Origin of the sequence: Antarcticimicrobium sediminis (assembly GCF_004348975.1) — a bacterium.
Taxonomy (GTDB): Bacteria; Pseudomonadota; Alphaproteobacteria; order Rhodobacterales; family Rhodobacteraceae; genus Antarcticimicrobium; species Antarcticimicrobium sediminis.
On the sequence record NZ_SMFP01000003.1, the window covers coordinates 1 to 56,851 of the forward strand.

The 56,851-nt window shown below is 63.5% G+C and carries 51 protein-coding genes and 1 tRNA gene (1 of these 52 cut by a window edge); 25 read left to right on the plus strand and 27 right to left on the minus strand.

The window, feature by feature from the left end; genetic code table 11:
* Positions 1-235 precede the first annotated feature (235 nt).
* Positions 236-868: a tyrosine-type recombinase/integrase gene (locus E1B25_RS05560; protein ID WP_132827751.1), complete on the minus strand. Its 633-nt coding sequence runs from the start codon at positions 866-868 to the stop codon at positions 236-238.
* 271 nt (positions 869-1,139) lie between these two features.
* Here E1B25_RS05560 and E1B25_RS05565 point away from each other — a divergent pair, with 271 nt between their 5' ends.
* Positions 1,140-1,763, plus strand: coding sequence for an HD domain-containing protein (locus tag E1B25_RS05565; protein ID WP_132827752.1), 624 nt, complete (start codon positions 1,140-1,142; stop codon positions 1,761-1,763).
* Positions 1,764-2,436: 673 nt separating this feature from the next.
* Here the strand turns inward: E1B25_RS05565 and E1B25_RS05570 are convergent.
* On the minus strand, positions 2,437-3,372 hold the full coding sequence (locus tag E1B25_RS05570) for a carbon-nitrogen hydrolase family protein (RefSeq protein WP_132827754.1): 936 nt from the start codon (positions 3,370-3,372) through the stop codon (positions 2,437-2,439).
* Positions 3,373-3,397: 25 nt separating this feature from the next.
* On the minus strand, positions 3,398-4,126 hold the full coding sequence (locus E1B25_RS05575) for a class I SAM-dependent methyltransferase (protein ID WP_206338508.1): 729 nt from the start codon (positions 4,124-4,126) through the stop codon (positions 3,398-3,400).
* Between the two features lie 380 nt (positions 4,127-4,506).
* Here E1B25_RS05575 and E1B25_RS05580 point away from each other — a divergent pair, with 380 nt between their 5' ends.
* The 5 genes from E1B25_RS05580 (at position 4,507) to E1B25_RS05600 (ending at position 10,058) form a co-directional block, all read left to right on the plus strand.
* The gene (locus E1B25_RS05580; RefSeq protein ID WP_132827756.1) at positions 4,507-6,168 is read left to right on the plus strand and encodes a winged helix-turn-helix domain-containing tetratricopeptide repeat protein; all 1,662 of its coding nucleotides are present in this window, start codon (positions 4,507-4,509) and stop codon (positions 6,166-6,168) included.
* Positions 6,169-6,371: 203 nt separating this feature from the next.
* Positions 6,372-7,589 (plus strand): chromate efflux transporter, encoded by a 1,218-nt coding sequence (gene chrA, locus E1B25_RS05585; RefSeq protein ID WP_132827758.1) that lies wholly within the window; start codon positions 6,372-6,374, stop codon positions 7,587-7,589.
* Positions 7,590-8,273: 684 nt separating this feature from the next.
* Positions 8,274-8,504 carry a hypothetical protein gene (locus tag E1B25_RS05590; protein ID WP_132827759.1) on the plus strand — a complete coding sequence of 77 codons (231 nt, stop codon included), beginning with the start codon at positions 8,274-8,276 and terminating at the stop codon, positions 8,502-8,504.
* 15 nt (positions 8,505-8,519) lie between these two features.
* The gene (locus E1B25_RS22735) at positions 8,520-8,774 is read left to right on the plus strand and encodes a ferritin-like domain-containing protein (RefSeq protein WP_132827760.1); all 255 of its coding nucleotides are present in this window, start codon (positions 8,520-8,522) and stop codon (positions 8,772-8,774) included.
* A 285-nt stretch (positions 8,775-9,059) separates the two neighbouring features.
* Positions 9,060-10,058 (plus strand): calcium-binding protein, encoded by a 999-nt coding sequence (locus tag E1B25_RS05600; RefSeq protein ID WP_165937558.1) that lies wholly within the window; start codon positions 9,060-9,062, stop codon positions 10,056-10,058.
* A gap of 47 nt (positions 10,059-10,105) precedes the next feature.
* Here E1B25_RS05600 and E1B25_RS05605 read toward each other — a convergent pair whose 3' ends face one another.
* Both E1B25_RS05605 and E1B25_RS05610 read right to left on the minus strand, forming a co-directional pair.
* Complete coding sequence (locus tag E1B25_RS05605) at positions 10,106-10,312, minus strand: hypothetical protein (protein WP_132827763.1); 207 nt, start codon at positions 10,310-10,312, stop codon at positions 10,106-10,108.
* Positions 10,313-10,864: 552 nt separating this feature from the next.
* The gene (locus E1B25_RS05610; RefSeq protein WP_132827765.1) at positions 10,865-13,366 is read right to left on the minus strand and encodes an adenosylcobalamin-dependent ribonucleoside-diphosphate reductase; all 2,502 of its coding nucleotides are present in this window, start codon (positions 13,364-13,366) and stop codon (positions 10,865-10,867) included.
* Positions 13,367-13,548: 182 nt separating this feature from the next.
* On the opposite strand from E1B25_RS05610, the gene E1B25_RS05615 reads away from it, so the two are divergent.
* Together E1B25_RS05615 and E1B25_RS05620 are read left to right on the plus strand one after the other, a co-directional pair.
* Entirely contained in the window at positions 13,549-13,980 is a 432-nt protein-coding gene (locus tag E1B25_RS05615; RefSeq protein WP_132827766.1) for a DUF1489 family protein, read from the plus strand.
* A 134-nt stretch (positions 13,981-14,114) separates the two neighbouring features.
* Complete coding sequence (locus tag E1B25_RS05620) at positions 14,115-15,371, plus strand: DUF2254 domain-containing protein (RefSeq protein WP_132827767.1); 1,257 nt, start codon at positions 14,115-14,117, stop codon at positions 15,369-15,371.
* 162 nt (positions 15,372-15,533) lie between these two features.
* Here E1B25_RS05620 and hisG read toward each other — a convergent pair whose 3' ends face one another.
* The 3 genes from hisG to hisS are packed head-to-tail and all read right to left on the minus strand — an operon-like array spanning position 15,534 to position 18,810.
* Positions 15,534-16,226 carry an ATP phosphoribosyltransferase gene (gene hisG / locus E1B25_RS05625; RefSeq protein ID WP_132827769.1) on the minus strand — a complete coding sequence of 231 codons (693 nt, stop codon included), beginning with the start codon at positions 16,224-16,226 and terminating at the stop codon, positions 15,534-15,536.
* Positions 16,223-17,311, minus strand: coding sequence for an ATP phosphoribosyltransferase regulatory subunit (locus tag E1B25_RS05630; protein ID WP_132827770.1), 1,089 nt, complete (start codon positions 17,309-17,311; stop codon positions 16,223-16,225). The genes hisG and E1B25_RS05630 overlap by 4 nt, the downstream gene beginning before the upstream one ends.
* Positions 17,311-18,810, minus strand: coding sequence for a histidine--tRNA ligase (gene hisS / locus E1B25_RS05635; protein WP_132827772.1), 1,500 nt, complete (start codon positions 18,808-18,810; stop codon positions 17,311-17,313). The genes E1B25_RS05630 and hisS overlap by 1 nt, the downstream gene beginning before the upstream one ends.
* A gap of 288 nt (positions 18,811-19,098) precedes the next feature.
* Here hisS and E1B25_RS05640 point away from each other — a divergent pair, with 288 nt between their 5' ends.
* Positions 19,099-19,293 carry a SlyX family protein gene (locus E1B25_RS05640; RefSeq protein ID WP_132827773.1) on the plus strand — a complete coding sequence of 65 codons (195 nt, stop codon included), beginning with the start codon at positions 19,099-19,101 and terminating at the stop codon, positions 19,291-19,293.
* A 92-nt stretch (positions 19,294-19,385) separates the two neighbouring features.
* On the opposite strand, the gene dnaE is transcribed toward E1B25_RS05640, so the two are convergent.
* Both dnaE and polA read right to left on the minus strand, forming a co-directional pair.
* Complete coding sequence (gene dnaE / locus E1B25_RS05645; RefSeq protein ID WP_132827774.1) at positions 19,386-22,910, minus strand: DNA polymerase III subunit alpha; 3,525 nt, start codon at positions 22,908-22,910, stop codon at positions 19,386-19,388.
* 134 nt (positions 22,911-23,044) lie between these two features.
* Positions 23,045-25,855, minus strand: a complete 2,811-nt coding sequence (gene polA / locus E1B25_RS05650; protein ID WP_132827776.1) for a DNA polymerase I — start codon at positions 25,853-25,855, stop codon at positions 23,045-23,047.
* Between the two features lie 159 nt (positions 25,856-26,014).
* Between polA and E1B25_RS05655 the strand changes: the two genes are divergently transcribed.
* On the plus strand, positions 26,015-27,715 hold the full coding sequence (locus tag E1B25_RS05655) for an ABC transporter permease (protein WP_206338509.1): 1,701 nt from the start codon (positions 26,015-26,017) through the stop codon (positions 27,713-27,715).
* 223 nt (positions 27,716-27,938) lie between these two features.
* Here E1B25_RS05655 and E1B25_RS05660 read toward each other — a convergent pair whose 3' ends face one another.
* From E1B25_RS05660 to E1B25_RS05670, 3 genes are all read right to left on the minus strand, one after another.
* Positions 27,939-28,922, minus strand: a complete 984-nt coding sequence (locus E1B25_RS05660; RefSeq protein WP_132827777.1) for an extracellular solute-binding protein — start codon at positions 28,920-28,922, stop codon at positions 27,939-27,941.
* Between the two features lie 272 nt (positions 28,923-29,194).
* Positions 29,195-29,320 carry a type B 50S ribosomal protein L36 gene (ykgO, locus tag E1B25_RS05665; protein ID WP_132827779.1) on the minus strand — a complete coding sequence of 42 codons (126 nt, stop codon included), beginning with the start codon at positions 29,318-29,320 and terminating at the stop codon, positions 29,195-29,197.
* A 77-nt stretch (positions 29,321-29,397) separates the two neighbouring features.
* Positions 29,398-29,472 (minus strand) — tRNA-Val (locus E1B25_RS05670).
* A 149-nt stretch (positions 29,473-29,621) separates the two neighbouring features.
* On the opposite strand from E1B25_RS05670, the gene E1B25_RS05675 reads away from it, so the two are divergent.
* From E1B25_RS05675 to E1B25_RS05685, 3 genes are all read left to right on the plus strand, one after another.
* Complete coding sequence (locus E1B25_RS05675) at positions 29,622-30,482, plus strand: N-formylglutamate amidohydrolase (protein WP_132827780.1); 861 nt, start codon at positions 29,622-29,624, stop codon at positions 30,480-30,482.
* Positions 30,483-30,649: 167 nt separating this feature from the next.
* A complete protein-coding gene (locus E1B25_RS05680) occupies positions 30,650-30,958 on the plus strand; it encodes a hypothetical protein (protein WP_132827782.1) in 309 nt (102 codons plus the stop codon).
* 396 nt (positions 30,959-31,354) lie between these two features.
* A complete protein-coding gene (locus E1B25_RS05685) occupies positions 31,355-32,320 on the plus strand; it encodes a LysR family transcriptional regulator (protein WP_132827783.1) in 966 nt (321 codons plus the stop codon).
* Positions 32,321-32,494: 174 nt separating this feature from the next.
* Here E1B25_RS05685 and E1B25_RS05690 read toward each other — a convergent pair whose 3' ends face one another.
* Positions 32,495-32,956: a low molecular weight protein-tyrosine-phosphatase gene (locus tag E1B25_RS05690; RefSeq protein WP_132827784.1), complete on the minus strand. Its 462-nt coding sequence runs from the start codon at positions 32,954-32,956 to the stop codon at positions 32,495-32,497.
* A gap of 53 nt (positions 32,957-33,009) precedes the next feature.
* Between E1B25_RS05690 and E1B25_RS05695 the strand changes: the two genes are divergently transcribed.
* Positions 33,010-33,702, plus strand: coding sequence for an NAD-dependent deacylase (locus E1B25_RS05695; protein WP_132827786.1), 693 nt, complete (start codon positions 33,010-33,012; stop codon positions 33,700-33,702).
* 133 nt (positions 33,703-33,835) lie between these two features.
* Here E1B25_RS05695 and E1B25_RS05700 read toward each other — a convergent pair whose 3' ends face one another.
* The 4 genes from E1B25_RS05700 to meaB all read right to left on the minus strand — a co-directional run bounded on the left by E1B25_RS05700 (position 33,836) and on the right by meaB (position 36,311).
* Positions 33,836-34,336, minus strand: coding sequence for a copper chaperone PCu(A)C (locus tag E1B25_RS05700; RefSeq protein ID WP_132827788.1), 501 nt, complete (start codon positions 34,334-34,336; stop codon positions 33,836-33,838).
* 50 nt (positions 34,337-34,386) lie between these two features.
* The gene (locus E1B25_RS05705; RefSeq protein ID WP_132827790.1) at positions 34,387-34,737 is read right to left on the minus strand and encodes a hypothetical protein; all 351 of its coding nucleotides are present in this window, start codon (positions 34,735-34,737) and stop codon (positions 34,387-34,389) included.
* Positions 34,738-34,838: 101 nt separating this feature from the next.
* Complete coding sequence (rpmB, locus tag E1B25_RS05710) at positions 34,839-35,126, minus strand: 50S ribosomal protein L28 (RefSeq protein ID WP_132827792.1); 288 nt, start codon at positions 35,124-35,126, stop codon at positions 34,839-34,841.
* A gap of 207 nt (positions 35,127-35,333) precedes the next feature.
* Entirely contained in the window at positions 35,334-36,311 is a 978-nt protein-coding gene (meaB, locus tag E1B25_RS05715) for a methylmalonyl Co-A mutase-associated GTPase MeaB (protein ID WP_132827794.1), read from the minus strand.
* A gap of 171 nt (positions 36,312-36,482) precedes the next feature.
* Between meaB and hrpB the strand changes: the two genes are divergently transcribed.
* Entirely contained in the window at positions 36,483-38,960 is a 2,478-nt protein-coding gene (gene hrpB, locus E1B25_RS05720) for an ATP-dependent helicase HrpB (RefSeq protein WP_132827796.1), read from the plus strand.
* A gap of 226 nt (positions 38,961-39,186) precedes the next feature.
* On the opposite strand, the gene argF is transcribed toward hrpB, so the two are convergent.
* Both argF and E1B25_RS05730 read right to left on the minus strand, forming a co-directional pair.
* Complete coding sequence (gene argF, locus E1B25_RS05725; protein ID WP_132827798.1) at positions 39,187-40,113, minus strand: ornithine carbamoyltransferase; 927 nt, start codon at positions 40,111-40,113, stop codon at positions 39,187-39,189.
* A gap of 71 nt (positions 40,114-40,184) precedes the next feature.
* The gene (locus E1B25_RS05730) at positions 40,185-41,360 is read right to left on the minus strand and encodes an aspartate aminotransferase family protein (RefSeq protein WP_132827800.1); all 1,176 of its coding nucleotides are present in this window, start codon (positions 41,358-41,360) and stop codon (positions 40,185-40,187) included.
* Between the two features lie 390 nt (positions 41,361-41,750).
* Here E1B25_RS05730 and E1B25_RS05735 point away from each other — a divergent pair, with 390 nt between their 5' ends.
* Complete coding sequence (locus tag E1B25_RS05735; protein WP_132827802.1) at positions 41,751-42,359, plus strand: GcrA family cell cycle regulator; 609 nt, start codon at positions 41,751-41,753, stop codon at positions 42,357-42,359.
* Between the two features lie 137 nt (positions 42,360-42,496).
* Positions 42,497-43,366 carry a glutathione-dependent disulfide-bond oxidoreductase gene (gene yghU, locus E1B25_RS05740; protein WP_132827804.1) on the plus strand — a complete coding sequence of 290 codons (870 nt, stop codon included), beginning with the start codon at positions 42,497-42,499 and terminating at the stop codon, positions 43,364-43,366.
* A 38-nt stretch (positions 43,367-43,404) separates the two neighbouring features.
* Here the strand turns inward: yghU and dacB are convergent, their stop codons facing one another.
* The 3 genes from dacB to E1B25_RS05755 form a co-directional block, all read right to left on the minus strand.
* On the minus strand, positions 43,405-44,898 hold the full coding sequence (gene dacB / locus E1B25_RS05745; protein ID WP_132827806.1) for a D-alanyl-D-alanine carboxypeptidase/D-alanyl-D-alanine endopeptidase: 1,494 nt from the start codon (positions 44,896-44,898) through the stop codon (positions 43,405-43,407).
* 142 nt (positions 44,899-45,040) lie between these two features.
* A complete protein-coding gene (locus E1B25_RS05750; protein WP_132827808.1) occupies positions 45,041-45,649 on the minus strand; it encodes a nicotinate-nucleotide adenylyltransferase in 609 nt (202 codons plus the stop codon).
* Between the two features lie 71 nt (positions 45,650-45,720).
* A complete protein-coding gene (locus E1B25_RS05755) occupies positions 45,721-46,554 on the minus strand; it encodes a siderophore-interacting protein (RefSeq protein ID WP_132827810.1) in 834 nt (277 codons plus the stop codon).
* Positions 46,555-46,767: 213 nt separating this feature from the next.
* Between E1B25_RS05755 and ettA the strand changes: the two genes are divergently transcribed.
* The 3 genes from ettA (at position 46,768) to E1B25_RS05770 (ending at position 49,842) form a co-directional block, all read left to right on the plus strand.
* Positions 46,768-48,423: an energy-dependent translational throttle protein EttA gene (gene ettA, locus E1B25_RS05760; protein ID WP_132827811.1), complete on the plus strand. Its 1,656-nt coding sequence runs from the start codon at positions 46,768-46,770 to the stop codon at positions 48,421-48,423.
* A 280-nt stretch (positions 48,424-48,703) separates the two neighbouring features.
* The gene (locus E1B25_RS05765) at positions 48,704-49,084 is read left to right on the plus strand and encodes a hypothetical protein (protein ID WP_132827812.1); all 381 of its coding nucleotides are present in this window, start codon (positions 48,704-48,706) and stop codon (positions 49,082-49,084) included.
* A 65-nt stretch (positions 49,085-49,149) separates the two neighbouring features.
* The gene (locus tag E1B25_RS05770) at positions 49,150-49,842 is read left to right on the plus strand and encodes a hypothetical protein (protein ID WP_132827813.1); all 693 of its coding nucleotides are present in this window, start codon (positions 49,150-49,152) and stop codon (positions 49,840-49,842) included.
* Between the two features lie 77 nt (positions 49,843-49,919).
* On the opposite strand, the gene trxC is transcribed toward E1B25_RS05770, so the two are convergent.
* A complete protein-coding gene (gene trxC, locus E1B25_RS05775; protein ID WP_132827814.1) occupies positions 49,920-50,345 on the minus strand; it encodes a thioredoxin TrxC in 426 nt (141 codons plus the stop codon).
* 225 nt (positions 50,346-50,570) lie between these two features.
* Here trxC and E1B25_RS05780 point away from each other — a divergent pair, with 225 nt between their 5' ends.
* A complete protein-coding gene (locus E1B25_RS05780) occupies positions 50,571-51,104 on the plus strand; it encodes a DUF4329 domain-containing protein (RefSeq protein ID WP_165937559.1) in 534 nt (177 codons plus the stop codon).
* Positions 51,105-51,268: 164 nt separating this feature from the next.
* Complete coding sequence (locus E1B25_RS05785) at positions 51,269-51,475, plus strand: cold-shock protein (RefSeq protein WP_132827816.1); 207 nt, start codon at positions 51,269-51,271, stop codon at positions 51,473-51,475.
* Between the two features lie 167 nt (positions 51,476-51,642).
* On the opposite strand, the gene E1B25_RS05790 is transcribed toward E1B25_RS05785, so the two are convergent.
* Positions 51,643-52,308 carry an arylesterase gene (locus E1B25_RS05790; RefSeq protein WP_132827817.1) on the minus strand — a complete coding sequence of 222 codons (666 nt, stop codon included), beginning with the start codon at positions 52,306-52,308 and terminating at the stop codon, positions 51,643-51,645.
* Positions 52,309-52,356: 48 nt separating this feature from the next.
* Between E1B25_RS05790 and E1B25_RS05795 the strand changes: the two genes are divergently transcribed.
* Positions 52,357-53,052 carry an ABC transporter ATP-binding protein gene (locus tag E1B25_RS05795; RefSeq protein WP_132827818.1) on the plus strand — a complete coding sequence of 232 codons (696 nt, stop codon included), beginning with the start codon at positions 52,357-52,359 and terminating at the stop codon, positions 53,050-53,052.
* Positions 53,049-55,580: an ABC transporter permease gene (locus E1B25_RS05800; RefSeq protein WP_132827819.1), complete on the plus strand. Its 2,532-nt coding sequence runs from the start codon at positions 53,049-53,051 to the stop codon at positions 55,578-55,580. The genes E1B25_RS05795 and E1B25_RS05800 overlap by 4 nt, the downstream gene beginning before the upstream one ends.
* Positions 55,581-55,584: 4 nt before the next feature.
* Here E1B25_RS05800 and E1B25_RS05805 read toward each other — a convergent pair whose 3' ends face one another.
* Positions 55,585-56,031 (minus strand): RrF2 family transcriptional regulator, encoded by a 447-nt coding sequence (locus tag E1B25_RS05805; protein WP_132827820.1) that lies wholly within the window; start codon positions 56,029-56,031, stop codon positions 55,585-55,587.
* A 104-nt stretch (positions 56,032-56,135) separates the two neighbouring features.
* On the opposite strand from E1B25_RS05805, the gene E1B25_RS05810 reads away from it, so the two are divergent.
* Positions 56,136-56,705 (plus strand): gamma-glutamylcyclotransferase family protein, encoded by a 570-nt coding sequence (locus tag E1B25_RS05810; RefSeq protein ID WP_132827821.1) that lies wholly within the window; start codon positions 56,136-56,138, stop codon positions 56,703-56,705.
* Between the two features lie 108 nt (positions 56,706-56,813).
* Here E1B25_RS05810 and gltX read toward each other — a convergent pair whose 3' ends face one another.
* Positions 56,814-56,851, minus strand: partial view of a glutamate--tRNA ligase gene (gltX, locus tag E1B25_RS05815; RefSeq protein WP_132827822.1) — the final stretch only. 1,288 nt of this gene lie beyond the right edge of the window; only the last 38 of its 1,326 coding nucleotides appear in the window; its start codon lies beyond the right edge, outside the window; the stop codon is at positions 56,814-56,816.

Consider the following 56,851-nt stretch of genomic DNA (forward strand, 5'->3'; position numbering starts at 1 on the left):
GGGCGCTTGAGCAATTTGAAGGCTCCGCGCCCGGCGCGCTTGCCCAGGGCGACGAACCCCGCTACCAAAATCCAACCTGCAGACTCTCGTTATGAACGAGGGACCAGCGGGGGGCAGGTCAGCCCTCGAAAATGCTGCACGATGTAGGAATGTCAGGTCTGGTGAAGCCGCAGCGCAGCATCGGCTCTACGGGTGAAAGGCAGGTCAGGGCCGTCCTTGAAGACGGCCCGCGCCCTTAGATTTCAATGGCCTCGGCGATCGCAAGTGCATCTTCAAGCTCGACGCCGAGGTATCTGACAGTGCTGTCCATCTTCGTGTGCCCCAACAAGAGCTGAACCGCACGCAGGTTGCCTGTCTTCTTGTAAATCTGCGTCACCTTTGTCCGCCGCATCGAATGCGTGCCGTAGGCGCTCGCCTCCAAGCCGATTGACGTCACCCATTCCCGCACAATCCGCGCATATTGGCGGGTTGAGATGTGAAGCCGTTGGTGAAAACGGCCGGGCCAGAGATACACAGATCCGACCATCAATGGGTCTTGCATCCATCTGTCGAGAGATGCCCGCGTGCCTTCTGATATCTCGAAGCGCACGGGCTTCTGCGTCTTGCTTTGCAGGACGGACGCCCGTTCTTTGATCTGGCCAGATGCCATGACATCTATGACCTTCATCTTGACCAGATCACAGCCGCGCAGCTTGCTGTCGACGGCCAGATTAAAGAGCGCCAGGTCGCGATGGTTCTCGGCCAGCTCAAGCCGCACCCTGATCGCCCAGACGTGTTTGGGCTTCAGAGGTCGCTTCTGACCAACGATGCGGCCCTTGTTCCAAGCGGGGCGAAGTGCGCGAATGGCAGGTAAGTTTGGTGTTTGCATGACAGATCCTCCGATCCGCCATGCCCACCCACAACGACAACCCGACGTTGACGGATCATCATATCATGAAATGCTGCTGCGCGTCTGAGGTCGGCAGTGAGCCCAATTTTCCGTTTTTCTGCGATGTGGCCAATGTCAGCTCAAGGTTTCAACAAGGGTTTGCTTGACCCAATTTGTGAACATGACAAGAAATTTCTTATCGCCGCTCTTTTGGGCCACCCGTAAAACTGATAAATCATTGGTATACTTATAAGCACTTTGGAGGCGGAACATGGAACATGTGAATTTCACCCAGATGAAAGACGGCACGAAGGAAGAATATGAGTTCCTGACGGCTCACGAGATCGACTATACTAAAGGTACTGCCGACCGGTTGTTGCATGCGCTTGAGCATCTTGATGAAGGCCTTTCAGGATATCAAATCACCCGCTTAGGGCATTCGGCGCAAGCTGCGACCCGCGCCTGGCGCGATGGGGCGGACATCGATTGGGTCGTATCTGCTCTTCTGCATGACATCGGGGATATTTTTGCACCGTACAATCATGATGAATATGCGGCGACGATCCTGAAGCCCTTCGTGCGCGAGCAATGCCGCTGGTGCGTCGAAACCCATGGTGATTTTCAGATGCTGTATTATGGGCAACATCTGGAAGGATTCGATCAGAACAAGCGTGAACGTCATCGGGGTGCGAAGTATTTCGACGACTGTGCGGAATTCTGTGACCGGTGGGACCAGACCAGTTTTGATCCAGATTATGACACGCTACCGCTCTCATTTTTTGCACCTATGGTACGAGACGTGTTCGCGCGCAAACCCTACGATCCAGAGGTCACGCAGGCGCCAGATCAACCTCTGACAGTGCCTCAAGCCGCAGCTGAACGTGGGATTGCATAGCCCCGCTTCAGGCGACGGATACAACCCTTCAAGCTGGATCTCATGCAGGTTCTGGACATGGGTCAGCAGTGCGGGACCAGACCCATCCCGAGCGGCTGTCTCCAAATAGGCTGCCGTTGGAACCGCAATCTCACAGGTCGGCTTTGTCCACCTTCCTGACCGTCACCTCTGCTCGGATGCTGCAAGATGCACGAATGGCCGGTCTCGTGAAGCTGCGCTGCGGCGTCGGCACGATCTTGGAATGGCCGTTGTGGGCCGGTCGCACCTTCTCACCCTGCACGGTGGTAGAGACTTTGCAAAGGTCGCTACCTGCGCATAGCTGCCGCGCAAGCTGATCGGCTGGCTGGAGTGCCCGATGGAAATCGTCAGATGACCGCTGTCAGCCCAGTCTGGACATTCGAGCGGCACTGGCATCAACTGGCACCGCTCGCAGGTCGGGCGGATAGTGTGCATTCGCTGCAAGTGCTCGGGGGTATGCATCGGCAAGTAGAAAGCAGCCATTCATAGACCGAAAAACCCGACATCTCATGCTTCACCCTCGACCACGGGTAGCACTGTGCAGGAAGCCACCGTTGCGAAGTCCGGGCAACCAAGCGTGCAGGAAAAACATGGCTGGCCCCAAGCGAACGGTTCGCGTCACCGCCAACGTCGGAGCAGGCCGATCCCCGCGGGATCAGTCCTGGAACTCGATCGCGGATTGGTGCCTGCGGTCGACGTTCAGCGTAAAGAGGTCGGGCCGGGAATAATGGCCGCTCACGTCGAATTTCCGCCGCGAGGCGCGCGCTTCGCCGGGGTCGATATCGACCACAAGTACCCCTTTCTCGCGGTGCATCGGTCCGGCTTCCAGCCCGCCGAAGGGTTTGTAGACCACCGCATCGCCCGGATTGATCCACTCGTCCTTGGTCGGGAACAATTCGTCATAATAGGGCGTGTCGAGCGGGATGTCGGACACCTCCAGCGCGGTCGCGCAGCCGACGACCCAGCAGCCCCCCTCGCGTGCGATATGCTGCATCGTCGCAAGCCAGGTTTCGCCACTGTCCCAGGTCGGTGCCACCAGAATATCAAGGTCTTGGGCATAAAGCGCGAACCGTGCCAGCGGCATGTAGTTTTCCCAGCAGATCAGCGCCCCGATCCGACCAACCGCGGTTTCGACGACATTCAGACCCGAGGCATCGCCAAAGCCCCAGACCATCCGCTCGGGGTTGGTCGGCATCAGCTTGCGGTGATTGTTGCGCAGCGTCCCGTCGGCGTCGATGATGGCGCAGCTGTTGAAAAGGGTGCTGCCGCTGACGCCGCTGTCAAGTTCTTGATAGCCGAGCACCAGCACGACGCCATGCTCACGCGCGGCCTCTTGCAAGGGCGCGAGGCCGCCATTGAGGCGGTCGATCGCATTGGCCTGAAGCCGGGCATAAAGCGCGTCGGTCTTGCCCATTCCCGCCCCCGGCGGCAGGCGCCAGACGAATGTGGGATAGCCGGGAAACCATGCCTCGGGAAAGACCAGAAGTTCGGCCCCGTCGCCCGCCGTACGGGCGATGAGGGCAAGTGCCCGCTGCATGGTCTTTTCAAGGTCCAGATAGACCGGAGGTTCCTGTATGATGCAGATTTTCATGGTATCCTCCTGATGCGCAGGCGTTTCATTTCGTGCCTGCGGCGATAATCAACTCGCATGGCCCGCGGAAACCGTTGGGCGTCTCATAGGCGCTCAGCGCGTCTGCAATCGCCTGCCAGGCCGCGTCCCGAGCCTCGGCATCGAGCTGGGCCAGCATCTGGTGCAAGGCGCCAAAGGAATCCCGCTCGAAACGGACGCACTCGGCGGCGCTTGGCAGCAGAACCGGTGCGTCGACGATCCGGTCTTCAACATCGCGGAACCCCGCTTGTTTCAGCGCCTCGGCAAGAACACCCGGCGCGCCCAGACTGAACGGCCCGGGTTGGCCCGGCGCGGGCGGCGGCAGCTTGGCGCGTTCGCGGATGATCGACACCGGCTTCGAAAAAAAGCCATTCTTTTCGGGCAGGCCATAGACGATGGCAGCAAAGCGCCCACCCGGCTTCAGCGCCCGCAGGATATTGGCCAGCGCCCGCTGCTGATCGGGAAAGTAGATCATTCCCACCCGAGAAATCGCCGCGTCGAAACTCTCCGGCGCGAGGTCGAGCGCTTCGCCGTCGGCCACCAGCGTGGCGAGATTGTCCAAGCCCTCGATCCGGGCGTTCTCCGCTGCAAAATCGAGGATGTTGGACGAGATGTCTGTAGCCAGCACATGACCCGTGGGCCCGACCCGGCGTGCCGCGACCAACGATTGCTGCCCGGCCCCGGCCGCAACGTCGAGCACCCGGATCCCCGGGCCGATCGCGGCCATGTCCAGCATTGTCTCAGTCGCTTGGCCCAACCAGTCGCCCAGCAATGTGCCCCAGGCGTTCCATGCCTCGGCTGCATCCTGCCACTGCTGGCGCGTTGTCAATTTGTATTGAGTTGCGTCAAATGCCATCTGTTTGTCCTCCTTGTCGGGCCTCCCTCTCGGGCCGACACGCAGCCGGTCCGCGCCCATGTATGGATCCCCTACCGCAGAAGGTTCTTTTACCGCGGGAGGTTCTTTGGCTTAGCCCTTGGGCCGACAGCCCGTCCCGATGATTTCCCGATGATTTCCCTGCGGTTTCCCTGCGGTTTTCCGTTCATTTTGCTATGCTGCTGTGAAACCGGGCGTTTGCGGGATGGCCGCGAAACGTAAAAGGTGGGCGGAACAACAGAGTGAGCGCGCAGGACAAACACTCCGCACTGGCGGAAATCGAACTCGACGATTGCGTGGTGCGGCCCGCGACCAATGAGATTCTGCGCGACGGCGAGACGTTTCACCTTGAACCTAAATCGATGGAGGTTCTGTCCTATCTGATCGCGCACAGCGGCGAGGTGGTCACGCGCGATGATCTGCACGCGCGGGTCTGGCCGGATGTCCACGTCGGGGATGATTCCCTGACCGGCGCGATCATCAAGATCCGGCGCGCCTTGGCCGACGACGCCCGCAATCCTACCTATATCGAGACGATCCCGAAACGCGGCTATCGCCTGATCGCCCCCGTCAGCACAAGCCAGCCAACCCGCGCCACAACGCGAGAGCCGAGCATGTCATCGCGGCCTCGCCGGCGCTGGCCCATCGCGGTCGCTGGCGTTCTGATCGCCGTCGTGACTGTGGCGGTCATGGTGCTCTGGCGCGTCGGCCCCGCAGAAAACGATAGCGCAGGGGCGCGCGCCCAGCCGGGCGATCGGATCGTCGTCGCTGTCGCCCCCTTCGTGAATGCAGGCCGCGACGGCGCGCAGGACTATCTGGCGCGCGGGATTTCGGAGACCATTGTAAACGATTTGGCACATATCCCCGAGCTTGCGATCAGACAGTACGACAGTGAAAAGACCAGCCGCGCCGCGCCCGATTTCGACTATGTCCTTGAAGGCAGCGTCTTGCGCAGCGGCGATACCGTCCGCATCACCGCGCGCCTCGTCGATGGGACAAGCGGGCAGGTGTTGGACTCGCTGCGCTTCGAGCGGCCCTTCGCCGACCTGCTCGCCATTGAGGACGAGATCCGCGACACCCTGCTGGACAAGCTGCGTCTTGGCATCAGCACCGCCGAGCACTCGCGCCGGGCGCATGGCTATACCGAAAACATCGCGGCCTATGATCTGTTTCTCAGGGCGCAGCGCGACTTGCTCATCCGCACCCAAGCCTCCAACCGCGCTGCGCGGAGCCTGTATCACGAGGCCATCGCCAGAGATCCGAATTTCGCCCGCGCCTATGGCGGCCTTGCGCTAACCTATGCCGCCGACTACCGCAATGGCTGGGCAGCGGAGCGCGCGGCAGCCCTTGGCGCGGCGCTGAAATATGCCGGCACCGCCCTTGAGATCGCGCCGAACCTGCCCGAGCAGCACTGGGTCGTCGGCTATGTCAAAACCCAGCAGCGCCAATATGACGATGCGCGCGCCGCCTTGCAAAAGGCGATCGACATCGACGCCGGCTTTGCCGATGCCTATGCGTTGTCCGGCGGCATCGAAACCTATCGCGGCACCCCGGTAAAGACCGTCCCGCTGCTGCGCAAGGCGCTCAGGCTCAATCCCGACGCGGGGTATCTCTATTTCCTGCTGCTGGCCCGGGCCTATTATTTCCTTGGCGACTTCGAACAGGCTCTGATCAATCTGGACGAAGCAAACACCCGCAACCCGCAAAATATCGAGGTGCATCTCTACCGCGCCGCGACACTGCTCAGGCTCAACCGGGCGGATGATGCGGCCTGGGAGACAGAAGAGGTGCGCAGCATCGAGCCCGCATTCAGGCTGGACACTTGGAGCGCCAGCTATCCCATGGCCCGAGGTAAACAGTTCGATCGTCTTCTGTCCGACCTTCGCAAGGCGGGGTTTTCGTGAGGCGATAGCCTCGGCTGGCTTCCCTACCAGCCGGCATGAACGCCCCCATGTTCCAAGGATGCAAACGCATGCCGCGTTAGGACTGCCGCCGGTCAAACGGGGGGCCTGAGCCCTGACCGACTGGAGTGCTGGGGCCATAATGTCATAGAAGGATCACTGAGTGCCAGCATATAGCAGGCTGGGCGAGACAGGGAAAATCCACGATGACGGACCAGCTTGGGGCAACCGGGACACAAGACAGACAAGGATCGCCCAGTGAGGTTTTTTGGGCCTTCCTCAAGCTGGGATTGACCAGTTTCGGTGGGCCGGTTGCGCATTTGGGTTATTTTCGCAACGAGCTGGTGACCCGACGGCGCTGGCTGTCGGATCAATCCTATGCCGACCTTGTGGCGCTGTGCCAATTCCTCCCCGGCCCCGCCTCGTCGCAAGTGGGGTTTGCCTTGGGCATGATGCGGGCGGGCTGGATGGGCGCGCTTGCGGCCTTTGTCGCATTCACCTTGCCTTCTGCCCTGATCTTGTTGGCGTTCGCGTTCACCGCAGCTTCAATGTCCGGACCTGTCGGATCCGGGGCGCTTCACGGGCTGAAGATCGTGGCTGTAGCCATCGTCGCCCAAGCGGTCTGGGGCATGGCGCGCACCCTTTGCCCGGATCGCGAGCGCGCTGGAATCGCCGTTCTGGCGGTCACGCTTCTGGCCTTCCTGCCGGCTGCGGTCGGCATGGCCGGTGCTATCGTTCTGGGCGCAGCCATCGGTCTGGTGTTGGGGCGGGGAACGGCCAATCCCGTCGGCGGCCATGTAGCAATGCCAGTGACGCGAACCCAGGGGGGCATCGCCCTGGCGGTTTTCGCGGTGCTGCTGGTGGGGCTGCCCCTGCTCGCGGGGGTTTCCAACGGGCTGGATGTGGTAGACAGCTTCTTTCATGCAGGCGCGCTGGTGTTCGGTGGCGGTCATGTTGTGCTCCCCTTGCTGCAAGCAGAAGTCGTTGATCCGGGCTGGGTCACGGCGGATCAGTTCCTGACAGGCTATGGGGCGGCGCAGGCGGTGCCGGGGCCGCTTTTTACCTTCGCCGCTTATTTGGGGGCGGTGCTTGGCCCAGAGCCGAACGGCGTTCTCGGCGCGACCCTGGCTCTTCTGGCCCTGTTTTTGCCCGGTTTTCTGCTGCTGATCGGGGCCTTGCCCTTCTGGGACCAGTTCCGCGCCCTGCGCAGTGCTCAATCCGCCATGCAGGGGGCGAATGCCGCCGTGGTCGGCATTCTGGGGGCGGCGCTATATGCGCCGGTCTTCACCAGCGCGATCCTGGATATGCGCGACTTCACGATAGCCCTGTTCTGTTTCGTTGCCTTGATCGCGTGGAAGGCCCCGCCATGGCTGGTCGTGCTCATCGCGGCCGTCGGGGGCATCGGGATTGAGCTTCTGGGGTGAGCACAATCTATGCGAGCATCTCGCGTTGCCAGGGCATCGACTTTGCGAGGCCAAGTGAACAGCTTTTGCAAAGGCCGCGAATGGCTATTTGGCCCCACCTGGCTGTCATTTAGACGGCGCAAATGCTGCGCGATGCACAAACGACCGGTTCGACGAAGCCGCACTGCGGCGCGGACCTCCGTTGCGAACGCCCGGTTAGGGCCGGTCGCTACGGCTCCGGTGGTCCGGGCGGATTGCAGATGGGGTGCATCGCAGCATCTTGACCATTCGATCAAGGCCCAGTTTGGGCCGGAAGCCGCAAAGCAGTGTTTTCGTGAAGGAGCGTAGCGCCACTGTAGACGTCGTGCGCGAGGTCGGGAAAACGCCGTCCGCAGCAGGACTGTCCCGTCGCTTCCGTGGTCAATATTTGCACCGCCTTTCTCACCTTCCACTGTTTCCACAACAAGAATCGCGGTCTTTGCCGGAAGGCCGTTCATCCCATGGGTTCGTTTCCGAAGTCCCCAAGATCACCTCTTTCAAAGGTCATTGGTGCGGGGATCGGCTCGATTATGGCCGAAATGAGGCAAAATTAAGAACATCGGTTGATGCCTGTCCTGCTGGCCCCGATCCTTGCTTTCTGATGTTGGTCACTGGATGGGGAGACGAACGATGGACGGGCCTACGATTGCCTCGATTCAGCTGGGATTGAGCGCCTATGAAGCGGCGAAGGGAAACCGGATTCGACCGAGGTCGCGGCATTCCTCCGGTTCCCCGGCGCTGCAACCGATGAAGATCTCGGTCCCCTCCAGCATGTCGGGGAAAAGCACGAAGGAACTGAAGGTGAGCATCCTGAAATCGCTTCAGAACCAGTCGAATTCGGGCACGGTCAGAATTCGCGATGTCGCAACCGCTTTGGATGATGTGCTTCGCAAGTGATCCACCGGTGCCCGTTTGCCGTATGGTATCCTCCAGCGTGCGCGGTTTCGAAAAAACCGGGGGGCGCAAGACGTCGTCGCTGGACTTCCAAGGGCCGGTGACTCCCGGCTGAGCAAGCTCATCGCCGGGCACGAGGCCCTTGCCACTACGTTGCACGATGCCATCGAAACCGCCGGGAAAGCCGGTGACGAGGTCAGCGCGGGCATGCTGATCGATCGGCTGGAATGGCACGAGAAGGAACTCTGGATGATGAAGGCTAGCCGAAGCTGAGACAGGGAACAGCGCAACCGGCGTGGGCGACATCACCCCGCTGGGCCGCAACTGCCGAGACAGGAGACCTGTCCGCATTCGAGCGTTCTGGCCCATGCAAGCACTGCCCGGGACTCAAAACGCTTGATCAGCAAGAAACGCTTGATCAGCAAGCCAAATCAGGAGATCTTAGCGTCAAACGGCATGCCACTTGGGGAATGTCGGCTTAAGTTTTCTCGGGTGTCACGACGCACCTGTTTTCAACGTTTGGTTTTTTAAATGGCAATAAAATCGGTTATCAAGTTCATGACTCTGCCCGAGTCCCTGTCCGCAAATCTCTGGTTTCATTTTACAAACGGCAGGCTCCTGTTCGATGAAGAGGCTTGGGCGGAGGCGCTGCCGTCCGGCCGCAAGGGCAAGGCTGTCGACCTGACCACCACCTATACCGAGGAGGCCTGGGGACGCCCGGATTTCAGCATGGAGGTCGGGCTAAAGCTCAAGGGCAACTTCAGCAAGAGCGACGGCGCCTGGGTCGGGACCGTGAAGAACGCAATCTTCCAGATCGACGGCGAAACCGCCGGGGTGATCAAGATCAACTCCGGCGTCGATCTCGCCCGGATGGTGAATGTCGGGCCCTCGGGGCTGATCTGGAACGAACTGACCCAGACCGGGTTGCGCGGCAAGCTGACCAAGGCGGCGGACAATCTGAACGGTTCGGTCGGTGATGACACCCTGAACGGGCTTGCCGGCGACGACAGGATCATCGGGGGGCTGGGCAACGACAGGTTGATCGGCGGGGCCGGGAATGACCACCTGGACGGTTTTTCCGGCGACGACAGGCTGGTCGGTGGGGCCGGCGACGACATTCTGTACGGGCGGGACGGATCGGACCGTGTGCTCGGCCAAGGTGGTAAAGACGTTTTTTTCGGCGACGCGAACGGTTCGAATGTATGGACCGGAGGCAAGGGGGCGGACCTGTTTCAGCCCGGAGCCTGGTTCGGTGCGGAAAGCGTTTCGACCACCGTTACCGACTTCAACAAGCGGCAGGGTGACAAGATCGACCTGAGCAACGATTCGTTCTTGCTGTTCTACTTCGCCGAGGTGGATGAGATCCGCTACATCGGCAAGAAGGACTTCTCCGGAACCGACGGCCGGTTCGAGATCCGCATGGAAAACGGATATGTCGAGATTGACCAGAACGGCGATGGCCGGGCTGACCGGGGGATCCATCTGGAGGGACTGGGAAATTTTGCCCCGAGCGATACCAGTTGGATCCTGCTGCCTGACGGTTTCGAGTTCGGCTGATCCACAACGAATGAACGCGACAACGCCCCCTTCGGGGGGGCGCTCTTTCAGTGGATTTGCGTCGTCAAGACACCCAGTTCGATGTTCTGCGGCAGTTTGGTCACGACCTGCGCGCCAGCCACGTCCTTGATCGCATAGCCATATCCGGCCAGCCGGAATTTCCATTCCCGCGCGCTGACCGCCATGGCGCGTTCGCGCACCAGCAGATCCAGAACCGGGGTCTCAACGGGTTGACGGAAAATAACATGGGCCATCTTAAAGTCCTCCTGCACTCGTAACATTGTTTGCAGAATGGAAACTGACCGTTGATGACGGCTCAATTGGATCTGAAATGTGGAGTTTTCGGGGTGTTATGGAGCAAGTTTCATGCACATAGCTTTCGAACACCTTTGCCATAATGATGCTTTACAAATTTCACGGCTCTTGGTCATCAGCACGATCGTCAACTACCTGCGCATTGCCGCTCTAGGTACCGGGCGCAGCGTGTCGGTAGGCGCGGGTCACTTGCGAGCGGCTGCTTTGAGGGAAATGATGCTCTCGCTTTGCACGCGCAGCACCGTGTGGCTGCGCCCGGTATGCACGCAAGAGGGCAAGCAAGTCACCTCGACCTCCTTCTCTAAGAAGCCGGCCTCCAAATGCATAAACGGCGGGCTACATGCGCCCGCCGTCCTGACTACTTAGGTCATGCATATCGGTTGCTGAAATAGGCCTTCAACGCCTGAAGTTTTGCCTTGACAGCCTTTGCGCAGGCTTATGCTTTCGTTTGCGCATTCATCTGCTTTCTCTGACTCTGGTAGTCAGAACACTCACCCGCACTTGGAATAGCCACAGCTGGCGCAGGTGAGGCAGCCTTCGATCATGCGCACTTCGTATTGACCGCAGGACGGGCAGGCCTTGCCGCGTGGGGCGGGGGCGTCCAGTTTGACCACTTGCGCTTGCGGGTCGGTTTTCAGGCCCATCCCCTCGCCTTCGATGAAACCGATCGAGATCATGTGGCGTTCGATCACGCCGCCGATGGCGGCCAGGATCGAGGGAATGTATTTTCCCTGCACCCAGGCGCCGCCGCGCGGGTCGAACACGGCCTTGAGTTCTTCAACCACAAAACTCACGTCGCCGCCGCGCCGGAATACGGCGCTGATCATCCGGGTCAGCGCCAGTGTCCAAGCGTAATGCTCCATGTTCTTGGAGTTGATGAACACCTCGAACGGGCGGCGGTGGCCGTTGATGATGATATCGTTGATGGTCAGATAGATGGCATGTTCGCTGTCGGGCCATTTCAGCTTGTAGGTATTGCCCTCCAGCGCCTGCGGCCGGTCCAGCGGTTCGGACATATAGACGACGTCCCCATGGGGCATTTGGGGTTCGGCGTCGGACTGTGCGACAACGTCGGGGGCAGACGGCTTCTGCAGGAAGTCGTCAACAGACATGCCGAAGACTCCGGCAATTGCCACGGCATTTTCCGCGCTTGTAGACGCCTTCACCCTCGAAGTCAGCTTCTTGAGAACGTCCTGAGACACTCCCGCCGCCCTTGCAACTTCAGCGACCTTTTTGCCCGTTTCTTCGATCCGCCATTTCAGTGCCTCACCAAAACTATCGAATTTGGAACTCTTCTCCTCCGACACGCTCAACACCGACCCGGTCACATCGTTGGGCCGATAGGTGGTGCAGCCTTTGCAGCCCGTCTCATAGGCCTGCATATAGACATCCTTGAACGCGTCAAAGTCGATGTCTTCGGGGCAGTTGATGGTCTTTGAGATCGAGCTGTCGATCCATTTCTGCGCCGCCGCCTGCATCCGCACGTGATCCAGCGGGGCCAGCGTCTGGGCGTTGACAAAGAACTCCGGCAACTCGGCCTCGCCGAACTTGTCGCGCCACATCTGCACGGCGTAATCGATCACCTCTTCTTCGGTGCGCGAGCCGTCCTTTTGCAGCACCTTGCGGGTATAGCTATAGGCAAAGACCGGCTCGATCCCGCTGGAGACATTGCCAGCATACAGGCTGATCGTGCCGGTGGGCGCGATCGAGGTCAGCAGGGCGTTGCGGATTCCGTGCTCGGCAATCGCCGCGCGCACGTCTTCATCCATCTGCAGCAACGCGCCAGAGGCAAGGTATTTCTCGGCGTCGAACAGCGGAAAGGCACCTTTCTCCTTGGCCAGTTCGACCGAAGCCAGATAGGACGCCCGCGCGATCGCGTGCAGCCAATCCTCGGTCTGTGTGGCGGCCTCCTCGCTGCCATAGCGCAGCCCCAGCATCAGCAGGGCATCGGCCAACCCGGTCACACCCAGACCGATGCGCCGCTTGGCGCGGGCCTCGTCCGCCTGTTCCGGAAGCGGAAATTTCGAGGCATCGACCACATTGTCCATCATCCGCACGGCGGTCGCGACCAGCTCCGACAGCGCCGCCTGATCCAGCGCCGCCTCCGGCCCGAACGGATCGCTCACCAACCGGGCCAGGTTGATCGAGCCCAACAGGCAGGCGCCATAGGGCGGCAGGGGCTGTTCACCGCAGGGGTTGGTGGCCGCGATCTGCTCGCAATAGGCCAGATTGTTCATCTGGTTGATGCGGTCGATAAAGATCACGCCCGGCTCGGCGTAATCATAGGTGGCGCGCATGATCTTGTTCCACAGATCGCGCGCCTGCACCGTGTGATAGACCTTGTCGCCGAATTTCAGTTCCCAAGGACCATCGGCCTTGATCGCCTCCATGAAGGGATCCGTGACCAGAACCGACATGTTGAAATTGCGCAGCCGCGCCGGATCGGACTTGGCCGAGATGAACTGTTCCACGTCCGGGTGATCGCAACGCATCGTCGCCATCATCGCCCCCCGGCGCGACCCGGCGGACATGATGGTGCGGCACATCGCATCCCAGACATCCATGAACGACAGCGGACCCGAGGCATCGGCAGCCACCCCGGCAACAGCGGCGCCACGGGGCCGGATGGTCGAGAAATCATAGCCGATTCCCCCGCCCTGCTGCATGGTCAGCGCGGCCTCTTTCAGCATGTCGAAAATGCCGCCCATGGTGTCGGGCACCGTGCCCATGACAAAGCAGTTGAACAGCGTCACCTCGCGCGCGGTTCCGGCGCCTGCGGTGATGCGCCCGGCGGGCAGGTATTTGAAATCCTCAAGCGCTGAAAAGAAGCGATCTTCCCACTGTTCCGGGTCTTTTTCGACCTTCGCCAGATCGCGGGCGATACGCCGCCATGTGTCTTCGACCGTCTGGTCAATCGGCGCGCCGTCAGCGGATTTGAAGCGGTACTTCATATCCCAGATCTGCTCGGCAATGGGGGCGGCGAAACGGGTCATATTGGCGATCCTTGGCAGAGGATTTGTCTTTCGAATGGACATCCTAGATACACCACAAACTTGGTCGACCACAACAAGCCTCAGCCTCTGAATCTCGACAAATCGGTGTCAATCACCACAAGAGTTTGCAGTCCCCTCCGCAAGCCCTACAATATAGGCTGCTGAACAAGGGGGCGACTCGGGTGGGTGCAACCGTCAATCTGATCAAGCTGTGCGTTGGTGCCGAAGCGGTGCAGGATCTGCTGGACTGGCAGAACAACCCGCGTGCCCTTGGGCCTGACGGGCTGCCACGCCATGTCACGCGAATGTGGCCCAAGCGCGCCGAGGAACTGCTCGACGGTGGCTCGCTCTATTGGGTGTTCAAGGGGCAGGTTCTGGCCCGCCAGCGCATTGTGCGACTGGACGAGGTGGATCGCGGCGACGGCATCAAACGCTGCGGCATCGTGCTGGACCCAAAGGTAATTCTGACCCGCGCCGCGCCGCGGCGGCCGTTTCAGGGCTGGCGCTACCTCGCCCCCGACGACGCCCCCGCCGACCTGCCCGCAGGGCGCGATCAGCAAGAGTCGCTGCCCGAGGATCTGGACCGCGCGCTGGCCGAGATCGGGGTGCTCTGAACGCGGCCCGGATCGGTTTGCGATAGGGGAACCGCCAAAGGACACAGCGCACACCCGCCTGTTTTATCGTGCCGCTCAAACCCGCATGATGACGAAGCCCTTGCCGCAGGCGCACGGGGTCGTAAAGTCGGTTCATGAAAACGCGCCTCATCCATAATGTGCTGCAGTTGCGCAAACGCCTCTGGGCCAAGCCATTGCTCTATTGCTTCATGGCTGTCGTCGCCTCGTTTTTCGCGCAGGCGGCGGATTACGGATCGCTCGGATACGTGTTGCCCGAGATCGAGGCGGACACCATTCAGACCCTGCTGTCCATCATCTCCTCGTCGATGCTGGCGGTCGCGACCTTTGCCGTGGGCTCGATGGTGGCAAGCTACGCATCGGCCAGCAGCTCCGCGACCCCACGCGCCTTTGCGCTCGTGCTGGCGGACGATGTCTCGCAGACCGCCCTCTCCAGTTTCATCGGTGCCTTCATCTTCAGCATCGTCTCGATTGTCGCGCTCAAGACGGGGTTCTACGGTGCCGGCGGTCGTTTCGTTCTTTTCGTCATGACCTTGGCGATCTTCGCTTGGGTCATTCTCACCTTCGTGCGCTGGGTCGATAACATTGCACGGCTGGGCCGGTTGGGCACCACGATCGACAAGGCCGAGGCGGCCGCGCTGGCCTGCCTCAAGGAGCGACGTCTCATGCCCTTTCTCGGGGGCGTCGAGAAGACCTGCAGCACAGAACTGACGGGCACAAAGGTCTTTTGTGACGATATCGGCTATATCCAATACGTCGACATGGGCGCGCTTCAGACCATCGCGGTCGAAAATGACATTCGGATCATGGTCGATGCGATGCCCGGCTCTTTTCTTGCCCCCGGTCGACCGATTGCCATCCTCGACACCAACGACGAGGTGGACGAGAAAATCCCGAGACGGATCGCCAGCGCCTTTGTTTTTGGCGACAACCGGACCTTCGATGAGGACCCGAGATTCGGCCTCATCGTGCTGTCTGAAATCGCCTCCCGCGCCCTGTCTCCAGCGGTGAATGATTCGGGCACCGCGATTGTCATCATCGGACGTTTCGTGCGGCTCTTCGCGGCTTGGGCCGCGCCCGTCGAAGACGACGAAAAGATCGAAGAGAAATATGATCGCGTCATCATTCCAACGCTGTCCTTGGCCGAGATGTTCGATGATGCCTTCACGGCGATGGCCCGCGATGGGGCCGGAACCGTCGAGGTCGGGATCAGGCTGCAGAAGGCTTTCCTGTCGCTTTCAACGCTCGATTATGCAGGGTTCCGCGATGAGGCGCGGCGTCACTCGGCCTTGGCGCTGGAACGCGCAAACGGCAGCTTGTCCCTGAAGGATGACTTCAACCGCGTTGAACGCATTGCGCGGCTCCTCGACTGAACCGTATATTTTTCGCGAGGTCAGGAAAAATGCACCCATGCGCGATGCGCTTGGTGTCAGGTCTCGTCCGTTCGACTAGCCGACAAGGCGTGCGGACAGGGCAAAGACCCCAAGCTCCCCACAGTCCGGGCCTCGGCCCGGACGCGTCTTCATTCCGGCCCCCTAGCCGTCGACCCGCTTCAGCAGCGCGGCCAGCGCCTGTTTCTCACCAGCATCACAGGCGGCGCCCCGGCTGCGCCAAAGCGTCGCCTGACTGCGCAACACCAGACCATCGCTCAACAGCTTGAGGTGATTGGCGCGCAGCGTCTCGCCGGTCGAGGTGATGTCGGCGATCGCCTCGGCGGTCTCGTTCTTGACCGTACCCTCGGTCGCGCCCTGACTGTCGACCAACTGGTAATCCGCGACTCCCGCATCAGTCAGGAAATCGCGCACCAGCCGGTGATACTTGGTCGCGATACGCACCCGAAAGCCGTGGCGCGCGCGAAAGGCCGCTGCCGCCGCGTCCAGATCGTCCAGCGTATCCACGTCGGCCCAACAGCTCGGCACCGCGAGGATCAGATCCGCCTGACCAAAACCCAGCGGCGCGATCTCTTCGACCTGCTGTTCCCAACGCGGCAGCTTTTCGTGCACCAGATCGGTGCCGGTGACGCCCAGATGGATCCGCCCGGCGGCCAGTTCGCGCGGGATTTCCCCCGCCGAAAGCAGCACCAGCGAGATCCCATCGATCCCATCGACCGCGCCGGAATATTCCCGGTCAGAACCGGTGCGGCTCAGGCGGATGCCGCGTTTCTCGAACCAGTCAAAGGTCTTGTCCATCAACCGCCCCTTGGAGGGCACACCCAGCTTCACACTCATGCGCGGGCCTCCTCAAGCGTCAGCATCAGACCGGGGCGCAACACGCCGCCAACCGCCGGGATTTCGCCGCCATCGCCCAGCGCACGGGTCAAGGCATCATAGCGCCCGCCGGTGGCGACCGGTGGCAGATCGGCGCGCGCGGCGGCGTAAAAACCAAACACGAACCCGTCGTAATATTCCATCGACGTGCGGCCATAGCTGGCCTCGAATTCAAGGTTGTCCACATCCACACCGCGCGCGGCCAGCGCGGTGATACGCGCCTCAAGCCGATCCAGCGCCGGAGTGATCTGCGGCAGATCCACCGCCACGTCGCGCAAATGCTCCAGCGCAAAGGGCAGGGTTTCACGCACCGCCAACAGGGTTTCCAGCGCGCTGATCTCACGCTCGGAAATCGGTGGCGCGGCGGCATCGGCGCGCAACGCCTCTATCCGCGCAAGAACCTCGGCGCGGCTGCGCAGCCCGATCACCGGGCCAGCCCCGGCCATCGGATCAGAGGCCGCAAGCAGGGCCGCGCGCGCCGGCGGCACCGGGCTGCGCCCCGAATACCGCTCCAGCAGGGCGCGGAACCGGCGCGGACGCCAGATATGGCGCATCAGCGCCGCCTTGCGCGCCGCCGTCGTCTCCAACCCGGTCACAGCAGCCAAAAGCAGGCCGATATCACCGGTGGTCGCCCGCAGGTGCAGCCCCGACAGCGCCTTCGCGATCAGGGTGAACACCTCGGCATCCGCCGCCGCCGGGTCGGTGCGGTCAAACACCTCATAACCGACCTGGATATATTCATTGTCCCGGTCCGGATCGTGTTCCTGTCGGCGAAACACCTCGCCGGAATAGGTATAGCGCGCGGGCTCTGCCCCATGCGCCATATGCATCTGCACCACCGGCACGGTAAAGTCGGGGCGCAACATCTGCTCGCCCCGCACCGCGTCCGAGGTCACATAGGCGCGCGCGCGAATATCCTCGCCATAAAGGTCGAGCAGGGTTTCAGCCGGTTGCAACACCGGGGTTTCGACGGGCCGTGCGCCCGCCTGTTCGAAATAGCCGCGCAGCTTGGCCGCGCGCTCAAGGATACGGGCGCGCTGGGGCATCAACCCTGCCCGCCGTCTTGACTGGCGAGGATCTCACGCACCTTGGCGATCAGCTCGGCGCGCGGCACCTCGAACTGACTGGGGCGTTCCTTCCATTCCTCCAGCGTGGCGTTTTCGGCGATCTGCGCCCCTAGAATCAAATCCTTGATCTGGACCACGCCGCGCGCCTTCTCATCGTCCCCCTCGATCACCGCGACAGGGGAATTGCGCCGGTCGGCATATTTGAGCTGGTTGCCGAAATTCTTGGGGTTGCCGAGATACACCTCGGCGCGGATTCCCGCCTGCCGCAGCTCGGCCACCATCGCCTGATAATCAGCCATGCGGTCGCGATCCATCACGGTGACAACAACGGGGCCCTGATCCTGCGCGGTGACCCGGCCCTTTTCGCGCAGCGCCGCCAACAGCCGATCCACACCGATCGAAATCCCCGTCGCAGGCACGCTCTGCCCGGTGAAGCGTTTGACCAGATCGTCATAGCGCCCGCCACCAGCGACCGAGCCGAACTGCCGCTTGCGGCCTTTCTCGTCAAAGATTTCAAAGGTCAGCTCGGCCTCGTACACCGGGCCGGTGTAATACCCCAAGCCACGCACGACAGAGGGGTCGATCACGATACGGTCTGGGCCATAACCTTGGGCGGTGAGCAGATCAGCGATCTGTTCCAACTCGCCCACACCCTCGGCACCGATCGCGCTGTCGCCCACCGCAACACGCAGGTTGGCCAGCGTTTCCGCGTTATCCACGCCTTTGGAGGTGAGGAACGCAACCACCGGATCCGCCTGCGCCTCGCTCAGCCCAACGCCGTCGATATAGGCGCCCGAAGCATCCAGCCGCCCCTTGCCGAGCAACTCGCGCACGCCGGCCTCGCCGACCTTGTCAAACTTGTCGATGGTGCGCAGCACGGCATCATGCAGACCGGCGTCGTCGCCCAGCCCCATCGCTTCCAGCACACCGTTCAGAACCTTGCGGTTGTTGACCCGGATCAGGTAGTCGCCGCGCGCAATGCCGACCGTCTCCAGCGTATCGGCCAGCATGGCGCAGATCTCGGCATCCGCCGCCATCGAGCCGCTGCCGACGGTATCCGCATCACACTGATAGAACTGGCGATAGCGCCCCGGTCCCGGCTTTTCGTTGCGCCAGACCGGCCCCATCGCATAGCGGCGATAGGGGGTCGGCAGATCGTTGCGATGTTGGGCATAGACCCGCGCCAGCGGCGCGGTGAGGTCATAGCGCAGCGCCAGCCAGTCGCCCTTGCCCTCCTCGACGCCCTCTTGCCAGGCAAAGACCCCTTCGTTGGGGCGGTCGACATCGGGCAGGAACTTGCCCAGCGCCTCGACGGTTTCCACCGCGCTGCTTTCCAGCGCATCAAAGCCATAGCGATGATAGACCCCGGCGATCTGGCGCAGCATTTCGCTGCGCTGGCTCACCTCGGCGCCGAAATAGTCACGGAACCCTTTCGGTGTCTCTGCCTTGGGGCGGGGCTGTTTTTTCGGCTTGGCCATCGCGGGCTCCTGCACAATCCTGTGTCGCGGCGGGGTCTATCCCAAGCCCCCCCGAGGAGCAAGGCGGCGCGGGACGACCGCCTTTTTCTGGCGCAAAATAACCGCGCCGAAAACCCACGCCGAAACCCCGCAATTCAACGCCCGCACCGGGGGAACGGTTCAGATCGCCACGAAAACGCCGCCACGTCCCTTGCCAGCAGCGAAACGGGCCGGTTCAGGCAAGCCTGCGCGGAAGTGACGTTGCGCCGGAGACCGCACCGGCCTATCTCGGCGGAAAAGGAGAACGCGATGCAGCATATCGAAGAACGGCTGGCCCATCTGATCCGCAGCGTGGAGGATCTGAGCGACGTGGTCGCGCGCCAGCAGGGCGAGATTGAACAGTTGACGCGCCGGGTCGAGATGCTGATGCAGCGCGAGGCCGGTCGCGACGCCGAAGGCACCGGCGGCGTGGTTCTGGCTGACGAACGGCCGCCACATTACTGAGGCCGCACGAATACGGCCCCTGAGCCCGCCCCACGGATGCAGGGCAGGCATGGGCCAGCCCGGCGCGGTGAGACGGCCGGGCGGCTTGGCCCCTACATCTCTTCCACGTCCAGCACCCCATCAAGGCTTTTCAACGCGCCCTTGATCTGCGGGTTGATGGCGAATTCGCGGCCCAGATCCATCTCGACCTCGCCCGGCAGGCTGGGATCAAGCAGGCAAAGCTGCACCGGCCCCTTGGCCGCGCCACGGGCTGCCTTTGCCGCCTCGTCCAGAATGGTGGCCACGGGATCGACAGCACTGGCGTTGTCGACAAAGACCTTGAGCCCCGCCGTCCCCGCCTGTGCCACCGCCACATCAATCGGCGCGACCCCCCGGCCAAGCAATTTCAACTGATCGCTCTCCATCGTCGCCTCGACCGTCACCACCACCTTTGAGCCGGTCTCCAGTGCGTCGCGCGATTTCTCCAAGGCTTCGGAAAACAGCGTCACCTCATAGGTGCCGGTGGGGTCGCTCATCTGCACAAAGGCGAAGCGGTTGCCGCGCGCTGATTTGCGCTCCTGACGCCCCGCCACCACACCGGCCAGCTTGGCCACCATCGGGCCTCGCGCGGCCTTGGCGGTCAGCTCATCCAGCGTCAGCACGTTCTTGCGCTTTAGCGGCACCATGTAATCATCAAGCGGGTGCCCGGACAGATAGAAGCCAACCGCCTTGAACTCCTCGGCCAGGCGTTCGCCGGGCAACCAGTCGTTGACCGGGCTCAACCGGGGTTCGGGCAGATCATCGCCCGCCTCGCCGAACAGCGACACCTGCGCGCTGGCCTTCTGCTCGTGGATCGCGGCGGAATAGGCGACCAGCGCATCTAGGCTTTCGAACACGCGGCGCCGGTTGCGGTCCAACTGGTCAAAGGCCCCGGCGCGCGCCAGCATCTCCATCGGGCGCTTGCCGACCCGTTTCAGATCGACCCGCCGGGCAAAATCATACAGCGTGGCAAAGGGCCGGTCCTGCCCCTCGGAACCGCGCCCCTCGACCACCAGCCGCATCGCGTCAGAGCCCACGTTCTTGAGCGCGCCAAGACCATAGACCAGCTCGCCCTTCACCACCTTGAAGGTCGCGTCCGAACGGTTCACGCAGGGCGGCACCCAAGGCAGGCCCAGCCCTTTGCGGACCTCTTCGAAATAGATCGACAGCTTGTCGGTCAGGTGGATATCGCAGTTCATGATCCCGGACATGAACTCGACCGGGTGGTTCGCCTTGAGCCATGCGGTCTGATACGACACCACCGCATAGGCCGCCGCGTGCGATTTGTTGAAGCCGTAGTTGGCGAATTTCTCCAACAGGTCGAAAACCTCAGAGGCCTTTTTCTTGTCGACCCCGTTCTCCATCGCGCCCTTTTCGAATTTCGGACGCTCCTTGGCCATCTCCTCGGCGATCTTCTTACCCATGGCGCGGCGCAGCAGGTCAGCGCCGCCAAGCGAGTAGCCCGCCATTACCTGGGCAATCTGCATCACCTGTTCCTGATAGACGATGATGCCTTGGGTTTCCTTGAGGATATGATCAATCGTGGGATGCACCGAGGCAAGCTCGCGCTGGCCGTTCTTGACCTCGCAATAGGTCGGGATGTTTTCCATCGGGCCGGGACGGTACAGCGCGACAAGCGCCACGATATCCTCGATGCAGTTGGGCTTCATGCGCTTGAGCGCATCCATCATGCCCGAACTTTCCACCTGGAACACCGCCACCGTCTTGGCCCGGGCGTAAAGGTGATAGGTCTTCTCGTCATCCAGCGGGATGGCGTTGATCTGGTTCTCGGCGCCCGCCGCCGGCTGGTACAGTTCGGTGCCGTCGGCGGCGACGTGCAGCGGCCGCCCCGAGCTCAGGATCTGATCAACCGCGTTCTGGATCACGGTCAGGGTTTTCAGGCCGAGAAAGTCGAATTTGACCAGCCCCGCCTGCTCCACCCATTTCATGTTGAACTGGGTCGCCGGCATGTCCGAGCGCGGATCCTGATACAGAGGCACCAACTCGTCGATCGGCCGGTCACCGATCACCACACCGGCGGCGTGGGTCGAGGCGTTGCGCAGCAGCCCCTCGACCTGCTGACCGTATCTGAGCAGGCGGGCGACCACCTCTTCCTCCTGCGCCGCTTCGCGCAGACGCGGCTCGTCCTGCAACGCCTTTTCGATGCTGACCGGCTTGACGCCCTCGACCGGGATCATTTTGGACAGGCGATCCACCTGCCCATAGGGCATTTGCAACACCCGACCGATATCGCGCACCGCCGCCTTGGAAAGCAGCGCGCCAAAGGTAATGATCTGGCCCACCTTGTCGCGGCCGTATTTCTGCTGCACGTAATGGATCGTCTCTTCCCGCCGATCCATGCAGAAATCGATGTCAAAGTCAGGCATCGAGACCCGTTCGGGGTTGAGGAAGCGTTCGAACAGCAGACTGTAGCGCAGCGGATCAAGGTCGGTGATGGTCAGCGCATAGGCGACCAAGCTCCCTGCCCCCGACCCCCGGCCCGGCCCAATCGGAATGCCGTGATCCTTGGACCACTTGATGAAGTCGGCCACGATCAGGAAATATCCCGGAAAGCCCATGCTCTCGATGATGCCCATCTCGAAGGCGAGCCGTTTTTCGTATTCCTCGACCGGCGCGGCGTGGGGGATCACGGCAAGGCGCGCCGCCAGCCCTTCCTTGGCCTGCCGACGCAGTTCCTCGACCTCGTCATCGGCGAACTTGGGCAGGATCGGCGCACGGCGATAGGTCATGAAGGCACAGCGGCGCGCGATCTCGACCGTGTTCTCGATCGCCTCGGGCAGATCGGCAAACAGCGTGATCATCTCTTGCTGCGACTTGAAGAAATGCTGCGCGGTTAGGCGGCGGCGCGGGGCGGCCTGATCGACATAGGCCCCGTCGGCGATGCACAGCAGCGCATCATGCGCTTCGTACATTTCGGACTTCGGAAAGTACACATCGTTGGTCGCCACCAAGGGCAGGCCCATCGCATAGGCCATCTCGACAAAGCCGCGCTCGCTCAACCGCTCGGCCTCGGGCGCGCCATCCTCGCCCGGGTGACGCTGCAGCTCGACATAGAGCCGGTCGCCATAGATGCCGTGCAGGCGGCGCATCAGCGCCTCGGCCTCCTCGCGCCGCCCCTGTTGCAACAATTGCCCCACCGGCCCCTCTGGCCCGCCCGAAAGACAGATCAAGCCCTCGCCGTGACGCTCCAGATCTTCGGGCAGCACATGGGCCGCCTGCCCGTCGCCGCGCAGATACAGGCAGGAGTTCAGCTTCATCAGGTTTTCATAGCCGCGCTCGGTCTGCGCCAGCAGCACCACCGCACCGACCGGCAGCATCTGGTTGCGCGCCCCCGGCACCACCTCGGCCCCGTCATAAGCCAGATCGACCTGACAGCCGACAATCGGTTGGATCCCCGCATCTGACAGGGTGACAGAGAATTCCAGCGCCGCGAACATATTGTTCGTGTCGGTCATCGCGACGGCGGGCATCTCCAGCTTCCGGCACAGGTCCGGCAGCTTTTTCAGCCGTACGGCGCCTTCAAGAAGCGAGTATTGGGTATGGGTGCGGAGGTGGATGAATCGGGGGGTGTTGCTCATGCCGCCAAGCTATCTTGCCGCGACGCCGGGGGAAAGATGGCGCGGCAGGCAATGCAACGCGCAGGGGCGCGTTTTATCCGCGCCCCACTCCCGCGATCACCTGCCCGGCACCGAATGGCGCGCCGGGCAAAGGATCAATGCGCCTCGGCCCAGTTCGCCCCGCGCCCGGCCTCTGCGGTCAGTTTCACGTCCAGATGCACCACCGGATCGGCGGCGCCCTCCATCACGGCACGGGCGCGCGTCGTCAGCTCGTCGGCGGCGTCTGCGTCGACCTCGAAGATCAGTTCGTCATGCACCTGCAACAGCATCTTGGCCGGCAGACCCTTGATCGCCGCCGGCATCCGGATCATCGCCCGGCGGATCACATCCGCCGCCGTGCCCTGAATCGGCGCGTTGATCGCCGCGCGATAGGCAAAGCTGGCGCGCGGCCCCTTGGCGTTGATCTCGGGCGTGTGAATCTTGCGCCCGAACAGGGTGCGCACAAACCCGTGTTCCTTGGCGAAGGCCTTGGTTTCGTCCATATAGGTCCGGATGCCGGGGAACCGTTCGAAATAGCGGTCGATAAAGCCCTGCGCCTCGGATCGAGGGATCCGCAGGTTGCGCGCCAGACCAAAGCCCGAGATGCCATAGATCACCCCGAAATTGATCGCCTTGGCCTGCCGCCGGATTTCCGGTGTCATCTGGTCCAATGGCACGTTGAACATCTCTGATGCCGTGGCGGCGTGAATGTCCTGCCCTTCGGCAAAGGCTGCCTTCATGCCGGACAGATCGGCGATATGGGCCAAGATCCGCAGTTCGATCTGGGAATAGTCGAGGCTGAGCAGAACCTTGCCCTCCTCCGCCACAAAGGCCTCGCGGATGCGCCGCCCCTCTTCGCTGCGCACCGGGATGTTCTGCAGGTTCGGATCGGTCGAGGCCAGCCGCCCGGTCGCCGCCCCCGATATGATATAGGAGGTATGCACGCGCCCGGTGTCCGGGTTGATGTGGTCCTGCAAGGCGTCGGTATAGGTCGACTTCAGCTTGCTCAACTGCCGCCAGTCCAGCACGCGGGCCGGCAGATCATGCCCCTCGGATGCCAGATCTTCCAGCACGTCGGCGCCGGTGGCATAGGCCCCGGTCTTGCCGCGCTTGCCGCCCTCCAGCGACATCTTGTCGAACAGGATCTCGCCCAATTGCTTGGGAGAGCCGACATTGAATGTCTCGCCCGCCAACTCGTGGATCTCGGCCTCAAGCCCGGCCATCTTCTGGGCAAAGGCGTTCGACATCCGGCTGAGGACATCGCGGTCCACCTTGATGCCGGTCATTTCCATCTCGGCCAGCACGGGAACCAAGGGTCGCTCCAGTGTCTCGTAAACGGTGGTGACCTGCGCCCGGTGCAACTGCGGCTTGAATGTCTCCCACAGACGCCAGGTGATATCGGCATCCTCGGCGGCATAGGCGGTGGCCTCGTCTATTGGCACCCGGTCAAAGGTGATCGCCGATTTGCCACTGCCCAGCAGCGGTTTGATCGGGATCGGTGTATGCCCCAGATAGCGATCACTCAACGCGTCCATGCCGTGCCCGTGCAGCCCTGCGTGCATCGCGTAGGACAACAACATCGTGTCGTCGATCGGCGCCACATTGACGCCATAGCGGGCAAAGATCTTGGCATCGTATTTCATGTTCTGCCCGATCTTGAGGATCGCGGGATCCTCCAACACCGGCTTCAGTAGCGCCAAAGCCTGATCCAGCCGGATCTGCCCCTCGGCCAGATCGTCGGAGCCGAACAGATCATCGCCGCGCCCCGCCGCCTTGTGGGTCAGCGGGATGTAGCAGGCCTTGCCCGCCGCCGTGCTCAACGAGATGCCGACCAGATCGACCACCATTTCGTCCAGCCCGGTGGTCTCGGTATCCACCGCCACCACACCCCGGTCGCGAATCGCCGCGACCCAAGCCGCCAGTGCTACCGGATCACGCACGCATTCATAGGCGCCGGTGTCGAACGGCACCGCTTCCGGCGCAGCCTCCCCCGCTTCGCCCGGCTGCGCCACGGGAGTCTCCGCAATCACCGGCGCCTTGACCCCCATCTTTTCGGCGATGCGCTTGCTCAGGGTGCGGAATTCCATCTCGGCGAGGAAGGGCAGCAGCACGTCGGGGTCCGGATCGCGCACCTCGAGATCGTCGAGCGTGAAATCCAGCGGAGTTTCGCAATCAAGCTGCACCAGTTTCTTCGACATCTCGATCTGGTCCCGTTTTTCAATCAGGGTTTGTCGCCGCTTGGGTTGCTTGATCTCTTCGGCGCGGTCCAGCAGCGCTTCCAGCGAGCCGAATTCGTTGATCAGCAGTGCGGCGATCTTGATGCCGATGCCGGGCGCGCCGGGCACGTTGTCAACGCTGTCACCGGCCAAGGCCTGCACATCCACCACCCGCTCCGGATCGACGCCGAATTTCTCGCGCACACCGTCGCGGTCGATGCGCCGGTTCTTCATTGCGTCCAGCATCTCGACCCCGCCGCCGACCAGCTGCATCAGATCCTTGTCCGAGCTGATGATCGTCACCCGCCCGCCAGCCGCGCGCGCCTGCACCGCCAGCGTCGCGATGATGTCGTCCGCCTCGTAATTCTCCAACTCCTTGCAGGCGATGTTGAACGCCTCGGTCGCGCGGCGCGTCAGCGGCATCTGCGGACGCAGCGCCTCGGGCATCTCTTCGCGGTTGGCCTTGTAGAGGTCGTACATGTCATTGCGAAACGTGTGGCTGCCCTTGTCAAAGATCACCGCAACATGGGTCGGCGCATCGGGGCCAGAGGCATCCTCGACATATTTTTGCAGCATATTGCAAAAGCCCGCGACCGCCCCAATTGGCAACCCGTCGGATTTGCGCGTCAGCGGCGGCAGCGCGTGAAAGGCGCGAAAGATAAAAGCCGAGCCGTCAATCAGGTTCAGATGGCAGCCTTTTCCAAATTTCATGGGCCTCGTCTCCCTTGCCGGTGATGCGTGCCCGTAATGCCACGCGCGCCACGCGGGGGCCAGTGGCAATGGCGCACCTGCGGGCAGGACAATTGCCTCTGGAAGTCCGACAATTAAACTAGGATAAAGAAGCGCCGAAACCGACCCGAGGCCGTCCCCGTGACCCAGAGCAGCGAAACACCAGGCATCGAAACACCGGGCATCGAATACGCCGCCCATGGCAGCCGTCACCAAGGCAGCCGTGGCACCCGGTTGTTGGGCGGGCTTGCCACGCTGGTCGCCGCCGCCTGTCTGCTGCCGATGATCGCGGTGGCCATTGCCGCGTTCAGCGGCGGCACCGAAACCGTGCGCCACCTGTTGCAGACGGTGCTGCCCGGCTATGCGGGCGCGACGCTGGTTCTGGTGGCGCTGGTGGCCCTTGGCACCTTTGCGATCGGGGTGGGCGCGGCTTGGCTGGTGACCATGACCCGCTTTCCCGGTGTGCGACTGCTGGAGATCGCGCTGGTGCTGCCGCTGGCGATGCCCGCCTATGTGCTGGCCTATGCCTATACCCATCTGCTCGATCACCCCGGCATCGTGCAATCCACCCTGCGCCAGGTCACCGGCTGGGGGCCGCGCGATTACTGGTTCCCCGAAATCCGCTCGCTGGGGGGCGCGGCGGTGATGCTGATCCTGGTGTTTTACCCCTATGTCTATCTGCTCTCCCGCGCCGCGTTCCTGCAGCAAAGCGCGGGTGCCTTTCTGGCCGCGCGCACCCTTGGTCACAGCGGCTGGAGCGCGTTCTGGCGCGTCAGCTTGCCGATGGCCCGCCCCGCCATTGCCGGCGGCGTACTGCTCGCCGTGATGGAAACCATCGCCGATTTCGGCACCGTCGCCTATTTCGGGGTGCAGACCTTTGCCACCGGAATCTATACCAGCTGGTTCACCATGGCCGACCGCGCCGCTGCTGCGCAACTTGCCCTGTGCCTGCTGGCTTTTGCCCTGATACTGGCGGTGGCCGAGCGCAGCACAAGGGGGCGCGCGCGCTATCACCACGCCGGCAAGCGGCACATGAAGATGCCGCCAGCCCAGCTTAAAGGGATGCAGGCGGCACTGGCCTTTGCGCTTTGCGCGCTGCCAGTGCTACTGGGGTTCCTGTTGCCGGCGGCAATCCTGTTCACCATGGGGCTGGGGTCGGAACAGAATCTGCTCAGCCACCGCTATCTCGGCTTCATCCGCAACTCGATCACGCTGGCAGGCACCGCCGCGCTGGTCACGCTCACCGCCGCCATCACGGTGGGATTTTTCCAGCGGTTGCGCCCCGGCCGCCGTTCCGGCACCGCCGCCTATCTGGCGCGGCTGGGCTATGCGGTGCCGGGCGGGGTGATCGCGGTGGGGCTTCTGGTGCCCTTCGCGGCCTTTGACAACGCGCTTGATGGCTGGATGCGCGCCACCTTCGACATCTCGACCGGGCTGCTGGTCACCGGATCGATCTGGCTTTTGGTGGCCGCCTATATGGTGCGCTTTCTCGCTGCCGCATTGGGCGCCTATGAGGGCGGGCAAAGCACCGTGCATGTACATATGGACGCCGCCGCCCGCTCACTGGGGGAAACCCCGCTGGGCACCCTGCGCCGGGTCCACCTGCCGATCCTCACCCCCAGCCTGCTGACGGCGCTGCTGATCGTCTTTGTCGACGTGATGAAGGAACTGCCCGCCACGCTGATCATGCGCCCTTTCAACTATGACACACTGGCCATCCAAGCCTATCGCCTGGCCTCGGACGAGCGGCTGGAAGGCGCGGCGGTGCCCTCATTGGTGATCATGGCTGTAGGGTTGCTGCCAGTGATCCTGATCTGCCGTCAAGTGGGGCGACGCAACTAAGGGGCGCAGCCGCGTCCGAACCGGATCCGAGACAAGAAAGAGGGGGCCCTGCCCCCGGCCTGAGGCCTCCCCCGGAGTATTTTCACCAAGAAGAAGACGAGGGGCACGGGGCGCTTCTTCTTGTTCAAAATACTCAAATCCACCGTCGACCACCGGCACCGCGCCAACAAAAAGGGCGCGGGAGAAGCCCCCGCGCCCGGTTATCTGACAAGTCGGGGTGGGGTTATTCCCAGCCCACCTCGTTGAAGATTTTTTGCGCCTCTGGCAGGTTCTTGGCCACCGCCGACAGGTCGACATCGTCAGGCTTGAAGAACCCCAGCGCCGCCACGCTTGGGGACAGGCCGACGCCCGGAACGGCAGGGTATTCATCATTGCCAGCCGAGAAATATTTCTGCGCCTGATCGCTGGAAAGGTATTCCAGGAACTTGATCGCGTTCTCCTTATGCGGCGCATGCACCGCGACGCCGCCGCCGGACAGGTTCATATGTGCGCCCTCGGCGTTCTGTGACGGGAACACCCAGCCGAACATGTCGATCTTGTCGCTCACCCCGCTCACTTCGGTCCGGAGGGCGCGGGCAAAATAATAGGTGTTGGAAACCGCGATCTCGCATTCCCTCGACACGATCCCGCGCAGCTGGTCGGTATCACCGCCCTGGGGAGAGCGGGCCATATTCGCCACCACGCCTTGCGCCCAGTCGCGAGCGACCTCGCGCCCATGGGTTTCGATGATCGCCGACAGCAGGGTCTGGTTATAAGTGTTCGACGACGACCGGATGCAGACCAGACCTTTGTATTTCGGGTCGGCGAGGTCGAGATAGGTGCGCGGCGGATCTGTCATCTCGGTCTTGTCATAGAAGATGATCCGCGCCCGCTGCGAAAAGCCGAACCACTGGTTGTCGACGTCCTGCAAATAGCCCGGCACACGGGCTTCCAGCACCGGGTTGTCGATGGATTGCAGCACGCCGGCATCCTTGGCCCGCTGAAGCCGCGAGGTGTCCACCGTCAACAGGACATCGGCGGGAGAGTTTCGCCCCTCGGCCAGCATCCGGGCGATCAGCTCGTCGGCCTTGCCCTCGATCCGGTTCACGGTGATGCCGGTGGCCTCTTCGAAGTCGGAATACAGCCGCTCATCAGTGTCGTAGTGGCGCGAGGAGTAAATGTTGACCTCATCCTCCGCCAGCAGCGCGGCCGGGGTCAGCATCGTCATCAGGGCGACAGAGCCGCATGTCAAAATATGTCGCATCTCGGATCCCATGTTGTTTCAGGACGCGGGCCAATGCCCGACTGAAATCATCAGATACCCGATTCCACGGCGCGCGCAAACCAAAACTGAGTCTTTTGATCGGAAATGTACGACCGAACGCCCCGGGCGAAGCGAGCGCCAAGGCCGCGCCGAATCAAGACGAAGTCCCGCCCCAACACGAAAAAGACCGCGCCCCGAGAGGCACGGTCTTTTTTTAATGTCCGTTTCCGGTGATCTCAGCCCTGACGGGCTTTGAACCGGCGCTGAGTCTTGTTGACCACGTAAACGCGGCCTTTGCGACGCACGACCCGGCAATCACGATGCCGGTTCTTCAGCGAGCGGAGCGAGTTCTTGACCTTCATGGTCTGTCTCCTGTTCCAGCGGCGCGGGCCAGCGCCTGAGTTGGCGGGTGCCCCGGTTGCCCGGGACCGTGAATTCATGGTGGGCGGTACAAGGTTCGAACTTGTGACCCCTTCGATGTCAACGAAGTGCTCTACCACTGAGCTAACCGCCCATGAATACTGGCTCGGACCGGCCCCATAAAGAAAACGGGGCGCATATTTCCGCGCCGGTAGCGGGGTCTATAAAAGGACTCGTTGGGGTTATCAAGGGCTTTTGACAGGGCTTTTTGCGAGCTATGTTTTTCCTGACCAAGGAGTCCCGATGTCCCAGACCTCGTTTCATACGATCCAGCCGGAACAGCGCCTGTCCAGCGTTGTCTTTGCCTCGCCTCACAGCGGCTGTGATTACCCCGATTGGTTCGTGCGCCGCTCGATGCTGGACCGTCATGCGATTCGATCCTCAGAGGATGCCTTTGTCGACCGATTGTTCGAATCTGCCCCCGAAGTCGGCGCTCCGCTGCTGTGTGCCAACATGCCGCGCGCCTTTGTCGATCTCAACCGCAGCCCGGATGAGCTTGACCCAGCGTTGATCGCGGGGGCGCACCGCCCAAGCCACAACCCCCGCGTTGCCTCGGGCTTGGGGGTGATTCCCCGCGTCGTCGCCAATGGGCGCGCGATTCATCGCAGCAAGATCACGATGGAGGAAGCGCAGGCGCGAATCGACCAGCACTGGCGCCCCTATCACGCGGCCTTGCAGGATCTGCTGGATGAGGCGCATCACCTGTTCGGCCAGGCCATCCTGATCGATTGTCATTCCATGCCGCATGAGGCCATGGACGGCGTCGCGCGCACCACCACACCACGCCCCGAGATCGTTCTGGGCGACCGCTTTGGTGCCGCCGCCGACAGCGAGATCGTCGACCGGGTCGAGGCCGCCTTTGCCGCGGCCGGGCTGACGGTATCGCGCAACGCGCCCTTTGCCGGGGCCTATATCACTCAGGCCTATGGTCGGCCCTCGCGCCGCCAACATGCGATTCAGGTCGAAATCGACCGCGCCGTCTATATGAACGAGCGCAAGATCACGCCGAATGCAGATTTTGACGCGTTCCGGACGCTGTTGCGCGGGGTGATCGCCGAAATCGCCGCGATCGGTTATGAGGAGTTGCCGCTGGCAGCGGAATAGCCTCCGAAGGGACGCGGCCGCGAAACGGCCCCCCCCCTCCCTTGCACCTGTGCCCCTGCCCTTGCACCTGCCCCCCCCTTGCACCCGCAGCGGAGAATGAGACATAGTGCGCCGCAGGCCGCGCCCGGGCCGGATCATGCAGGGCGTTTTGGGCAACGGGGACCGCAATGAAACACCATCTCATCATCGCGCTGATGGCCGGAACGCTGGGTTGGACTGCGCCAACACCGGTCCAGGCAGATGTGATCGCGCGGGCCTGCATGCAGTCGAATCGCAAGGCCTCGCCTGAGTTGTGCAGTTGCATCCAGAAGGTCGCCAACAGCAGCCTGAACGCGCTGGAGCGGCGCAAGGTGGCGCGCTGGTTCGGGGACCCGCATCAAGCGCAGGAAGCACGCCAGTCGGATTCCGCCCGCGACGAAAAGCTGTGGAAACGCTATAAGTCATTCGGCGAACGCGCCGCGCAAAGCTGCGGCTGACTTTTTACTGATCCGGTCCGGCCGGCCCTTGATCTGGCGGCCCTGATCTAGTGCCACTGGACCGTGGCGCTGTCGCGGGCCTCTCGCCCGTCCGTGCCCGCCGGGCGAATTCATCGGCAAGACCAATCACCACGTTACAGTTGTATTTATTGCTCTCGCGGCTATCGCCGCTGCGGGACTCAAGCAGGACCTGACGGCCCAACCCCCACTTGGCCCCCTTCATCCAGACGGGCCTGCATCAGGCGCATGGCATCGGCAAGATCGTCCCCTCCTGCGCGGGAATTGAGCGGGCGGACTGCAGAATTTCAGAATCCATCTTGGCCACCTCCCGAACTGTGGGACTTGACCCAGAGGGCCGCTATATTCACAAAAGGCGAAACTGACGGAGGCTGTTCCATGCTCATGAAAGGTATCACCCTGCGCGGGCTGGAGGTGTTCGCGGCACTGGCCACGACCGGGTCGGTGGCGCAGGCCGCCGAAATCACCGGGCTGAGCCTGCCAGCGGTCAGCCAACAGTTGCGCAATCTGGAAACCGCACTGGGGGCCAATCTGGTCGATCACGGGCGGCGGCCGATGGTCCTGACCCCGGCGGGGCGCGGCTTTCTCGCCCGGACCGAAGCGGTACTGTCGGAACTGCGACTGGCCCAGAGCGAGCTGACGGTGATGGACCTGAGCGAATTGACCACGCTGTCGTTCGGGCTGATCGACGATTTCGACAACGACCTGACCCCCCGTCTGGTCACCATTCTGGCCGACAGCCTGACCCGTTGCCGGTTCAAGATGATCACCGCCCCCAGCCATGAGATCACCGAAGCGATGGAGGCGCGGCGGCTGCATATCGCGGTGGCCGCCAGCACCGGAGAGCTGCGCGAGGGCATCGCGGAATACCCACTGGTGCGCGACCCGTTCATTCTGGTGGCACCCCGCGGCATGGTGACGGATCACCATAATATCCTGGCCGAACTGGCTGGGTTGCCGCTGCTTCGCTATGCCCGCGAACAGTTGATAAGCCGCCAGATCGAGGCGCATCTTTCGCGCCAGAAACTGGACTTTGAAGAGCGGTTCGAGATCGGCTCTCACTTGGCATTGATGGCGATGGTGGCGCGCCGGATCGGCTGGGCGGTGACCACGCCGCTGGGCTATATGCGCGCGGGCCGTTTCCACGACGACCTTGACGTATTTGCGCTGCCCTTTGCGGCATTCTCGCGCACCATCTCGTTGTTTGCCGCCACCGACTGGGCCGACCGGGTGCCGCGTGACGTGGCCCAGACCATCCGCCGACTGGTCGACAGCAAGATGATCGGGCCGGCGATCAACCGGGTGCCATGGCTGGCCGGACAGCTTCGGGTACTCGACGACTGAAGCCTCTGCGGTGCAGGGTGAGAGGCGGTGCGCAGGAGACAGGGGAGGCATGGGCAGGCGCACCTGCGCACGGCGGTCACCGCGTCCCGTTCTCCGGAGCAGATCCACGCAAGACAGGCGGGTCGAGCATTCGCATCACGACCTGACAGTTTCGGTTTCCCTTAAAATCGCGGATCAACCACCGGTGCCAAGCGCCCGTTTCAACCCAAGCGCCGCAGCCTCGATCAGATCAAGCGCCCCGTCAAAATCGCGAGTGTAATAGGGATCGGGCACATGGTCGGGTCCAGATTCACCCGCGATTTCTGGCGCATAGTCGGTGAACAGCCGCACCGGGGTGTCCGACCCCGCCGGGCGCAACGCCTCGATCTCGTCTCGATTGTCGCTATCCATCGCCAGAATCAGATCGAAGCGGTGAAAATCCTCGGGCGAGACTTGCCGCGCGCGTAAACCGCTCAGATCAATACCGCGCCTTGCCGAGGCGGCCTGCATCGGACCATAGGGCGGCTCGCCCAGATGCCAGCCAGAGGTGCCGGCGCTGTCAAACGCAAGCCCCGGCATCAACGACCGCGCAATGCCCTCGGCCGCTGGAGAGCGGCAGATATTCCCAAGGCAGACAAACAGAATTCGGGTGGTCATCGGCGGCTCCTTTCGTCACTTTGATAGGGGATCAAGAGTCTATGGAAAAGCCGATGACGAAAATCACCATTCTGACCGGCGCCGGGATATCGGCGGAAAGCGGGCTGGGCACCTTTCGCGACGAGGGCGGGCTGTGGGCGCAGCATCGGATCGAAGATGTGGCAACGCCTGAAGGATTCGCGCGCGATCCCGCGCTGGTGCAGGAGTTCTATAACATGCGCCGCGCTCAGGCTGCCGAAGCCCAACCTAACGCCGCACATCTGGCGCTGACGCAGTTGCAGACCGATTGGCCCGGTGAGGTGGTGATCGTCACCCAGAATGTCGATGACCTGCATGAAAGGGCCGGCACTCAGGGCGTGTTGCACATGCATGGGCGGCTCGACAGTGCGCTTTGCGCCGCCTGTGGCCACCGATGGCCGGCACCGGCAAGGATGGAGCCGGGCGCCCCCTGCCCTGCCTGCCACCGCCCCACCGCGCGCCCCGATATCGTCTGGTTCGGCGAGATGCCCTATTTCATGGACGAAATTTTCGACCATTTGGCGACAACGGATCTTTTTGCCGCGATCGGCACATCTGGCCAAGTTTATCCGGCCGCCGGATTCGTTCAGGAGGCCACAGCCGCCGGGGCGCAGACCATCGAGCTGAATCTGGAGCCCTCGGCCACGGTATCGCGATTCGCGCAAACCCGATTCGGCCCCGCGACGCAAACGGTGCCGGAGTGGGTGCGCGCGGTGTTGGCAGGCTGATTCCATCGAGCGCCGCGCTAATGTCCGCAGCTGGTGATATGAGTATTTGGACAAAGAAGAAGCACGAGGGCCATGAAAAAGGCCGCGCCGGAGATCCGGCGCGACCGTCATAGGGTTCAGCGGTAAGACAGGATCAGTTGTCTTTTTTCATCCCGCCTTGCTGATGTTGCATGTTCATTTTCATGCCGTTCATCGGCTTGCGGTCCAGATCGACCGGCACCTCGACCGTCATGTCGCCAGCCTTTTCGAAGGTCAGCGTGAGGGTGACGATATCGCCCTGTGCCAACTGGCGGTTCAAGCCCATGAACATCACATGATCGCCACCCCGCGCCAGCGCGTGCATGCCACCGGCAGGAACCGGAAAGCCCTCTTTGACCTCAAGCATCTGCATGACGCCATTGGCATCCTCTTTATGCGTGTGCAACTCAACCCGCTGGGCAACGTCGGAGCTGGCCGAAACCAGGCGGTCATCTTCGCTGCCGTGGTTCATCAATGTCATGAAGGCCGCGCCGGATTTCGACATCATCGTCGATGTGCGGACGTAGGGGTCTTGCACCATGATATCGCCGGCAAAGGCGGGCAGGGCAAAGCTCAGGGCGGCGGCGGCGGCGAACAAAGTGGATTTGAAGGACATTTTCTGTCTCCTCTTGCGTTGACTGTCTGAAAGATAGGGAAAGGTTTTGATCAGGCCGCGGCAGGAGGGTCGCGCGCAGAGGCGGTCAGGGCGCGCGATTCGGCATGGGTTGCGCAGCTGGCAAAGGGCTGTTTGCGGGCCACTGTGACCAAGGGCACCGGTTGGATGTCCGGCGCGGCGATGGCCGCTAGCAGATGCAACGCGCAATCGGGGCAGATGTGCGGCCGACCGATCGGCTGGCCGTCTTCGTCCACATAGACCGCGACCGGGCCGGTCCCGGTGCAAAGCACGATCTGACCCGCCGGGCCGGTGGCGCCCCGGGCCATGGCCATGCTGTGGCTGGTGAACACCATTGCGGCGACCAGCAGAAGGCCCAGATATGTGCGCAGCGTCTTGCTCATTATGACAGGATATAGGCGCGCAACTGCCTAATATGCAAGCACAACGCAAAACCCCGCGCCTGTGGCGCGGGGTCGCGGTAATGTCGTCAAAATCGCTTGGATCAGGCTACGGTAGCGGCCTTTGCGATCTCTTTCTTGACTTTCAGCGCGGTGGCCGAAAGTTCCTCGTCCTTGGCTTTGGCCAAGAAGGCATCCAGCCCGCCCCGGTGATCAACGCTGCGCAGCGCCGACGCCGAGATGCGCAGCTTGATGCCGCGCTTCAGGGTTTCGGACTGGAGCGTCACATCGTTCAGGTTCGGCAGAAACCGGCGACGGGTTCTGTTTTTGGCATGGCTGACATTGTTGCCAGTCATCGGGCCTTTTCCGGTCAGTTCGCAGCGGCGCGACATGGGCACATCCTCGTCTTTTTTCGGGCGCGGCAGTCAGAGGCATCTCGCCCCTGCATGGCCCTGCAAATAACAGGGGCGCCGCTTAGGCAGCGCCCGGAATCTTGTTCGCAGGCTATTACGCTGGGCACAGGGAGTCGTCAAGCCCCGGCCCCGGTGTTTCGCGCGGGTTTTGCACAGGTTTCGGATCGGCTGCGAACATCAATGCGCTCAACCGCCCAAATGCGTTTCCAGCATCTCGGCGGCGGCACCTGCGGGGGTGATTTCGCCCGCAGCCACCCGATCCGACAAGGCCGCCATCGCAGCGCGGGCCTGCGGGCTTTCCAAGCGGGCCAGAAGCGCCTGTCGCACCTCTTGGTCGAACCAGTACAGCGCCTGTTGCGCGCGGCGGCGATCCCAATGACCATTGTCTCGCCGCCACTCGACCAGCGCCTGCATCTGGGTCCAGGAGTCGGCAAGCCCGGTCCCCTCATAGGCCGAAACCATCATCGCCTTTGGAAAGCCTTCGGGGTCTTGCGGCCGCTTGCGCAGCAGACGCAATGCGCCGCCATAATCGGCACAGGTACGGGTGGCCGTCGGTTTCAGATCGCCATCGGCCTTGTTGACCAGAATCAGATCGGCCATCTCCATGATGCCGCGCTTGACGCCCTGAAGTTCGTCGCCGCCAGCAGGCGCCAGCAGCAATACAAACAGATCGGACATCTCGGCCACCACGGTTTCGGACTGACCAACGCCCACCGTCTCGATCAGGATCACGTCGAACCCCGCCGCCTCGCACAGGGTAACCGCCTCGCGCGAGCGTCGCGCGACACCGCCCAGATGGGTCTGGCTGGGCGAGGGGCGGATAAAGGCGTTCTTGTCCCGGCTCAGCCGTTCCATCCGCGTCTTGTCGCCCAGGATCGAGCCCCCCGTGCGCGCCGAGGACGGATCGACCGCCAGCACCGCCACCCGTAGCCCCTGACCGGTCAACATCATGCCGAAGGCCTCGATAAAGGTGGATTTCCCCACCCCCGGCGTGCCGGACAGGCCAATCCGGATCGCTTGCCGCTTGGCCCGGCGCAGGTAATCAAGCAATTCCATCGCCTGTACCCGATGATCGGCGCGGTTGCTTTCCACCAGCGTGATGGCGCGGGCCAGCGCCCGGCGATCACCGTTCAAGATCTTGTCGCCCCAGTTATCTATCTGCATCATATCATCCTGCTGCCCGGCACCTTACATGCCTTGCGCAGGCGCGCCTTGTCCAGAGCCGAGCCCGACAGGGTCGGGTCTGAAACCGGGCCTGTTTGCCGTCCATATGCCAAGGGGATTCGCTCGCCCCGGCGCTAGACAGCGGCAGCGAATTGGCGGAAAAGGCTGGCCATGTGTGCCGCCCCTGCCCTGCCCATCGATGCTGTGCTGCCCGAGATAATTGCGGCGCTGCGCAGCCGTGGGCGCGCGGTCTTGCAGGCCCCGCCGGGCGCGGGCAAGACAACGCGGGTGCCGCTGGCGATGCTCGACGCCGGGCTTTGCACCAGCGGGGATAAGCGGGCGCGCATCGTGATGCTGGAGCCGCGCCGACTGGCCGTGCGCGCCGCGGCCGAGCGCATGGCCGAGACGCTGGGCGAAGCCCCCGGACACACCGTCGGCTATCGCATCCGCGGCGAGGCCAAGATCTCGAAACATACCCGGATAGAGGTGGTGACCGAAGGCATCCTGACGCGGATGCTGCAATCCGATCCGGAGTTGTCGGGCGTCGGCGCCGTGATCTTTGACGAGTTCCACGAACGCTCGCTGAACGCCGATTTTGGGCTGGCGCTGTGTCTTGAGGTCGCCGATGCCCTGCGCGTTGACCTGATCCTGCTGGCGATGTCCGCAACGCTGGATGCCGCCCCGGTGGGGGCGCTGATGGACGCCCCGGTGGTGACCTCCCAAGGGCGCAGCTTTCCGGTCGAGACCCGCTGGCTCGACAAGCCGCTTGCCGCCCGCGTGCGGCGTGGCGATGCGCTGGCCGATCTGGTGCTGCAGGCCGAGAAGGACACGCGCGCGAGTGGCGGCGGCATCCTCGTCTTCCTGCCCGGAGAGCGCGAGATCCGCCAGACCGAGGCGGCCTTGGCGCGGCATCTGCCCGCGACATGTCAGATCCGCCCGCTTTACGGTGCTCTGCCCTTTGCCACCCAGCGTGCGGCGATCCAACCGGCGCAAGCGGGGCGCAAGATCGTGCTGGCCACCTCGATCGCCGAGACCTCGCTGACCATCGAAGACGTGCGTGTGGTGGTCGATATGGGACAGGCACGCCGCGCCCGGTTCGATCCCGGCTCTGGCATGTCGCGGCTGGTCACCGAAAAGGTGACCCGCGCCGAAGCGACGCAACGGGCGGGGCGCGCCGGACGGGTCGCCAAGGGGGTCTGCTATCGGCTCTGGACCAAGGGCGAGGAGGGCGCATTGGCGGCCTTCCCCCCGGCCGAGATCGAGGCGGCGGATCTGACCGGGCTGGCGCTTGAACTCGCCGTTTGGGGGGCCTCGGAAAGCGAGTTGGCGTTTCTCACCCCGCCGCCCGTGGGTGCACTGGCCGAGGCGCGGGCGCTGCTGACAATGCTGGGCGCGCTGGATGCCAAGGGGCGAATCACCAATCATGGCCGGGCGCTGGCGGCGCTGCCGTTGCATCCCCGCGTGGCGCATATGTTGGTGCGCGCTGGCCCCGAGGCCGCCCCACTGGCGGCCTTGATCGAGGCCCGCGATCCGCTGCGCGGCGCGCCCTGCGACCTCTCGCTACGACTGGAGGCGCTGCGCGATCCAAAACGCTTTGCCCGCGACCGCCCCTATGAGGTGCTGCGCCCGGCGCTGGAACAGATCCGAACCGAGGTCAAACGGTTGCGCCCACAGGTCAAGCGGGCGGATCTGCCGGGGCTGGGGGCGGCGGCGATGGCCGCGCTGGCCTATCCCGACCGGATCGGGCAGCGCCGCAAGGGCGATGCGCCGCGCTATGTGCTCTCGGGCGGCAAGGGCGCGGTGATGGCCCCCGGCGACGGGCTGGCAGGGGCCCCCTATATCGTGGCCACAGATCTGGACGGCGACCCGCGCGAGGCCAGGATCAGGCTGGCGGCGCAGATCTCGGAACGCGAAATCCGCGAGTTGTTCGCGGATCAGATCGGCTGGGTCGATCTGTGTGACTGGTCCAAGCGCGAACGCCGGGTGGTGGCGCGCAAACAGGAACGCTTTGGCGCGCTGGTGCTGGACGACCGCCTCTGGAAGGATGTGCCACCCGAACAGGTGGCGCGCGCCATGCTGGAAGGGGTGCGCGATCTGGGCCTTCGGCTGGAGGGGGCGGCGGCGCGGCTGGCGGCACGGGTGGAACTGGTGCGCGCCGAGGGCGGCGATTTCCCCGACTTCTCCGCCGAGGGGCTGATGGCCCACCTTGAAGATTGGTTGCTACCGATGCTCGGCCCCGTGCGCACGGGCGAGGCGTGGCGCAAATTCGATCTGCTACCCGCGCTGCAAGCGGTGCTGAACTGGGACCAGACGCAAGAGCTTGACCGCCGTGCACCACCCGCCTTTGTCACCCCGCTGGGGCGCAAGGTGCCGATTGACTACGGGGGTGGCGAGGGACCGGAAATCGCGGTGCGGCTGCAAGAGCTGTTCGGGGTGACGACACATCCCAAAAGCGGCGGTGTGCCGCTGAAGATCACGCTGCTCTCTCCCGCCCGACGCCCGGTCCAGGTGACCCGCGATCTGCCCGGATTCTGGGCCGGCTCCTATGCCGATGTGCGCAAGGACATGCGCGCGCAATACCCCAAACACCCTTGGCCCGAAGACCCAACCCAGGCCGACCCCACTCTGCGGGTCAAGCGACGGCAGTAGCCCCCCCTGTCTGACGGCTAGTTTGGCGCAGCGTCTTGCGACCCGACGCGCACAAGTCACGTCCGGTTCATATCGCGCCGCCCCAGCTTCTTCTTGGTCCAAATACTCGCGCCGCAGGCTCCCCCAGAAACGCAGAAGCACCCCGACCTGCTGGCCCGGGTGCCTTGTCTGCCATTTGCCCCCTTAAGGGGAGCAAACGCGGAAAGCCGCTGTCAGGGCGCGGGGATCACACGCCCAGACACCAGCGCATGACCGCTTTTTGCGCATGCAGCCGGTTTTCGGCCTCGTCAAAGATCACCGATTGCGGCCCATCCATCACCCCCGAGGTAACCTCTTCTTCCCGGTGCGCAGGCAGGCAATGCATGAACAGCGCGTCGGGTTTGGCATGTTTCATCAGCTCCGCATTGACCTGATAGGGGCGCAGCATGTTGTGACGGCGCTCCTTGGAGCTTTGGCTGTCGTGCATCGAGACCCAAGTGTCGGCGACCACCAGATCGGCGCCCTCGACCGCCTTGGACGCGTCGCGTTCGATCACCACCGTGCTGCCCGCCTTGCGCGCCAGCCCGACGAATTCCTCTTCCGGGTCCAGCTGCGCCGGACCGGTAAAGGTCAAGTCGAACCCGAATTGCCCGGCGGCATGCAGGAACGAGGCACAGACGTTGTTGCCGTCCCCGGCCCAGACCACCTTTTTACCCCGGATCGGGCCGCGATGTTCCTCATAGGTCAGGATATCAGCCATGATCTGGCACGGGTGGGTGCGGTCGGTCAGCCCGTTGATCACCGGCACGTCGGCGTATTCGGCCATCTCGATCAGCACGCTTTCATCGAAGGTCCGGATCATGATCAGATCGACATAGCGCGACAGCACGCGGGCGGTGTCGGCGATGGTTTCGCCATGCCCCAATTGCATGTCGTTGCCCGACAGCACCATGCTCTGCCCGCCCATCTGGCGCACACCAACATCAAAAGACACGCGGGTCCGGGTCGAGGGTTTTTCAAAAATCAGCGCGACCATGCGCCCGGCCAGCGCCTGATCGTCATCAAGCGCGCCTTTGGGGCGGCCATCGCGGGCGCGTTTGATCTCGGCGGCCTTGTCGATCATCCCCCGCAACTCGGCGGGGTCGGTTTTGTGGATATCTAGGAAATGATTCATGTTTTCTTCTTTTCTTGGGCTGGCCACTGTGGATAACTTCAGCGGCCAGCGCAGGATTTGTAAAGAGGCGTTCAGGCGGATTCGATCTGACAGGCGACCGCGTCGAGACGGATCAGCGCCTCGGCGATCTCCTCCTCGCTGAGGGTGAGCGGCGGCAGCAGCCGGATCACATTGTCGCCAGCCGGCACGGTAATGAGCAGGTTGTCATACCCCGCCGCGACCACATCCGTGTTCGGCGCCTTGCATTTCAGGCCCAACATAAAGCCCGTTCCGCGGACCTCTTCGAACACCTCGGGGTGGGCGGCGATCAGCCCTTCAAGCTTTTGCTGAAGCATGCCGGCCTTGCGGTTTACCGCGTCAAGAAACGCGGGCGTGTTGATCTCGTCCATCACCGCGCAGCCCACGGCGCAGCCCAGCGGGTTGCCGCCATAAGTCGACCCGTGGGTGCCCGCCGTCATGCCGCTGGCGGCCTCTTCGGTGGCCAGGACCGCGCCAAGCGGAAAGCCGCCGCCGATGCCCTTGGCGACCATCATGATGTCGGGGACAATCCCCGCCCATTCATGGGCAAACAACCGCCCGGTACGGCCCATGCCGCATTGCACCTCGTCGAGGATCAGCAGGCAGCCGGCTTCGTCGCACAGCGCGCGGATCGCCTTGAGCTCTGCATCGGGCAGCGGGCGGATACCGCCTTCGCCCTGTATCGGCTCCAGCAGCACGGCGGCGGTTTGATCGTCGATTGCCGCCTTGAGCCCGTCAAGATCACGCCACTCCAGATGCTTGAAACCCGGCAGCAGCGGGCCGAATCCCTTGGTCATCTTTTCCGATCCCACCGCCGCAATCCCGGCAGAGGAGCGACCGTGGAAAGAGCCGGAAAAGGTGATGATGTCGGTGCGCGCGGGCTGGCCCTTGTCGTACCAGTACTTGCGCGCCATCTTCACCGCCAGTTCACAGCTTTCGGTGCCCGAATTGGTGAAAAAGACGGTATCGGCAAACGTCGCCTCGACCAACTTGTCGGCCAGCGCCTCCTGCTGCGGAATCCGGTACAGGTTAGAGACATGCCACAGCGCCTCGGCCTGCTCGGTCAGCGCCTTGACCAACGCGGGATGCGCATGGCCCAGCGCGTTCACTGCGATGCCAGCGCCAAGATCTAGAAAGCGTCGCCCATCCGCCTCAATCAGCCAGGAGCCTTCGCCTTTGACGAAGCTCAGCGGCGCGCGGGTATAGGTCGGCAGAATGGACGGGATCATCAGATCCTCCTTTCAGGGTGTCATAGGCCCAAGGGAGTGCCCCAGCTTGGGCAGTGTCGTCAACGATTTGAGAGAGAGGGGCGCCGGATATGTGGCGCAAAGATCGAACGGGGCCGTTACGCGAAGGTGCGTCGACGTCGTACTGCGGCGATATGGCGGCGTTTGATCATGCCGCGCCAATAGCCCGAAGCGGCGCAAAAGAAAAGCGAAAATCAACGCCACAGTCACGCTTGAGCGGACAATTTGGCGTCCACCTGCCTCCCGAAGAACCGATTCGCGAATCGCTGGTGGCTTGTATATCGGGATGCAGTGATTAGAATACGTATCAATACGGAATTCTAAAGGCGGCCGCGGCAGCGCGGGCCGCTTTTCAGCTTTGAAAGGCAGACCATGTCCTGGACAGACGAGCGCGTTGAACTGCTCAAGAAAATGTGGGGCGAGGGCCAGTCGGCCAGTCAGATCGCCAAGGAACTTGGCGGGGTGACCCGCAACGCCGTAATCGGCAAGGTGCATCGTCTGGGCCTGTCGAACCGCAGCACCGGCGCCACCCCGGCCAAGGCCGAGGCAAAGGCGAAACCAGCCGAGCCAGCCAAACCACAGGCCGCCGCCAAGCCCAAGGCAGAGGCCAAGCCCGAGGCAGCCCCGCGCCCGGCCTCCGAGCCGAAACCGGCCGCCCCCGCCCCGGCCCCGGTCGAAACGCGTCCGGCCCTGCCCGCGCGCAAACAGATCATCCCGGCGGGCCAGCCGCTGCCGCCGCAGCCCTCGGCCAACGAAATCAGCCCCGAGGCCCTGGCCAAGGTCAGCGAAGTCGAGAAGAAGGCCAAGCGGCTGACGCTGATGGAATTGACCGAGCGTACCTGCAAATGGCCGGTCGGTGACCCCGCGACCGACGATTTCTGGTTCTGCGGCCTGCCCGTACAGCCCGGCAAACCCTATTGCGAGGCGCATGTTGGCGTCGCGTTCCAACCGATGAGCGCGCGGCGCGACCGCCGCCGCTGAACCCATTTACCGCGCCTGTGCGGCCGGGCACACCCCGGTCTGCACTGGCGCGGCTTGGCATCTGCCGCCTGCGCGATTAGGTCTTGCTGGCCCCCGCTTAACGACGGACCGACATATCTCAGCAAGGAACGCGCCCTATGACCACCCCCTATACCCCGCCCGAAGTCTGGACCTGGGACAGCGAGAGCGGCGGCCGTTTCGCCAGCATCAACCGCCCCATTGCCGGTGCCACCCATGACAAGGTGCTGCCGGTGGGCACGCATCCGTTCCAGCTGTATTCTCTGGCCACCCCCAACGGGGTAAAAGTGACCGTGATGTTCGAAGAACTGCTGGCGGCGGGCCACTCCGGGGCTGAATACGACGCTTGGCTGATCAATATCGGGGATGGTGATCAGTTCGGCTCGGGCTTTGTCGAGGTCAACCCGAACTCCAAGATCCCCGCGTTGATGGACCGCAGCGGCGAGACCCCGGTACGGGTGTTCGAATCCGCCGCGATCTTGCTGCATCTGGCCGAGAGGTTCGGCGCCTTTCTGGGCCGCCCCGAGGACCGACCCGAGATGCTGTCATGGCTGTTCTGGCAGATGGGCAGCGCGCCTTATCTGGGTGGCGGCTTTGGCCATTTCTACGCCTATGCGCCGGAAAAATGGCAATATCCGATCGACCGCTTCGCGATGGAGGTCAAGCGCCAACTCGACGTGCTGGATCGCAATCTGGCCGAGCGGCGTTTCATGACCGGCGACGACTATACCATCGCCGACATGGCGATCTGGGCGTGGTACGGGCAGTTGGCGCTGGGCCGTCTGTATGAGGCAGGCAAGTTCCTCGATGTGGAGTCCTACACCCACGTGCAGCGCTGGGCCAAGGAGATCGACGCCCGCCCGGCGGTACAGCGCGGTCGGATGGTCAACCGCCCCTTTGGCAAGCCCGAAACCCAGCTGCATGAGCGGCACGCGGCCTCGGATTTCGACACCAACACGCAGGATAAACTGGCCCCCGACGCCAGCTAAGCCGGACCAGCTAAACCGAGATCGGGGCGCGGTGCGGATCAGCCGTGATGCATCGCGCCCCAATGTTCGATCAGTTTCTGCTGCAGCTGTTTCGATTTGCGATTCCACGGCCGCGCCCCGCGCGGGATCTCGTCCTGCGAGCGTTTGCTGCGCGTGCGGCTGTCCAGATCGGCGGTAAAGATGGCAAAGGCCAATTCGGTCCCATCCGGCGTGGTCAAAAACCCGCCAAGCCCCGAGACAAAGTTCAGCGTGCCGGTCTTGGCATCCACCTGAATCGGATGATTCTGGACCAGCTTGCCACGTGCGTCACGCATCGGAAACGGTTTGAGCAGCGGTTTCAGAATGCCATGCCGCCGCACCTGCACCAGCGCCGTGACCAGATCGCGCGCCGTCATGCGCGAGGCATCGCTCAGCCCGGAATGGTCCACCATATGGGTATCATTCATGCCCAGATTGTCGGCAGCCCAGCGGCTCATCTTCTCGGCCGAGGCGCGCAACGAAGTGGGCGGCGTACCACCGGCGGCGCTGGCACTCATCCCAACCATCTCGGCGGTGAGGTTGTTGGAGTATTTTAGCATCAGGCGCAGAACCTCGCGCAGTGGCGCGCTGGTCTGGCGGGCAAGTTCAGTGCCGGTCGGCAAGCGGCGCGCCATCTCGGGTTTGGGCAGCGCGATGCCATGGGCCCGCGCCAGCGTGTGAAACACATCGCCCGCATAAAGCCCCGGCTTGCGCACCGGCAACCAGCGCGATCCACCCTTGCCCAGCGCGGTGCTGGCCACGGTCCAGTCGTCAATCCCGCCCTGATCGCGATAGGTATAGACCGGCAGCTGCCGTTTTTCGACGCGCATCCGCGCCATTGCCACCTCGGGGCGATAGCGGTCGCTGCGCGCATCCAGCGCTACCTCATAGCCCTTGGCCCCCTGCGTCCATTGGAAATGCACCCGGTTGAAATTCAACGCGATCCCCGACACCGCCGGGCTATAACTCAGATGATCGGGCTGCTCGGCGTCGATGCTGCGCACATAGGGCAGCGCGCCGTCATAGATCAGAAACCGGCCGCGCACCTCGCGCAGGCCGGCGCGCTTCATCCGCGCCGCCATGTCGGCCAGCGCATTGGTATCAAGTGTCGGATCGCCGCCGCCCACCAGCACCAGATCGCCGCGAAGAACCCCATCTTGCACCGGGCCCGTCGCGATCACCCGGGTCAGAAACCGGTGATTTCCCCCAAGCTGGTCGAGCGCATAAAGCGAGGTGACGATCTTGGCGACGCTGGCCGGCGGCAGGCCACTGCTGCCTTGCACGGAGTCGAGATGCGCGCCGCTGGTCACATCGGCCACGGCACAGCCCACCTGCCCCGGAAGACCGAACCGCGCGATCACCCCCTCGGCGCCCCCACTGGCGCGCGCGGCAAAATCCGCCGCCCGCATCCGCGGTCGCAGCGAAGCGGCGGGTGAGCCCGACAGCGCCGCCCCCGGCATCGCCGCCGCGCCCAGCCCCGCCAAAATCCAACGTCGTGAAACCTTGATGTTCATGGCGCCATCAAATCGCAGCTTATTCTGGCAAACAAGCGGGAGAATTCAGGAAATTCAGCGACCATGCGGCGCAGCCCCGTCACAATTGGCCCAAAGCGCCCTGTCGCAGGCGCCCGAACGCAGCGGACCTGACGATCCCGAGTCATCCTGCGCTGTACCAGTCACCATTGGCCCGGATCGCGGTTGAACTGACATCGACCATCGGCACATTGACGAAACACCACGCCGGGGCCTCTGCCCGTGCCAAAAGGTGGCTGGCCTGCGCCGGCAGTCGGGCGTGGCGATAGATCCGCGCCGCCGGCGAGGTCCGGGCCGAGATCCGCTCGTCCGGGCGCGCCAGAATACCTAGCGGCACGGTCTCCATGATCGCACGCCAGTTCTGCCAGCGGTGGAACTGGGCCAGATTATCCGCACCCATCAGCCAGACGAATCGCACGCCGGGATAGGCCGCGCGCAGGGCCATCAGCGTATCGGCGGTGGCGCGGGTGCCCAGCCGCGACTCGATATCCGTGATGCTCACCTTCGGGTGCTGCATCTGCGCCCGCGCCCGTGCCATCCGCACAGCAAGCGGCGCGGGTCCGCGATCCTTCAACGGATTGCCCGGCGTGACCAGCCACCACAGCCGGTCCAGCCCAAAGCGGCGCAGCGCCTCGCGCGTGATATGCACATGCCCCGCATGGGCCGGATCGAATGACCCGCCCAACAGCCCAACAGACTGGCCCCGCCCGGCAGGTGGAAATCCGGTTCGCATTTCCTGTCTCCTCTGGCGGGCGAACCTAGGGGCCGCGCGCGGGAGGGTCCAGCGCAAATGAGCGTGCTATTTCAAGCGTTGTCGCGGCGCTTCTCTGCCTGATGCTCCTCCTCGACCAGCCCGATCTTCCAATAGCCCGAGATGTAGGTGTCCTTGCGCGGCAGCGCGCGGTCTTGATGCAGATAGGCGCGCAGCGATTTGATCACCGCGCTTTCGCCGGCAATGCAGGTCTGGACCCGCACATCGGGGCCCTCCGGCCAGTCCAGCGCCCGGATCAGGGTCTCCTGCGCCTGCGAGGGCCGATGCGGGTCTGGAAGCGGCAGCCAGTGCTGCACGATCCCTTCGGGCGCGTCGATCTGCTGCCGGTCGGCGGGGTCGGTCACCTCAAAGATCGCCACGCCGCGCGCATCACGCGGCATCGCCTCCAGCGTGGCGGCGGCCACCGGCAGCGCCGACATATCGGCGGCCACCAGATACCAGTCGGCCGTCAACCCGGCGAGCTTGACCGGCCCCGGCCCGGCAAAGCCACAGAAATCGCCCGGCACCGCCCGGTTGGCAAAGGCGCTGGCCGGTCCCTCATTGCCATGGTCGACGAAATCCACATCCAGTTCCAGCGCCTCGGGCCGCCAGTGCCGCACCGTATAGGTGCGCGTCACTGGACGCGGCCCCTGTTTGATCTGCTGGGCAAAACCCTCGCGCGTCTGCCCTGCCTCGGGCAGCAGGATTTTGCAGTTCGCCCCTTCGCACCCAATCCGAACGTCCGCCAGATCCGGCCCGGTCAGGGTCAGCCGGATCATGTTCGGCGTGATCCGGCGGCTGGCCGCCACTGTCACCAGCCGCGCACCGGGCTTGCCACGGGCGGGACGTTTCAGGTCAGGCAGGGCGGGACCGGGGGCTGCGAACATGGGCATATCTCCATTTTGCGCGGTTTTGCGCAGGACTGCGCCGCCCCTTATTTCTGATTATTTTAGTCAGACTTCAAGCCCCGCCCGTCAATACCGCCACGTCGCATTGCGCAGGCCACCCGTGCAGGCGGCTTGCCCGCACGCGCCGGGACCACTATCTAGGGCCAAACAGTGCGCGCTGCGCGCTTTTCCCAGTCCAAAACCGGAGTAACCATGGCCGCCTATCAATATGTCTACCACATGCAGGGTGTTTCCAAGACCTACCCCGGTGGCAAGAAATGCTTTGAAAACATCCACCTGAACTTTCTGCCCGGGGTGAAAATCGGCGTCGTCGGCGTCAACGGGTCCGGTAAATCCACATTGATGCGGATCATGGCCGGCATCGACAAGGATTTCACCGGCGAGGCGTGGGCCGCCGAAGGCGCCAAGGTCGGCTATCTGCCGCAGGAGCCGCAGCTTGATGAAAGCCTGTCGGTGCGCGAGAACGTGATGCTGGGCGTGGCCGAGAAAAAGGCGATACTTGATCGCTATAACGAACTGGCCATGAACTACTCAGACGAAACCGCCGACGAGATGGCCCAGCTGCAGGACGAGATCGACAGCCAGAACCTGTGGGATCTCGACAGCCAGATCGACGTTGCCATGGAGGCGCTGCGCTGCCCGCCCGACGATGCCGATGTCACCACCCTGTCGGGCGGTGAGAAACGCCGCGTTGCGCTGTGTAAGCTGCTGCTCGAAGCGCCGGACATGCTGCTGCTTGACGAACCCACCAACCACCTGGACGCCGAAACCATCGCCTGGCTGCAACAGCACCTGGTCGAGTACAAAGGCACGATCCTGATCGTCACCCACGACCGCTATTTCCTTGACGACATCACCTCGTGGATACTGGAACTGGATCGTGGCCGCGGCATCCCGAACGAGGGCAACTATTCCGCATGGCTGGAACAGAAAGCCAAGCGCCTGCAGCATGAGGCCCGCGAAGACAAGGCCCGGCAAAAGACGCTGGAACGCGAATTGGACTGGATGCGGCAGGGCGCCAAGGCCCGGCAAGCGAAATCCAAGGCGCGGATTCAGTCCTATAACGAGATGGCCGGCCAGTCCGAGCGCGAAAAGATCACGCGCGCACAGATCGTCATCCCCAACGGCCCGCGTCTGGGCTCCAAGGTGATCGAGGTCGAACACCTGACCAAGCATATGGGCGACAAGCAGTTGATCGAGGATCTGTCGTTCTCGCTGCCGCCCGGTGGCATCGTCGGCGTGATCGGCCCCAACGGCGCCGGCAAATCGACCCTGTTCGGCATGTTGACCGGCCAGTTGGACCCCGACGCCGGCACCATCGAATATGGGGACACGGTCAAACTGTCCTATGTCGATCAGTCGCGCGACGATCTGAATCCCGATGACAACGTCTGGGAGGCGATCTCTGGCGGCGCCGAGATCATCGAACTGGGCGATGCGCAGGTCAACAGCCGCGCCTATTGCTCGGCCTTCAACTTCAAGGGCGGCGACCAGCAGAAAAAGGTCGGGCTGCTGTCGGGCGGCGAACGCAACCGGGTGCATATGGCACGACTGCTGAAAGAGGGCGGCAATGTCCTGCTGCTTGACGAACCGACCAACGACCTCGACGTGGAAACGCTGCGCGCGCTGGAAGATGCGCTGGTCGATTTCGCCGGCTGCGCCGTGGTGATCTCGCACGATCGTTTCTTCCTCGACCGGATCTGCACCCATATGCTGGCATTTGAAGGCGAGGCCCATGTGGAATGGTTCGAGGGCGATTTCTCTGCCTATGAAGAGGACAAGAAGCGCCGTCTGGGGCCAGATGCAATGGAACCCAAGCGTTTGAAGTACAAGAAGTTTTCGCGGTAAATTTCTTCCTGCACTGCATCGCCCGCCGCACTCCGGCGGGCGATTTCCTTTTCCCCGGCCACATGACCCGATTGCTCCAAAGCCGACGGAGCGGCCCACAGTTTTCTACGAGGACTTGACCACTTGGCCGCCACCTTCGGGCCCCGCCCGTCTCACGCCCACCCCGCCCCCCGACCTGCGTCCTCCTGACCACACAATGACTCACCCTTGCGTGAGGGCTGTTTCGCGCGACCTCCGCACGCTCTAGGCTGACCTCTGCCGTTCTGACAAAGGTTGCCGCATGAAACACATCCCCGCCCTGATCGCTGCCGCCCTTTCGATGGGCCTGGCCCCCCTGATCGGTCTGCCGCAGTTCCTTGGTGCGCATCCTTGGTGGGCGGCGCAGGTGGTTTGGATCGGCACCCCTGCCGGGCTGTTGCTGGCCCTGCTCACCGCCCGCGCCGGGGTGGCGGCACGGGTGCGGATCGCGCTCTTTGCGCTGATCGCACTGGCCAGCTTTGCCGCCGCCTCATGGGGCAAAGGCGAGTTCGCGGCCTCCTTCGCCGAGGATGCACTGGCCGGTCAATTCTGGTTCTTTGGCTGGATCGGCACCACCACCGGCACCGCTGCGCTTCTGGCCGCGCTGTTTTCCTGCGCCCTGCCCCAGCGCGCGCAAAGCTGACCGGCGCGCCCCTTCCCAAACACCCCCGCCTCCGGCACAGTTCTCCAAACCGCCGGAGAGACCAAATGCACCGCTTTGCCCTGCTGCTTGCCCTGCTCCTCGCCGCCTGCGGCCATGTGGACTATGACGCGGTTCCGGCGGGACGGTTCAAGGGCACGCTGTTTGTCATGTGGGTGGGCGAAGGGGGCGGCGCCGGGGATGGGCGGTTCGTCTATGTGCCCAACCCGCGCGATCCGTTACGGCTGGTGCGGGCCAAGGGCTCGCCCCAAGTGATCCAGCCAGAGATGATCTATACCGATGGCGGTTCGATCCCGCGCGCCGGTCAGATGTTCAACGGCTTTGCCCCTTGGGGCTATGCGCCCGCCTACATGATCCACGACTGGCTGTTTGTCGCCCGCCATTGCCTGACCGATGGCGCCGCAACCGAGGCCGAGCACCAGATTGCCGCGATGGAATTTCAGGACAGCGCCGAGATCATCGCCGAGGCGATCAAGGCGCTGATCGTCTCAGGGCAGGTGCGACCGAACGATATCGCGCCGAAGGTGATCGCCGGGGCGGTGGCCGGTCCGATCTCGTACCGGCGCTGGACGGTCAAAGGCGACTGCGCCCAAGACCGGGTCAGCGCCGCCGACAGGGCGGCGGCCGAAGCTGGTATTCCCGGTTCTGCCACAGTTTTGCGCGGGATGCGCAAACAGCTCGACGATGGCAGTTTGGTAGCGGTGAAACCGGGCCGGATTGTCACCACGCTTCGTTTCTGATTGCCGCCACAACGGGTGCCGAAGCGCCCGCTGTCAAAGGGAGAGAGGGGGAGACGCGCGCGCCGCCCCGCCTCCCCTCAGCCGTCGATCCAACTCACGATTTGCGGCTCTTGCATTGCGCCCGACTGCCGCTTGACCTCGCGCCCGCCAGCGAATTCGACCATCGTGGGAATGCCGCGGATGCCGTATTTCGCCCCCGCTGCCTGATGCTCCTCGGTGTTCAGCTTGACCAACCGGGCGCGCCCCTGCATCGTCTGCGCCGCCTTGGAAAATTCCGGCGCCATCATCCGACACGGCCCGCACCAAGGCGCCCAGAAATCCGCCACCAGCGGCAGATCGTCGTTCTGCGCCGCCTTGGCCAGCGTCGCGGCATCAACCTCGACCGCCTTGGCCGGAAGCAGCGGCGCGCCGCAGGTGCCGCATTTCGGCCCTGACGCCAGCTTTTCCTCTGGCACCCGGTTGAGCTGTCCGCACGACAAACAGGTCAGTTTCTTGCCCGCCATCTGAGCATCCTTTCGAGAAAACACATTCCTTAAGTCATATGGGTAAAAGCGCCCCCGCTCGCAAGGGGCGCATCGCTCGGCGCTTGCCCCAACAGACCGTCCTGCGGCAGGATGGGAACATGGGATATCCGATCATCAGAGCATCGATTTCAGACGTCATCGTCATGCGTCTCTGCCAGCGGGCCCGCCGCGCGCCCCGCATGCGCCTGTGAACAGGGCGTTGCGATGATCCTGTCCACCGCCCTTTTCGTGCTGGCACTGCTGCTGGAGCCGTTGCCCGCCTATACCCCGCCCGATCTGGCTGAGGTGGCGATACTCCGGGCGCGGATGGAACCGATCCAACACCTCTCGTTCGCCGCGCGCTATGAATATTGCGGCTATCTGGGCCGGGATGGCGACGATCAGCCCGTCTTCACCGAAATCATACGCGGCCATCACAACGGCTGTACCCCGGTGATACCGCAGGCCGGGGTCAAGCTGATCGCGTCGCTGCACACCCACGGGGCCTATGACCCCACGGTCCCGGCCGAGTTTCCCACCGCGCTGGACATGCGCAGCGACCATGACGAGGGGGTCAACGGCTATATCGCCACACCGGGCGGGCGGTTGTGGTACATCGACAGCCGCGCCATGCTGGCGGTACAAATCTGCGGTTTGGCGTGCCTGCCACAGGATCCGGATTTCCGCCCCGGCGACGACGGGGTGATCCGCAAAAGGCTGTCTTTTGCGCAACTCCTCGCGCTTGAATCATGGGAATAAGCGCGTTTCCCTCTTGATCCGAATCTTTTTCGACCCCATGTAGTCCCGGGCAACGTTACGCTATCGACACTACTGCTCCTCTACCAAGGCTCAGTCTTCGATCTTGCTATGACCGAGCCGAACCTGCCGCATTCCGCGGGCAGACATGTATAGGAGAAACGACGATGGCTAATGGCACCGTCAAATGGTTCAACACCACCAAAGGCTACGGCTTTATCGCACCGGAATCCGGCGGCAAAGATGTGTTCGTGCACATCTCGGCAGTCGAGCGTTCGGGCCTGACCGGCCTGGCCGACAACCAGAAAGTGACCTTTGATATCGAAGCCGGCCGTGACGGCCGCGAATCGGCGATCAATCTGGCGCTGGCCTGAACCTGACGTCTGGCCCACGGGCCAGAGACAGGAATTTTTGCCCCCTTCCGGTTCAAGCCGGGAGGGGGTTTTCGTTTGATCACAGCATTTTGATCAGCCCTCTCAAGACCCCAGACATGCCTCAACGCCGACCCAGCCCCAGACGGGCAACCCCAAATGGGTCGCCCTCAGCCGCCCTGCGCCCGCGCCACCAGATCCAGCACCTTGGGCCCCAGCGCCGCAACAATTCGGGTCACGCCCTTGGCATTGGGATGGATGCCATCGGTCTGCATGTAATGGCCCAGTGCGGCGGGATCGTCGCGCAGCCCCTCCAAACCGGCAAAAAAGCTTTCCGCATAAAGCGCGCCATATTGCGCCGCCAGATCGGGATAGATGGCGTCGAATTCCGCCTTGTACGCGGGGCCATAGTTGCCCGGTGCCTGCATCCCGACCAAAAGCACCGCAACCCCGGCCTGCTGCGCGGCCTGAAGAATTGCCTCCAGATTGGCGCGCGCGACGCCGGGATCAAGACCGCGCAACATGTCGTTACCCCCCAGCGCCACGATCAGGGCGTCGACCTCGGGCGTCAACGTCCAGGCCGCGCGCGCGGCGCCGCCAGCAGTGGTATCCCCGGACACCCCGGCATTGATCAACGCGACCTCAACCCCGGATATGGCACCGGAGTCGCCCTCGTGATCGGCCAGCCAAACCCCCAGTTGCGGCACAAATCCCTGATCCGCAGGCAGCCCATATCCCTGCGTCAGGCTGTCGCCCAGCGCGGCGATGGTCACCTCTGTCGCTGCGGCCACAGAGGCACACAGACAAAAGATCACTCCAAGGAAAAACTTGCGCATGTCGCCCCACACTCCATATCCGATAAGACACTCAGGACAGGATGCCCCATGACCGACCCCGTGCTTTCCCTTAAAGATGCGACTTTGTCCCTGAATGGCAATGCCGGGCGGGTCGATATCCTGCATGGCATCACCCTTGATGTGCAACCGGGCGAGACATTGGGGCTGATTGGCCCCTCGGGATCGGGCAAATCCTCGCTGTTGATGCTGATGGGCGGATTGGAACAGGCCACCGGCGGCAGCGTCATGGCACTGGGCCATGATCTCACCGCGATGGACGAGGATGCGCTGGCACGGTTTCGCCGCGACCACATGGGGGTGGTGTTTCAATCCTTTCACCTGATCCCGACCATGACCGCACTTGAGAATGTGGCGACACCGCTGGAATTGGCGGGCCATCGCGATGCCTTTGCCCGCGCCGAGGCCGAACTGGAGGCGGTGGGGCTGGCGCAGCGCGCCGGGCATTATCCCTCAGAACTGTCTGGAGGCGAACAGCAGCGCGTGGCGCTGGCCCGCGCCGCCGCGCCGCGGCCACAGATCCTGTTGGCGGACGAACCCACCGGCAATCTCGACGAGACCAATGGCCGCGCGATCATGGACATGCTCTTTGGCCTGCGCGACCGACACGGGGCAACGCTGGTTCTGGTCACCCATGCGCCGGATCTGGCCGCCCGCTGTGACCGGGTGATCCGTCTGCGCGACGGGCGCATCAGCGCCGATGCCGCGCGGGACGCCGCCGAATGAGCCTGTCACTCGCCACCCGTTTCGCCCGGCGAGAGCTGCGCGGCGGCCTGCGGGGGTTCCGTATCTTTCTCGCCTGCCTGACCTTGGGGGTGGCTGCGATTGCCGCCGTTGGCAGCGTCCGCTCCGCGATCGAAGCCGGGCTCGCACAAGAGGGCGCCGCGCTGCTCGGGGGCGATGCCGAGATGGAGTTCACCTATCGCTTTGCCAGCGACGATGAACGCGACTGGATGGCGCAGACCGCGACGCGGGTGTCGGAAATCGTCGATTTCCGCTCCATGGCCGTTGTCCCCCACGCCGGCGGGGAAGATGAGCGCGGCCTCACCCAGGTCAAGGCGGTGGACAATGCCTATCCGCTGACCGGCACCGTGGTGCTGGCCCCCGACATGGCGCTCGATGCCGCCCTTGTGGGGCGCGACGGCCTGCCCGGCGCGGTGATGGAGCGCGCGCTGATCGACCGGCTGGGCCTGACCCCCGGCGACCACTTTCGGCTGGGCACGCAAGACTTCGTGCTGATGGCGGCGCTGGAACGAATGCCGGACGGGGCGGCGGGGGGCTTCACCCTTGGCCCGCGCACGATCGTGGCGACTGCGGCGCTGGCGCACTCGGGTCTGTTGGGCCAAGGGACACTGTATTCCGCCAACTACCGGCTTGACCTGCCGCAAGGGGCCGATCTGCCCGCGCTGGAGGCGGCGGCCAGGGCCCGGTTCGAAGACAACGGCCTGCGCTGGCGCGATGCGCGCAACGGCGCCCCCGGCGTGGCCCGCTTCGTGGAGCGGCTGGGCGCCTTTCTGGTTCTGGTCGGGCTCTCGGGTCTGGCTGTGGGCGGTGTCGGCGTCTCGGCGGCTGTACGCGCCTATCTGGCGGGCAAGACGCCGGTGATCGCCACCCTGCGCACGCTGGGCGCCGACCGCGCCACCATCTTTCAGACCTATTTCCTGCAAATCGGCGCGCTGGCGCTGCTCGGCATCGCGCTGGGGCTGGTGCTGGGCGGCGGGTTGCCGTTGCTGCTGGGGCCGCTGATCGGCGCGAAATTGCCGGTTCCCGCCCTCTTCACGCTCTATCCGAGACCGCTGGCCGAGGCCGCGATCTATGGCCTTTTGACCGCGCTGATCTTTACGCTCTGGCCGCTGGCACGCACGGAACAGGTGCGCGCCGCCACGCTGTTTCGCGACTCGCTCTCGGGCGCGCGGATCTGGCCGGCCCCGCGGTTTCTTGTGACCATCGCCGGCGCGCTGGCGCTGCTTGTTGCGCTGGCGGCCTGGTTCAGCGGCGCGCCACGCCTGGCGCTTTCGACAGCCGGGGGGATCGCTGTTGCGCTTCTGATGCTGGCGCTGGCCGCTGTCCTGCTGCGGTTTCTTGCCCGGCGCAGTGCCGTCTTGGCACGCGGGCACCCGGCCCTGCGCTGGGCCTTGGCCGCGATCGCCAGCCCGCGCGAGGGGGCCGGGTCGGTCGTGCTGTCACTCGGGCTCGGGCTATCCGTGCTCTCTGCCGTGGGGCAGATCGACGGCAACCTGCGCAACGCGATCTCCGGCAACCTCCCCGAGGTGGCACCGTCGTATTTCTTCGTCGATATCCAGCAATCCCAGATGCCCGGCTTTCTGGAGCGCCTGAACGGCGACCCGGCGGTCTCGCGCATCGAAAGCGCGCCGATGCTGCGCGGCGTGATCACCAAGATCAATGGTTCCCCCGCCCGCGAAGTGGCCGGGCCGCATTGGGTGCTGCGGGGCGATCGCGGCGTGACCTATGCCGCCCGCCCGGGCAGCACCACCAAGATCACTGCGGGAACCTTCTGGCCCGAAGACTATACCGGCCCGCCACAGATCAGCTTTGCGGCAGAAGAGGCCGAAGAAATGGGCCTCAAGCTGGGGGATACGATGACGGTCAACGTGCTCGGCCGCGACATCACCGCCACGATCACCAGCTTCCGCGAGGTCGATTTCTCCACCGCCGGGATGGGCTTTATCCTGACGCTGAACCCCGCCGCACTGGCCGGCGCGCCGCACAGCTTTATCGCCACCGTCTATGCACAGCCCGAGGCCGAAGCGGCGATCCTGCGCGATCTGGCTGGCCAGTTCCCCAATATCACCGCCATTCGCGTCCGCGACGCCATCGACAGGGTAAGCGAGGTGCTGTCAGGCATCGCCGCCGCCACCTCCTGGGCGGCGGGCATCTCGCTGTTGACCGGGTTTCTGGTGCTGATCGGGGCCGCCGCCGGCGGTGTCGATGCGCGCACCTATGAAGCGGCGGTGCTGAAAACCCTTGGCGCGCCGCGCTGGCGTATCTTGCTCAGCTTTGCCTTGCGCAGTGCGCTTCTGGGCGCGGCGGCGGGGTCGGTGGCGCTGGCGGCAGGCCTCGCCGGGGCTTGGGCCGTGACCCGGCTGGTGCTGGAAACCGATTTCGCCGTAATCTGGCCCGCCGCCATCGCCATCGTTCTGGGCGGCGGGATGGCCACGTTGCTCGCCGGGCTGCTGTTTGCCTGGCGACCGCTGGCGGCGCGCCCGGCGCAGGTGCTGCGCGGTCAGGAATGACCGCTCAGCGCCCGCAGGTGACGGGCTGCAACAGTTTCAAAAGATCAAGGTTGTCGCAGATCAGCGCATCAAGCGTGACCTCGTCCAGCGATTCATAAAAGGCCTGCGCCGCGTCGACCAGCGCCACCCGCAACCGACAGGCCGAAACCAGCGGACAGGTGTTGTCGGTATCGGCAAAACATTCAGCCAGCGGCAAGCCGCCCTCAAGCAGGCGAAACACCTCGCCAATGCGGATCGTTTCCGCTGGCATCGCCAGACTCATGCCGCCATTGCGACCACGTTGCGTTCGCAGATAGCGGAGCTGGCCAAGCTGGTTGATGACCTGCGCAAGGTGGTTTTCCGACACGTTGCAGCTTTCGGCGATTTCCGCCTTTGTCACCAACCGCTCTGGATGCGTGGCACAATACATCAGCAGTCGAATGGCAATATTGGTCCGTTTGGTAATGCGCACGTGCGTTCCCCTCTCGCAATCCCTGAATGTTTATTGCACCTTTTGGAAAAAAGCGGTTTGACATACATCAATCCCCAAATCGTATCAGAGCGGAGCGCGCGCCGATGGCAGACCCCTATTTCTTTGGCTATGGCAGCCTGGTGAATTCCGCCACCCACGATTTTTCAGACCCGCGCCCGGCGCGACTGGCCGGCTGGCGGCGGGCCTGGCGGCACACCGATCTGCGCGAGGTGGCATTTCTGACCGCAATCCCGGACCCTGAGACCGAAATCGAAGGCATGATCGCCCATGTACCCGGCGGTGACTGGGACAAGCTGGACGCACGCGAATGGGCCTATGACCGGGTGCCCGCGACCGAGAACGTCACGCATTTCGTGCGCCAGGAGATCGAGATCGCGGTCTATGCCGTGCCCGAGCACCGCCATCAGCACCCGAGCCAAGCCTTTCCGATCCTGTTGAGCTATCTCGATGTGGTGGTGCAGGGCTATCTGCGCGAATTCGGGCCGGACGGCGCCGACCGTTTCTTTGCCACCACCGACGGCTGGGATGCGCCGATCCTCAACGACCGGGCCGCACCGCGCTATCCGCGCCACCAAAGCCTCAGCCCTGAGGAGACCGCATTTGTTGACGGTCGGCTCAAGGCCATGAGTGCCAGCGTCGTCAACGGGGGCTAAGCAGCCCCCGCCAGCTTCCTCTTACTGGAAATATCCCCGCCGGAGGCACCGGCCTGCGACGCAGCGCCAGCCCTTGGCCAACCCTGCGCCAGCCTTGGCCGGGCGCGGTCACCCGCGCGCGCGCACCTTTTGCAGCAGCGGCAGCA

Excerpts from the sequence above, each read along its gene's own strand:
- E1B25_RS05640 (WP_132827773.1), top strand. The coding sequence starts at position 19,099 with ATGCAGCATATCGAAGAACGGCTGGCCCATCTGATCCGCAGCGTGGAG.
- E1B25_RS05575 (WP_206338508.1), bottom strand. The coding sequence starts at position 4,126 with ATGCTGGACATGGCCGCGATCGGCCCGGGGATCCGGGTGCTCGACGTT.
- E1B25_RS05755 (WP_132827810.1), bottom strand. The coding sequence starts at position 46,554 with ATGTTCGCAGCCCCCGGTCCCGCCCTGCCTGACCTGAAACGTCCCGCC.
- E1B25_RS05770 (WP_132827813.1), top strand. The coding sequence starts at position 49,150 with ATGCACCGCTTTGCCCTGCTGCTTGCCCTGCTCCTCGCCGCCTGCGGC.
- yghU (WP_132827804.1), top strand. The coding sequence starts at position 42,497 with ATGACCACCCCCTATACCCCGCCCGAAGTCTGGACCTGGGACAGCGAG.
- E1B25_RS05620 (WP_132827767.1), top strand. The coding sequence starts at position 14,115 with ATGAAAACGCGCCTCATCCATAATGTGCTGCAGTTGCGCAAACGCCTC.
- E1B25_RS05695 (WP_132827786.1), top strand. The coding sequence starts at position 33,010 with ATGACGAAAATCACCATTCTGACCGGCGCCGGGATATCGGCGGAAAGC.
- E1B25_RS05565 (WP_132827752.1), top strand. The coding sequence starts at position 1,140 with ATGGAACATGTGAATTTCACCCAGATGAAAGACGGCACGAAGGAAGAA.
- E1B25_RS05795 (WP_132827818.1), top strand. The coding sequence starts at position 52,357 with ATGACCGACCCCGTGCTTTCCCTTAAAGATGCGACTTTGTCCCTGAAT.
- polA (WP_132827776.1), bottom strand. The coding sequence starts at position 25,855 with ATGAAATTTGGAAAAGGCTGCCATCTGAACCTGATTGACGGCTCGGCT.
- dnaE (WP_132827774.1), bottom strand. The coding sequence starts at position 22,910 with ATGAGCAACACCCCCCGATTCATCCACCTCCGCACCCATACCCAATAC.
- E1B25_RS05610 (WP_132827765.1), bottom strand. The coding sequence starts at position 13,366 with ATGACCCGTTTCGCCGCCCCCATTGCCGAGCAGATCTGGGATATGAAG.
- meaB (WP_132827794.1), bottom strand. The coding sequence starts at position 36,311 with ATGCAGATAGATAACTGGGGCGACAAGATCTTGAACGGTGATCGCCGG.
- E1B25_RS05605 (WP_132827763.1), bottom strand. The coding sequence starts at position 10,312 with ATGGCCCATGTTATTTTCCGTCAACCCGTTGAGACCCCGGTTCTGGAT.
- E1B25_RS05810 (WP_132827821.1), top strand. The coding sequence starts at position 56,136 with ATGGCAGACCCCTATTTCTTTGGCTATGGCAGCCTGGTGAATTCCGCC.
- E1B25_RS05600 (WP_165937558.1), top strand. The coding sequence starts at position 9,060 with ATGACTCTGCCCGAGTCCCTGTCCGCAAATCTCTGGTTTCATTTTACA.
- E1B25_RS05690 (WP_132827784.1), bottom strand. The coding sequence starts at position 32,956 with ATGACCACCCGAATTCTGTTTGTCTGCCTTGGGAATATCTGCCGCTCT.
- ykgO (WP_132827779.1), bottom strand. The coding sequence starts at position 29,320 with ATGAAGGTCAAGAACTCGCTCCGCTCGCTGAAGAACCGGCATCGTGAT.
- E1B25_RS05785 (WP_132827816.1), top strand. The coding sequence starts at position 51,269 with ATGGCTAATGGCACCGTCAAATGGTTCAACACCACCAAAGGCTACGGC.
- rpmB (WP_132827792.1), bottom strand. The coding sequence starts at position 35,126 with ATGTCGCGCCGCTGCGAACTGACCGGAAAAGGCCCGATGACTGGCAAC.
- trxC (WP_132827814.1), bottom strand. The coding sequence starts at position 50,345 with ATGGCGGGCAAGAAACTGACCTGTTTGTCGTGCGGACAGCTCAACCGG.
- E1B25_RS05560 (WP_132827751.1), bottom strand. The coding sequence starts at position 868 with ATGCAAACACCAAACTTACCTGCCATTCGCGCACTTCGCCCCGCTTGG.
- hrpB (WP_132827796.1), top strand. The coding sequence starts at position 36,483 with ATGTGTGCCGCCCCTGCCCTGCCCATCGATGCTGTGCTGCCCGAGATA.
- E1B25_RS05675 (WP_132827780.1), top strand. The coding sequence starts at position 29,622 with ATGTCCCAGACCTCGTTTCATACGATCCAGCCGGAACAGCGCCTGTCC.
- E1B25_RS05630 (WP_132827770.1), bottom strand. The coding sequence starts at position 17,311 with ATGCCCCAGCGCGCCCGTATCCTTGAGCGCGCGGCCAAGCTGCGCGGC.
- E1B25_RS05765 (WP_132827812.1), top strand. The coding sequence starts at position 48,704 with ATGAAACACATCCCCGCCCTGATCGCTGCCGCCCTTTCGATGGGCCTG.
- E1B25_RS05685 (WP_132827783.1), top strand. The coding sequence starts at position 31,355 with ATGCTCATGAAAGGTATCACCCTGCGCGGGCTGGAGGTGTTCGCGGCA.
- dacB (WP_132827806.1), bottom strand. The coding sequence starts at position 44,898 with ATGAACATCAAGGTTTCACGACGTTGGATTTTGGCGGGGCTGGGCGCG.
- hisS (WP_132827772.1), bottom strand. The coding sequence starts at position 18,810 with ATGGCCAAGCCGAAAAAACAGCCCCGCCCCAAGGCAGAGACACCGAAA.
- hisG (WP_132827769.1), bottom strand. The coding sequence starts at position 16,226 with ATGAGTGTGAAGCTGGGTGTGCCCTCCAAGGGGCGGTTGATGGACAAG.
- E1B25_RS05780 (WP_165937559.1), top strand. The coding sequence starts at position 50,571 with ATGATCCTGTCCACCGCCCTTTTCGTGCTGGCACTGCTGCTGGAGCCG.
- E1B25_RS05680 (WP_132827782.1), top strand. The coding sequence starts at position 30,650 with ATGAAACACCATCTCATCATCGCGCTGATGGCCGGAACGCTGGGTTGG.
- E1B25_RS05570 (WP_132827754.1), bottom strand. The coding sequence starts at position 3,372 with ATGAAAATCTGCATCATACAGGAACCTCCGGTCTATCTGGACCTTGAA.
- ettA (WP_132827811.1), top strand. The coding sequence starts at position 46,768 with ATGGCCGCCTATCAATATGTCTACCACATGCAGGGTGTTTCCAAGACC.
- E1B25_RS05660 (WP_132827777.1), bottom strand. The coding sequence starts at position 28,922 with ATGACGATGCTGACCCCGGCCGCGCTGCTGGCGGAGGATGAGGTCAAC.
- E1B25_RS05790 (WP_132827817.1), bottom strand. The coding sequence starts at position 52,308 with ATGCGCAAGTTTTTCCTTGGAGTGATCTTTTGTCTGTGTGCCTCTGTG.
- E1B25_RS05730 (WP_132827800.1), bottom strand. The coding sequence starts at position 41,360 with ATGATCCCGTCCATTCTGCCGACCTATACCCGCGCGCCGCTGAGCTTC.
- E1B25_RS05750 (WP_132827808.1), bottom strand. The coding sequence starts at position 45,649 with ATGCGAACCGGATTTCCACCTGCCGGGCGGGGCCAGTCTGTTGGGCTG.
- E1B25_RS05700 (WP_132827788.1), bottom strand. The coding sequence starts at position 34,336 with ATGTCCTTCAAATCCACTTTGTTCGCCGCCGCCGCCGCCCTGAGCTTT.
- E1B25_RS05705 (WP_132827790.1), bottom strand. The coding sequence starts at position 34,737 with ATGAGCAAGACGCTGCGCACATATCTGGGCCTTCTGCTGGTCGCCGCA.
- E1B25_RS05800 (WP_132827819.1), top strand. The coding sequence starts at position 53,049 with ATGAGCCTGTCACTCGCCACCCGTTTCGCCCGGCGAGAGCTGCGCGGC.
- chrA (WP_132827758.1), top strand. The coding sequence starts at position 6,372 with ATGACGGACCAGCTTGGGGCAACCGGGACACAAGACAGACAAGGATCG.
- argF (WP_132827798.1), bottom strand. The coding sequence starts at position 40,113 with ATGAATCATTTCCTAGATATCCACAAAACCGACCCCGCCGAGTTGCGG.
- E1B25_RS05735 (WP_132827802.1), top strand. The coding sequence starts at position 41,751 with ATGTCCTGGACAGACGAGCGCGTTGAACTGCTCAAGAAAATGTGGGGC.